Origin of the sequence: Prescottella defluvii (assembly GCF_000738775.1) — a bacterium.
Lineage (GTDB): Bacteria > Actinomycetota > Actinomycetes > Mycobacteriales > Mycobacteriaceae > Prescottella > Prescottella defluvii.
The window spans coordinates 55,802-111,002 of sequence record NZ_JPOC01000007.1; the positions used below are offsets into that span (position 1 = coordinate 55,802).

59 protein-coding genes (2 of these 59 cut by a window edge) are annotated in these 55,201 nt (G+C 68.7%); 29 read left to right on the forward strand and 30 right to left on the reverse strand.

Features of this window, described 5'->3' with window-relative positions; all coding sequences use genetic code 11:
* A protein-coding gene (locus IJ15_RS0102395) for a TetR/AcrR family transcriptional regulator (protein WP_031936745.1) crosses the window boundary here: on the forward strand, window positions 1-177 show its 3' portion. Its footprint begins 423 nt before the window's first position; only the last 177 of its 600 coding nucleotides appear in the window; its start codon lies off the left edge, out of view; the stop codon is at window positions 175-177.
* 33 nt (window positions 178-210) lie between these two features.
* Entirely contained in the window at window positions 211-444 is a 234-nt protein-coding gene (locus IJ15_RS0102400) for a lipopolysaccharide assembly protein LapA domain-containing protein (RefSeq protein WP_081880540.1), read from the forward strand.
* Between the two features lie 9 nt (window positions 445-453).
* Here IJ15_RS0102400 and IJ15_RS0102405 read toward each other — a convergent pair whose 3' ends face one another.
* The gene (locus IJ15_RS0102405) at window positions 454-1,050 is read right to left on the reverse strand and encodes a TetR/AcrR family transcriptional regulator (RefSeq protein WP_031936747.1); all 597 of its coding nucleotides are present in this window, start codon (window positions 1,048-1,050) and stop codon (window positions 454-456) included.
* 98 nt (window positions 1,051-1,148) lie between these two features.
* Here IJ15_RS0102405 and IJ15_RS0102410 point away from each other — a divergent pair, with 98 nt between their 5' ends.
* The 4 genes from IJ15_RS0102410 to IJ15_RS0102425 all read left to right on the forward strand — a co-directional run bounded on the left by IJ15_RS0102410 (window position 1,149) and on the right by IJ15_RS0102425 (window position 4,437).
* Complete coding sequence (locus IJ15_RS0102410) at window positions 1,149-1,967, forward strand: enoyl-CoA hydratase/isomerase family protein (protein WP_031936748.1); 819 nt, start codon at window positions 1,149-1,151, stop codon at window positions 1,965-1,967.
* The gene (locus IJ15_RS0102415) at window positions 1,964-2,734 is read left to right on the forward strand and encodes an SDR family NAD(P)-dependent oxidoreductase (protein ID WP_031936749.1); all 771 of its coding nucleotides are present in this window, start codon (window positions 1,964-1,966) and stop codon (window positions 2,732-2,734) included. The genes IJ15_RS0102410 and IJ15_RS0102415 overlap by 4 nt, the downstream gene beginning before the upstream one ends.
* A 114-nt stretch (window positions 2,735-2,848) precedes the next feature.
* Window positions 2,849-3,637 carry an SDR family NAD(P)-dependent oxidoreductase gene (locus IJ15_RS0102420; RefSeq protein ID WP_031936750.1) on the forward strand — a complete coding sequence of 263 codons (789 nt, stop codon included), beginning with the start codon at window positions 2,849-2,851 and terminating at the stop codon, window positions 3,635-3,637.
* 107 nt (window positions 3,638-3,744) lie between these two features.
* Window positions 3,745-4,437 carry a type 1 glutamine amidotransferase domain-containing protein gene (locus IJ15_RS0102425; RefSeq protein WP_031936751.1) on the forward strand — a complete coding sequence of 231 codons (693 nt, stop codon included), beginning with the start codon at window positions 3,745-3,747 and terminating at the stop codon, window positions 4,435-4,437.
* Window positions 4,438-4,718: 281 nt separating this feature from the next.
* On the opposite strand, the gene IJ15_RS0102430 is transcribed toward IJ15_RS0102425, so the two are convergent.
* On the reverse strand, window positions 4,719-5,873 hold the full coding sequence (locus IJ15_RS0102430) for a Rieske 2Fe-2S domain-containing protein (protein WP_031936752.1): 1,155 nt from the start codon (window positions 5,871-5,873) through the stop codon (window positions 4,719-4,721).
* Between the two features lie 263 nt (window positions 5,874-6,136).
* Here IJ15_RS0102430 and IJ15_RS0102435 point away from each other — a divergent pair, with 263 nt between their 5' ends.
* On the forward strand, window positions 6,137-6,991 hold the full coding sequence (locus IJ15_RS0102435; protein WP_051918462.1) for an alpha/beta hydrolase: 855 nt from the start codon (window positions 6,137-6,139) through the stop codon (window positions 6,989-6,991).
* 51 nt (window positions 6,992-7,042) lie between these two features.
* Window positions 7,043-7,645 carry a phosphatase PAP2 family protein gene (locus tag IJ15_RS0102440; protein ID WP_031936754.1) on the forward strand — a complete coding sequence of 201 codons (603 nt, stop codon included), beginning with the start codon at window positions 7,043-7,045 and terminating at the stop codon, window positions 7,643-7,645.
* A 25-nt stretch (window positions 7,646-7,670) separates the two neighbouring features.
* On the opposite strand, the gene IJ15_RS0102445 is transcribed toward IJ15_RS0102440, so the two are convergent.
* Window positions 7,671-8,000, reverse strand: a complete 330-nt coding sequence (locus tag IJ15_RS0102445) for a winged helix-turn-helix transcriptional regulator (RefSeq protein ID WP_031936755.1) — start codon at window positions 7,998-8,000, stop codon at window positions 7,671-7,673.
* A 78-nt stretch (window positions 8,001-8,078) separates the two neighbouring features.
* Between IJ15_RS0102445 and IJ15_RS0102450 the strand changes: the two genes are divergently transcribed.
* Complete coding sequence (locus tag IJ15_RS0102450) at window positions 8,079-8,702, forward strand: malonic semialdehyde reductase (RefSeq protein ID WP_031936756.1); 624 nt, start codon at window positions 8,079-8,081, stop codon at window positions 8,700-8,702.
* A gap of 152 nt (window positions 8,703-8,854) precedes the next feature.
* Window positions 8,855-9,193: a hypothetical protein gene (locus tag IJ15_RS0102455; protein ID WP_156111993.1), complete on the forward strand. Its 339-nt coding sequence runs from the start codon at window positions 8,855-8,857 to the stop codon at window positions 9,191-9,193.
* An 8-nt stretch (window positions 9,194-9,201) separates the two neighbouring features.
* Here the strand turns inward: IJ15_RS0102455 and IJ15_RS0102460 are convergent, their stop codons facing one another.
* A complete protein-coding gene (locus IJ15_RS0102460; protein WP_031936758.1) occupies window positions 9,202-10,179 on the reverse strand; it encodes a DUF2889 domain-containing protein in 978 nt (325 codons plus the stop codon).
* 106 nt (window positions 10,180-10,285) lie between these two features.
* On the opposite strand from IJ15_RS0102460, the gene IJ15_RS0102465 reads away from it, so the two are divergent.
* The gene (locus tag IJ15_RS0102465; protein ID WP_031936759.1) at window positions 10,286-11,929 is read left to right on the forward strand and encodes an MFS transporter; all 1,644 of its coding nucleotides are present in this window, start codon (window positions 10,286-10,288) and stop codon (window positions 11,927-11,929) included.
* A 6-nt stretch (window positions 11,930-11,935) separates the two neighbouring features.
* Here the strand turns inward: IJ15_RS0102465 and IJ15_RS0102470 are convergent, their stop codons facing one another.
* From IJ15_RS0102470 to IJ15_RS0102495, 6 genes are all read right to left on the reverse strand, one after another.
* Window positions 11,936-12,844: an urease accessory protein UreD gene (locus tag IJ15_RS0102470; RefSeq protein WP_031936760.1), complete on the reverse strand. Its 909-nt coding sequence runs from the start codon at window positions 12,842-12,844 to the stop codon at window positions 11,936-11,938.
* Window positions 12,841-13,518: an urease accessory protein UreG gene (gene ureG, locus IJ15_RS0102475; protein WP_231569393.1), complete on the reverse strand. Its 678-nt coding sequence runs from the start codon at window positions 13,516-13,518 to the stop codon at window positions 12,841-12,843. The genes IJ15_RS0102470 and ureG overlap by 4 nt, the downstream gene beginning before the upstream one ends.
* Before the next feature lie 19 nt (window positions 13,519-13,537).
* Window positions 13,538-14,227, reverse strand: a complete 690-nt coding sequence (locus IJ15_RS0102480) for an urease accessory protein UreF (protein WP_031936762.1) — start codon at window positions 14,225-14,227, stop codon at window positions 13,538-13,540.
* A 7-nt stretch (window positions 14,228-14,234) separates the two neighbouring features.
* Window positions 14,235-16,400, reverse strand: a complete 2,166-nt coding sequence (gene ureC / locus IJ15_RS0102485) for an urease subunit alpha (protein ID WP_081880541.1) — start codon at window positions 16,398-16,400, stop codon at window positions 14,235-14,237.
* 110 nt (window positions 16,401-16,510) lie between these two features.
* The gene (locus IJ15_RS0102490) at window positions 16,511-17,272 is read right to left on the reverse strand and encodes a sirohydrochlorin chelatase (RefSeq protein WP_031936764.1); all 762 of its coding nucleotides are present in this window, start codon (window positions 17,270-17,272) and stop codon (window positions 16,511-16,513) included.
* Window positions 17,273-17,276: 4 nt separating this feature from the next.
* Entirely contained in the window at window positions 17,277-17,582 is a 306-nt protein-coding gene (locus IJ15_RS0102495) for an urease subunit gamma (RefSeq protein ID WP_031936765.1), read from the reverse strand.
* Between the two features lie 344 nt (window positions 17,583-17,926).
* On the opposite strand from IJ15_RS0102495, the gene IJ15_RS0102500 reads away from it, so the two are divergent.
* The 5 genes from IJ15_RS0102500 (at window position 17,927) to IJ15_RS0102520 (ending at window position 22,985) form a co-directional block, all read left to right on the forward strand.
* Window positions 17,927-19,531, forward strand: coding sequence for an ABC transporter substrate-binding protein (locus tag IJ15_RS0102500; protein WP_031936766.1), 1,605 nt, complete (start codon window positions 17,927-17,929; stop codon window positions 19,529-19,531).
* 80 nt (window positions 19,532-19,611) lie between these two features.
* Window positions 19,612-20,565, forward strand: a complete 954-nt coding sequence (locus IJ15_RS0102505; protein ID WP_197059723.1) for an ABC transporter permease — start codon at window positions 19,612-19,614, stop codon at window positions 20,563-20,565.
* Window positions 20,558-21,394 carry an ABC transporter permease gene (locus IJ15_RS0102510; RefSeq protein WP_031936767.1) on the forward strand — a complete coding sequence of 279 codons (837 nt, stop codon included), beginning with the start codon at window positions 20,558-20,560 and terminating at the stop codon, window positions 21,392-21,394. Before IJ15_RS0102505 ends, IJ15_RS0102510 begins: the two co-directional genes overlap by 8 nt.
* Window positions 21,391-22,320 (forward strand): ABC transporter ATP-binding protein, encoded by a 930-nt coding sequence (locus IJ15_RS0102515; protein ID WP_031936768.1) that lies wholly within the window; start codon window positions 21,391-21,393, stop codon window positions 22,318-22,320. Before IJ15_RS0102510 ends, IJ15_RS0102515 begins: the two co-directional genes overlap by 4 nt.
* Window positions 22,317-22,985: an ABC transporter ATP-binding protein gene (locus IJ15_RS0102520; protein WP_031936769.1), complete on the forward strand. Its 669-nt coding sequence runs from the start codon at window positions 22,317-22,319 to the stop codon at window positions 22,983-22,985. Before IJ15_RS0102515 ends, IJ15_RS0102520 begins: the two co-directional genes overlap by 4 nt.
* A 142-nt stretch (window positions 22,986-23,127) precedes the next feature.
* On the opposite strand, the gene IJ15_RS0102525 is transcribed toward IJ15_RS0102520, so the two are convergent.
* The 3 genes from IJ15_RS0102525 to IJ15_RS0102535 all read right to left on the reverse strand — a co-directional run bounded on the left by IJ15_RS0102525 (window position 23,128) and on the right by IJ15_RS0102535 (window position 25,924).
* Window positions 23,128-24,669 (reverse strand): acetyl-CoA hydrolase/transferase family protein, encoded by a 1,542-nt coding sequence (locus IJ15_RS0102525; protein ID WP_051918451.1) that lies wholly within the window; start codon window positions 24,667-24,669, stop codon window positions 23,128-23,130.
* A gap of 174 nt (window positions 24,670-24,843) precedes the next feature.
* A complete protein-coding gene (locus IJ15_RS0102530) occupies window positions 24,844-25,170 on the reverse strand; it encodes a branched-chain amino acid transporter permease (RefSeq protein ID WP_031936771.1) in 327 nt (108 codons plus the stop codon).
* The gene (locus IJ15_RS0102535; RefSeq protein WP_031936772.1) at window positions 25,163-25,924 is read right to left on the reverse strand and encodes an AzlC family ABC transporter permease; all 762 of its coding nucleotides are present in this window, start codon (window positions 25,922-25,924) and stop codon (window positions 25,163-25,165) included. The genes IJ15_RS0102530 and IJ15_RS0102535 overlap by 8 nt, the downstream gene beginning before the upstream one ends.
* A gap of 486 nt (window positions 25,925-26,410) precedes the next feature.
* On the opposite strand from IJ15_RS0102535, the gene IJ15_RS0102540 reads away from it, so the two are divergent.
* Window positions 26,411-27,169, forward strand: a complete 759-nt coding sequence (locus IJ15_RS0102540; protein ID WP_081880549.1) for a M23 family metallopeptidase — start codon at window positions 26,411-26,413, stop codon at window positions 27,167-27,169.
* An 82-nt stretch (window positions 27,170-27,251) separates the two neighbouring features.
* On the opposite strand, the gene IJ15_RS0102545 is transcribed toward IJ15_RS0102540, so the two are convergent.
* From IJ15_RS0102545 to IJ15_RS0102555, 3 genes are all read right to left on the reverse strand, one after another.
* The gene (locus IJ15_RS0102545) at window positions 27,252-28,781 is read right to left on the reverse strand and encodes an acyl-CoA synthetase (protein WP_031936774.1); all 1,530 of its coding nucleotides are present in this window, start codon (window positions 28,779-28,781) and stop codon (window positions 27,252-27,254) included.
* A gap of 89 nt (window positions 28,782-28,870) precedes the next feature.
* Complete coding sequence (locus IJ15_RS0102550; protein ID WP_031936775.1) at window positions 28,871-29,242, reverse strand: limonene-1,2-epoxide hydrolase family protein; 372 nt, start codon at window positions 29,240-29,242, stop codon at window positions 28,871-28,873.
* Between the two features lie 78 nt (window positions 29,243-29,320).
* Window positions 29,321-29,914: a TetR/AcrR family transcriptional regulator gene (locus tag IJ15_RS0102555; RefSeq protein WP_031936776.1), complete on the reverse strand. Its 594-nt coding sequence runs from the start codon at window positions 29,912-29,914 to the stop codon at window positions 29,321-29,323.
* Window positions 29,915-30,124: 210 nt separating this feature from the next.
* Here IJ15_RS0102555 and IJ15_RS0102565 point away from each other — a divergent pair, with 210 nt between their 5' ends.
* The 5 genes from IJ15_RS0102565 to IJ15_RS0102585 all read left to right on the forward strand — a co-directional run bounded on the left by IJ15_RS0102565 (window position 30,125) and on the right by IJ15_RS0102585 (window position 34,863).
* Window positions 30,125-31,309 carry a phosphotransferase family protein gene (locus IJ15_RS0102565; protein WP_031936777.1) on the forward strand — a complete coding sequence of 395 codons (1,185 nt, stop codon included), beginning with the start codon at window positions 30,125-30,127 and terminating at the stop codon, window positions 31,307-31,309.
* Window positions 31,309-32,469 carry a hypothetical protein gene (locus tag IJ15_RS0102570; RefSeq protein WP_031936778.1) on the forward strand — a complete coding sequence of 387 codons (1,161 nt, stop codon included), beginning with the start codon at window positions 31,309-31,311 and terminating at the stop codon, window positions 32,467-32,469. Before IJ15_RS0102565 ends, IJ15_RS0102570 begins: the two co-directional genes overlap by 1 nt.
* Window positions 32,470-32,497: 28 nt before the next feature.
* On the forward strand, window positions 32,498-33,466 hold the full coding sequence (locus IJ15_RS0102575) for a tyrosine-protein phosphatase (protein ID WP_031936779.1): 969 nt from the start codon (window positions 32,498-32,500) through the stop codon (window positions 33,464-33,466).
* 165 nt (window positions 33,467-33,631) lie between these two features.
* Window positions 33,632-34,039, forward strand: coding sequence for a VOC family protein (locus IJ15_RS0102580; RefSeq protein ID WP_031936780.1), 408 nt, complete (start codon window positions 33,632-33,634; stop codon window positions 34,037-34,039).
* Between the two features lie 92 nt (window positions 34,040-34,131).
* Window positions 34,132-34,863, forward strand: a complete 732-nt coding sequence (locus tag IJ15_RS0102585) for a polyprenol monophosphomannose synthase (protein ID WP_031936781.1) — start codon at window positions 34,132-34,134, stop codon at window positions 34,861-34,863.
* A gap of 5 nt (window positions 34,864-34,868) precedes the next feature.
* Here the strand turns inward: IJ15_RS0102585 and IJ15_RS0102590 are convergent, their stop codons facing one another.
* The gene (locus IJ15_RS0102590; protein ID WP_031936782.1) at window positions 34,869-36,053 is read right to left on the reverse strand and encodes an amidohydrolase family protein; all 1,185 of its coding nucleotides are present in this window, start codon (window positions 36,051-36,053) and stop codon (window positions 34,869-34,871) included.
* Between the two features lie 45 nt (window positions 36,054-36,098).
* Between IJ15_RS0102590 and IJ15_RS0102595 the strand changes: the two genes are divergently transcribed.
* On the forward strand, window positions 36,099-37,499 hold the full coding sequence (locus tag IJ15_RS0102595) for a glutamine synthetase family protein (RefSeq protein WP_031936783.1): 1,401 nt from the start codon (window positions 36,099-36,101) through the stop codon (window positions 37,497-37,499).
* A 31-nt stretch (window positions 37,500-37,530) separates the two neighbouring features.
* Here IJ15_RS0102595 and IJ15_RS0102600 read toward each other — a convergent pair whose 3' ends face one another.
* Entirely contained in the window at window positions 37,531-37,881 is a 351-nt protein-coding gene (locus IJ15_RS0102600) for a hypothetical protein (protein ID WP_156111994.1), read from the reverse strand.
* Window positions 37,882-38,062: 181 nt separating this feature from the next.
* Window positions 38,063-38,386: a cupin domain-containing protein gene (locus IJ15_RS0102605; RefSeq protein WP_031936785.1), complete on the reverse strand. Its 324-nt coding sequence runs from the start codon at window positions 38,384-38,386 to the stop codon at window positions 38,063-38,065.
* Between the two features lie 58 nt (window positions 38,387-38,444).
* Here IJ15_RS0102605 and IJ15_RS0102610 point away from each other — a divergent pair, with 58 nt between their 5' ends.
* The gene (locus IJ15_RS0102610; RefSeq protein ID WP_031936786.1) at window positions 38,445-39,254 is read left to right on the forward strand and encodes a MerR family transcriptional regulator; all 810 of its coding nucleotides are present in this window, start codon (window positions 38,445-38,447) and stop codon (window positions 39,252-39,254) included.
* 32 nt (window positions 39,255-39,286) lie between these two features.
* Window positions 39,287-39,802, forward strand: coding sequence for a hypothetical protein (locus tag IJ15_RS0102615; RefSeq protein ID WP_231569394.1), 516 nt, complete (start codon window positions 39,287-39,289; stop codon window positions 39,800-39,802).
* Between the two features lie 26 nt (window positions 39,803-39,828).
* Here the strand turns inward: IJ15_RS0102615 and IJ15_RS0102620 are convergent, their stop codons facing one another.
* The 7 genes from IJ15_RS0102620 to IJ15_RS0102655 all read right to left on the reverse strand — a co-directional run bounded on the left by IJ15_RS0102620 (window position 39,829) and on the right by IJ15_RS0102655 (window position 47,385).
* Window positions 39,829-40,548, reverse strand: coding sequence for a DUF3592 domain-containing protein (locus IJ15_RS0102620; protein ID WP_031936788.1), 720 nt, complete (start codon window positions 40,546-40,548; stop codon window positions 39,829-39,831).
* 71 nt (window positions 40,549-40,619) lie between these two features.
* Entirely contained in the window at window positions 40,620-41,216 is a 597-nt protein-coding gene (locus IJ15_RS0102625) for a CHAP domain-containing protein (RefSeq protein ID WP_031936789.1), read from the reverse strand.
* A 53-nt stretch (window positions 41,217-41,269) separates the two neighbouring features.
* Complete coding sequence (locus IJ15_RS0102630) at window positions 41,270-41,881, reverse strand: AMIN-like domain-containing (lipo)protein (RefSeq protein ID WP_031936790.1); 612 nt, start codon at window positions 41,879-41,881, stop codon at window positions 41,270-41,272.
* A gap of 548 nt (window positions 41,882-42,429) precedes the next feature.
* Window positions 42,430-44,151, reverse strand: coding sequence for an alkaline phosphatase D family protein (locus IJ15_RS0102640; RefSeq protein ID WP_231569395.1), 1,722 nt, complete (start codon window positions 44,149-44,151; stop codon window positions 42,430-42,432).
* Between the two features lie 89 nt (window positions 44,152-44,240).
* Window positions 44,241-45,002, reverse strand: a complete 762-nt coding sequence (locus IJ15_RS0102645; protein WP_031936792.1) for an ABC transporter permease — start codon at window positions 45,000-45,002, stop codon at window positions 44,241-44,243.
* Between the two features lie 28 nt (window positions 45,003-45,030).
* Window positions 45,031-46,242, reverse strand: coding sequence for an MFS transporter (locus tag IJ15_RS0102650; protein ID WP_231569396.1), 1,212 nt, complete (start codon window positions 46,240-46,242; stop codon window positions 45,031-45,033).
* 117 nt (window positions 46,243-46,359) lie between these two features.
* Window positions 46,360-47,385: an iron-siderophore ABC transporter substrate-binding protein gene (locus IJ15_RS0102655; protein ID WP_031936794.1), complete on the reverse strand. Its 1,026-nt coding sequence runs from the start codon at window positions 47,383-47,385 to the stop codon at window positions 46,360-46,362.
* Window positions 47,386-47,615: 230 nt separating this feature from the next.
* Here IJ15_RS0102655 and IJ15_RS0102660 point away from each other — a divergent pair, with 230 nt between their 5' ends.
* Window positions 47,616-48,023 (forward strand): hypothetical protein, encoded by a 408-nt coding sequence (locus IJ15_RS0102660; RefSeq protein WP_031936795.1) that lies wholly within the window; start codon window positions 47,616-47,618, stop codon window positions 48,021-48,023.
* A 79-nt stretch (window positions 48,024-48,102) separates the two neighbouring features.
* Here the strand turns inward: IJ15_RS0102660 and IJ15_RS26895 are convergent, their stop codons facing one another.
* Window positions 48,103-48,234, reverse strand: coding sequence for a hypothetical protein (locus IJ15_RS26895; protein ID WP_269321465.1), 132 nt, complete (start codon window positions 48,232-48,234; stop codon window positions 48,103-48,105).
* Between the two features lie 164 nt (window positions 48,235-48,398).
* Complete coding sequence (gene pepN / locus IJ15_RS0102670; RefSeq protein WP_031936796.1) at window positions 48,399-50,906, reverse strand: aminopeptidase N; 2,508 nt, start codon at window positions 50,904-50,906, stop codon at window positions 48,399-48,401.
* Between the two features lie 131 nt (window positions 50,907-51,037).
* Here pepN and IJ15_RS0102675 point away from each other — a divergent pair, with 131 nt between their 5' ends.
* Both IJ15_RS0102675 and mihF read left to right on the forward strand, forming a co-directional pair.
* Window positions 51,038-51,817, forward strand: a complete 780-nt coding sequence (locus IJ15_RS0102675) for an enoyl-CoA hydratase (RefSeq protein ID WP_031936797.1) — start codon at window positions 51,038-51,040, stop codon at window positions 51,815-51,817.
* Window positions 51,818-51,925: 108 nt separating this feature from the next.
* The gene (gene mihF / locus IJ15_RS0102680) at window positions 51,926-52,237 is read left to right on the forward strand and encodes an integration host factor, actinobacterial type (protein ID WP_031936798.1); all 312 of its coding nucleotides are present in this window, start codon (window positions 51,926-51,928) and stop codon (window positions 52,235-52,237) included.
* A 60-nt stretch (window positions 52,238-52,297) separates the two neighbouring features.
* Here mihF and IJ15_RS0102685 read toward each other — a convergent pair whose 3' ends face one another.
* Window positions 52,298-53,179: an aminoglycoside phosphotransferase family protein gene (locus IJ15_RS0102685; RefSeq protein WP_031936799.1), complete on the reverse strand. Its 882-nt coding sequence runs from the start codon at window positions 53,177-53,179 to the stop codon at window positions 52,298-52,300.
* 47 nt (window positions 53,180-53,226) lie between these two features.
* Window positions 53,227-53,574: a UBP-type zinc finger domain-containing protein gene (locus IJ15_RS0102690; RefSeq protein WP_031936800.1), complete on the reverse strand. Its 348-nt coding sequence runs from the start codon at window positions 53,572-53,574 to the stop codon at window positions 53,227-53,229.
* Window positions 53,575-53,752: 178 nt separating this feature from the next.
* On the opposite strand from IJ15_RS0102690, the gene IJ15_RS0102695 reads away from it, so the two are divergent.
* On the forward strand, window positions 53,753-55,201 hold the 5' portion of the coding sequence (locus IJ15_RS0102695; RefSeq protein WP_051918453.1) for a flavin-containing monooxygenase. The gene runs 99 nt beyond the window's last position; 1,449 of the gene's 1,548 nt are visible here — the first part of the coding sequence; the start codon lies at window positions 53,753-53,755; the stop codon falls past the right edge of the window.

Consider the following 55,201-nt stretch of genomic DNA (forward strand, 5'->3'; position numbering starts at 1 on the left):
CTCATGGAGGCGCTCGCCGGCAAGGCCGACGGCGTCGACACCGCGGCGGCCGTCGACGTGGCGCTGGCCCTGCTCAGCCCGGAGACCTACACCCAACTGGTCCGCGACGGCGACTGGTCGCCGGAACGGTACGAACAGTGGGTGCACGACACCGTCGCGGCGGCCGCGGGGATCTGATCGAAATCGCACCGGGCGAGCTAGTCTCGGGCGATGACCACCCAGAAGTCCGATTCGATCCTGAACCGCGTGTCGCCGACCCAGTGGGGCGCGCTCGCGCTCGCGGTGCTCGCGATCATCTTCGTGGCCCAGAACCGGCAGAGCGTGTCGATCTCGCTGTTCTTCGTCTCGGTGACGTCGCCGCTGTGGTTGACGCTCCTCGTGATCTTCGCGGTCGGGTGGCTCGTGGGGATGCTGACCACGCGGCGTCGCAAGCAGGCCAAGTAGACCCGTTCTCTAGCGGGTGACGCGGACGCCGTCCAGCACCAGCCCGACCAGGTACTCGACGAGATCGTCCTCGCTCCACGACGGCCGCGCGAGGATCAGCATCGTCACCGCCCCGCGCAGCGTGTCGAGCACCGCACCGCCGTCCGCATCGGCCCGTATCTCACCGGAATCGATTGCGCGACGGAACACCTCGACATACCGGGCGCGTACCGGCTCGATGAACCGGCGTTCGGCGGCCTCCTGCAGCGCCGGGTCGGCCACCATGTCCCCGACGAGTCCGGGCAGCCCGCGCCGGTACACGGGTAGAGCGTGCAACGCCACCATGTCCCGCACCATCGCGGTGAACGTCTCCGCGAACGTCGCGTCGTCGGGAACCGCCTGCGCCGAAACGGGTTCGGCGCGGAACAGCACCTCCTGCACCAGTGCGGCCTTGGAGCCCCACCACTGGTAGAGCAGGGGACGTCCGACACCGGCCCGTCGGGCCACCGCCGCGAGGGTGAGCGGCTCGTAGCCGTCCTCGATCAGCAACTCGGTGGCGGCCGCGAGCACCGCGCGATGCCGCTCGCGGTCGCGGGGACGCCCCCGCCCCACGCCTGTCTCGCCCACTCGACACTCCTCCGTCGGATCCACTGACAAATTATCTTACGTCGTGTAATGGTAATGGTCGGACATTTCGCATCCGGTCCGAACGAAGCGGAGCCCGAATGACTTTGATCGCTGTTTCCCGGCCCAGCCCTGCCGTCACCGTCCTCACCCTCAACCGCCCCGACCGTCTCAACGCGCTCAGCTACGCCCTCGTCGAGGAACTGCACGGCGCGCTGGGCGCGCTCGAGTACGACAACATGTGCCGCGTCGTGGTCCTCACCGGGGCGGGACGCGGATTCAGCGCCGGCCTGGACCTCAAGGACACGGCCCACGTGGCACCCACCGCCGCCGGCCTCACCGGACCAGCGGCCGGGATGCGGACCCAGGAGTACATCGCCTCGCTGGTCCCCCGTCTGCAACGGCTCCCCCAGACGGTGATCGCGGCGATCAACGGGCCGGCGTTCGGTGGCGGCCTGGCGCTCGCCGCGGCATGCGACCTGCGGATCGCAGGAACGTCGGCGCGCTTCGGGGTGCAGTTCGTCAAGGTCGGCGTCTCGGGCTGCGACATCGGCATCAGCTACACGCTGCCGCAACTGATCGGCGCGGGCCGCGCCACCGAACTGATCACCACTGCAAGAGAGTTCGACGCCACCGAGGCCGAGCGCATCGGGTTCGTCACCCACATCGCCCCCGACGACGAACTACTCGACGCGGCCCTCGAGCTCGCGCGGACGCTGTGCAACCACAGTCCGTTCGCCCTGTCCATGACCAAGCAGGTCCTCACCGCGAACGCCTCGGCGGGCAGCGTCGACGCCGCGATCGCCCTCGAGAACCGAACCCAGATCCTGGCCGGCACCGGCGGCGAGTTCGCCGAGGCCGCAGCCGCATTCATCGAACGCCGACAGCCCGCCTGGGTGGACACAGGAGACCGACCGTGAATCGCGACAAGCTCGACCGACTCTTCGACCTCACCGGCCGCACCGCCGTCGTCACCGGCGGCACCCGCGGTATCGGGCTCGCCCTCGCCGAGGCCTACGTGGCCGCGGGCGCGAACGTCGTGGTGGCCAGCCGCAAGGCGGAGGCATGCACGAGGACCGAGCAGCACCTGAAGAACATGGGCGGCAACGCACTCGGGGTACCCACCCATCTCGGCGAACTCGACGACCTCACCACGCTGGTCGACCGTTCGGTGGACACCTTCGGGGGCATCGACATCCTCGTCAACGCGGCCGCGAACCCGCTCACGCAGCCGCTGGGCGCGTTCACGCCCGACGCGTGGAGCAAGTCCTACGACGTCAACCTGCGCGGCCCGGTGTTCCTCACCCAGGCCGCGCTGCCGCACCTCGAGGCCAGCCCGCACGCGGCGGTCCTCAACATGATCTCGGTGGGCGCGTTCATGTTCTCGCCGGGGGTCGCGATGTATGCGGGCGCCAAGAGCGCCCTGCTGTCGTTCACCCGGTCCATGGCGGCGGACTTCGCACCCCGCGGCATCCGGGTCAACGCACTCGCCCCCGGATCCGTCGACACCGACATGGTCCGCAACAATTCGCCCGAGGCCATCGAGGCGATGCGCACCGTATCGCTGCAGAAGCGGATCGCCGATCCCGACGAGATGGTCGGCCCCGCACTGCTCCTCACGTCCGACGCGGGCAGCTACATCACCGGTCAGGTCCTCATCGCGGACGGCGGAACCGTCGCGCACTGACCCCGAGTGTGACCCGGCCCACTGAGCGAGAGACGCACTTCCCATCGCCGTCCGGACGCGGGATGGTCTGCCCCGAGCCGGACAGTCCGGTTCGAGGTAGTTCTCGGAGGACGCATGGCACGACTCGACGGCAAGATCGCGATCATCACCGGCGCGGCGCAGGGCATGGGCGCCGCGACGGCCCGCCTCTTCGTCGCGGAGGGCGCCCGCGTCGCGCTCGGCGACGTGCTCGAGGACAAGGGCCGCGCGCTGGCCGAGGAACTGGGCGACGCCGCCTTCTTCGCGCCCCTCGACGTGAGCAGCGAGGCATCGTGGACCGCGTTCGCCGACCGGACGGTCGAGCGGTTCGGCGGGCTGGACATTCTGGTCAACAACGCCGGCGTCATGCACTGGTCACCGATCGAGGATCTCGACGTCGCGCGGACCGAACGCCTGCTCGACATCAACGTGCTCGGAAACCTGCTGGGCGCCAAGACCGTCGTGCCGACGATGAAGCGAGCCGGTCGCGGCGTCATCGTCAACATCTCGTCGGTGGACGGGCTACGCGGGGTCAACGGCCTCGCCGCCTACACCGCCAGCAAGTGGGCGGTCCGCGGCCTGACCAAGGCACTCGCGTACGAACTCGGCCCGGCCGGCATCCGGGTGTGCTCGGTGCACCCGGGCGGGGTGGACACCACGCTCGGCAACCCCGGCGGCCTCAGCGGCGACGACCTGCAGAGCAAGTACACCGGCGTGCCGCTGCAGCGCATCGGCGAGTCCGAGGACATCGCGCGGGCCACACTGTTCGTCGCGAGCGACGAGGCGTCGTACATCTCGGGCGCCGAACTGGCCGTCGACGGCGGTTGGTCGGCCGGCACCTACTACCCGGGCCTTCCGGGCACCCCGGCGGCACTGCTCTCCTGACCCATCGGGCATCTCGGACCGATCGGGCCGTGCGCTGGTGGTCGTCACCGAGGACTCGTAGCGTGGGACCGGAGACGACCACCGCAGGACCGACGGAGGAGTTCATCGTGGCCGACAAGAGGATCCTGATCATCGTCACCAGCGTCGGAGAGTACGAGAAGGTCGGGTACCGCACCGGCCTGTGGCTCGGTGAACTGACACATTTCTGGGACTACGCGCAACGCGCCGGCGCAACGCTGACGATCGCGAGCATCGCCGGTGGTGCGGTCCCTCTCGACCCGGAGAGCCTGTCCCACGACGTGCTGGCCGACGGTGGTACCGGAAGTCGTTACGCCGACCGAAAGTTCATGGATCTGCTGGACGACACGGTCTCGGTCGCCGACGTCTCGGCCGCCGACTTCGACGCCATCTACCTCACCGGCGGCCACGGCGTCATGTTCGACTTCCCGGACAGCCCCGACCTCGGACGGCTGCTGCGCGAGTTCCACGAGGGCGGCAAGATCGTCTCGGCAGTCTGCCACGGTCCCGCGGGGCTGCTCGGCGCGAAGCTGAGCAGCGGCGAATACCTCATCGCCGGACGGAATGTCACCGGATTCTCCTGGCCGGAGGAGGAGCTCGCCCAGCGCGCCGACGCCGTCCCGTTCAGCCTGCAGGAGAAGCTCGAGGACCGCGGGGCGGTCTACTCGTTCACCGCCCAACCGTTCGCACCGCATGTGGTCGAGGACGGCCTGCTGGTGACCGGCCAGAATCCGGGGAGCGCCCGGCCCGTGGCCGAGGCGGTGCTCCGACTGCTCGGCTGAGGTCAGCCGGTCCGGCGGCATCGCGAGCCGCCGCCGGTGGTGCGGGGTCGTCGCCGAACCGCCCCCTGTAGCACTTGTGGCCGATCGGTCCATCCCGATCGCCTTCATCCGGACCACCACGTCCCCGGCACAAGTTGCCGGGATGTCCCGATCGACCACCTCGAGGACCTCAGGTCCTCCGTTGCGTTCGCCACCACGGTCTTCGCACCACCGAAGACCGTGGCCGGGCGACGCGCTATTCCCCTCGCCGCGTAGCTGTTACGCGTTTCAAACTGCGGAAACTAGTTCGATGCGGCGGCCGCGGCGGTGCGCCGCTCGATGTTCTCGGCCACCTCGCGACGCCACGCGGCGACGGGCTTGGTGGTGTCCATCTCGAACTCGAACCGGCTGGTCATGTCCGGGGTGACGTCGGCGACGTCCACGTAGAACTGCTCGTACCAGCGGCGCAGCTGGTAGACCGGGCCGTCCTCCTCGCACAGCAACGGGTTCTCGATGCGGGTCTTGTTCTTCCAGATCGCGACGTCCTGCTCGAATCCGAGCGTGATGTACGACGCCATCGTGGTCGCCAAGGCCTGCGCCTCCTCACCGCGGATCGAGCCGGTCTGCTTGACCTTGATCCCGTACATGAGGACGAACTTGTCCGGCGCGATCGGATAGTGGCAATTGATCAGGATCGAATCGATGTCGAAATCCGGGTAGTGATAGGTCAACTCGTCGATCATGAAGGAAGGCCCGTAGTACGCCGCGACGGAACTGTTGCCCGTCGACGACGGCTCGCCGTTCGCGCGCGGTCGCGCCATGTCCTCGCGGCCGACGCCCTCGTAGTACTGGGTCGCGACGTGGCCCTCGAAGATGTTCTTGAACTTGATGGGGAAACCGAAGTGCACGTAGAAGAAGTGCGCCATGTCGACCACGTTGTCGATGATCTCTCGACAGTTGGTGTCGATGGTGATCTCCTTCCACACCCAGTCGGTCCACTCCTCGCCGGGTGCGGTCATCTCGGGGATCGTCACCCCGGCCGGCGGCGGATTGCCCTCGGGGTCGTGCCAGACGAACACCAACCCGTCCTTGACCATCGTGGTCCACGCCCGGGTCCTCGCGAGCGGCGGCACCCGGCGGGCATACGGGATGTCGGTGCACTTGCCCTTGCCGTTCCACCGCCAGTCGTGGAACGGGCACGCCACCGAGTCGCCCTTGACCTCGCCCTGGCTCAGGTCGCCACCCATGTGGCGGCAATACGCGTCGAGTACCTGCAGTTCGCCCTGGCTGTCGGCGAAGACCACCAACTTGGTGCCGAACGCGTGCACCGGGTGCGGCTTGCCGTCGCTCAGATCCCGTGCAAGTCCGACGCAATGCCAGCCCCGCGCGAACCTCGTCGGCGACTCGCCGGCATCGATCATCCGTACTTCTTCGCTATCCGTCTCCATCGCCGTCATGTCTGCTCCCCGAATCCCTTTCAGTGAAATTGTTCGATCGTTCGACCAAACAGCTGGGCAATCGTGTGTTCTCGTTCACAATCCGACACCTGTCCGGTGACAGTGACACGGATCTCACTCAACGGGACCGAATCGGACCGTTTGTCCCCAATCGGTGACCAAAGTCCATACGAATCCGGCGATTGAACGCCCGCCCCGACCAGCATCGGGGCATCGTGGAGGAAGCACTGGGTACGCGATCCACGACCCGGAAGGATCCGACGATGACCGATACCCCCTCGGCACACTCACCCGATCCGACAGCCCCCCACGATGTACCACCGGTCATGTTCGTCCACGGCCTGTGGCTGGCCGCATCGTCCTGGGATCCGTGGCGAGACAGGTTCGCCGCGGCCGGATTCCCGACCCTCGCCCCCACCTGGCCCGGCGAGGCGCCGACGGTCCCCGACACCCGCGCGCACGCCGAGGACCAGGCCGGCATCGGGATCGACGAGGTCACTGCCCATTTCGCCGAGGCCATCGCCCCACTCGGACGCAAACCGATCATCGTCGGACACTCGTTCGGCGGCCTGATTGCCCAGAAACTCCTCGCCGCGGACGTCGCCGCGGCCGCCGTCGCCATCGATCCCGCGCAGATCCAGGGCGTGAAAACGATTCCGCTCGCACAGCTTCGCTCCTCCTTCCCCGTCCTCGGCAACCCCGCCAACGCGAAACGCAGCGTCACGCTCACCCCCGACGCCTTCGCCCACGGCTTCGGCAACGCGCTCGACCGGAGCGAGTCGGACTCGCTGTACGACCACTGGTCCATCCCGTCGCCGGGACGGCCCCTGTTCCAGGCGGCGTTCGCCAACTTGCTGCCCGGATCGCCCGCCCATGTCGACACCCACGTCGAGCGAGGACCCCTGCTGATCCTCGGCGGCGGCCGGGACCGCACGGTGCCCGAGTCGGTGAGCCGCTCCGCATTCCACCGCTACCACCGGGCACGCACCGACAACGACTACGTCGTCTTCCCGGACCGCGGCCACTCGCTCACCGTCGACCACGGCTGGCCCGAGGTGGCCGACACCGTGATCGAGTGGTTGGCGTCGAAGGGATTCGGCGCACCGATCAGTCACTGATCGCCGCGAGGCCCGGCCGGTGGGCCGCGCGGCGACCACTACCGTGGGCGCATGACAGATCTCGGCCTGCGCAGCCACCGCACCTCGATCGACGTGACCGCCCGCGTGCTGACCGAGGTCGGCGCGCCGTGGGTCGTCAACATCGCCGCGTCGGTGGGCATGGGAGTCGCTGTGGGCGCACCCGGTTGGGGAGTGTTCGTCGCGATCTGTGCCGGCGTCGTGCCGATGGCCGTCATCCTCGCCGGGATGCGGCGGGCGAAGATCGGCGATCACCACGTCACGCGGATCGACGAGCGGCACCTGCTGATGGTCGTGTTGCTGGGTGTCGTACTGGGCGGACTACTCGTCCTGATCGTCGCGCACGCACCGATCGAGATGATCGCGTTCATGTCGGCGGGCCTGGTGGCACTGCTGGCCGCGACCGCGATCACCAGCATCTTCCACTGGAAGGTCAGCATTCACACCGGTGTCTCTGCCGGTGTCACAGTCGTTCTGGCCCTCGCGCTCTCACCGTGGTGGCTGCTGACCCTGGCCGCCACACCGCTGATCGGCTGGTCCCGGGTGCACCTCGGACACCACACGCGGGGGCAGGTCGTCGTCGGCGCGCTCGCCGGGGCCGTCGCCGCCGGTCTCACGTACGCGTCCATCGCCTAGGACGACGCCCCGGCGCCTTCCACGATCAGGCAGGCAGATTCGCGGTGGCCCATGCCGTGATCTCGCGCAAGGCGGGCAGAAGCGCCTGGCCGGCCGGCGTCAGGCTGTAGGTGACGGCAATCGGGGGACCGTCGTCGACCACCCGCCTGACCAGTCCGGCCTTGCCCAGCGCTCCGAGTCGCTCGGAGAGCACCGAGTCGCTGATGCCGGCGACCGCACGACGCAACTCGGAGAATCCGGCCGGGCCGGACAGCAGGGTCGCGAGAATGACCCCGTTCCAACGCTTCCCGAGAAACTCGAAGGCGCGCGCGAGGGCAGCGTCACACGCCCTCGGCTCCTGCTCCTCGATTGCCATGCTCTCGACCATAGCAACGAGTGCTACTTTCGATGTAGCCACTAGCAAAATAGAAGCTGCAAAGAAGAAGGAAGTGCCATGACCGAGCTCGCAGAGGGTCTGACCCACACGCTGAACACCCTCGACGAGGCCGGGCGCGCCGCCCTGTTCACCGAGGCGCGCACCGCGAACACCTTCGCCCCCACCCCCGTCTCCGACGCCGAACTCGCCGAGATCTGGGAACTCGCGAAGTGGGCGCCGACTGCCGCCAACACCCAGCCACTGCGGGTGCTCTTCATCCGCACCGACGAGGGCCGCGCGCGGCTCGTCGAGCACATGTCCGACGGCAACAAGTCCAAGGTCGCGACGGCGCCCGCGGTCGCCGTCCTCGCGGTGGACACCCGTTTCCACCAACACATTCCGACGGTGTTCCCGATCCGCCCCGAGATGGCCGACTTCTACGAGGCCAACGAGGAGGCGCGCACCGGCACCGGGTCGTTCAACTCGGCGCTGCAGGCGGGCTACTTCATCCTCGCGGTCCGCGCGCTCGGCCTCGCTGCCGGCCCGATGGCCGGCTTCGACGCCGCCGGAATCGACGGCGAGTTCTTCGCCGACGGACGGTGGAAGTCGATCCTCGTGATCAACATCGGCCACCCCGGCGAGAACCCGTGGTTCGACCGGCTGCCCCGACTCGACCCGGCAGAGACCCTGCACTGGGCCTGAACCTCGTCGACGCCGCGCACCCCGCCCGCACAGGAGACTCACATCGTCGCCCCAGGGGGCACTCGAGGTCGAGGCATCTACTGGAACGTGCAGCACCGACCGGTGAGGTTCGAGATCACGACATGGCCCAGGCCACGGAAGGATCGAAGAAGATGAGCACAATCCCGAAGAGGTCACGACGCGTCCTGATGCGGGTGGCGGCGGCAGGAGTTCTCGTGTCCGTTCCCGCGATCATCGTGGTGGCGCCGGCGCTGGCCGACCCACTGCCGCAGTCGAGTCCGGTGGAGCACAACTGGCAGCAGGACCAGGGGCAGGGCCAGGACAACCACCACGGCGAGCACCGGCGTCACGATGAGCACGATCGGCAATGGCAGGACCGGCCCGAACAGTACAACCAGTGGCAGCAGGGACAGGGCGGACAGAACCAGGGCCTGTTCGGCGGCGGCAATCCGCTGGGTAGCCTCGGCGGACTGGGAGGTTTCGGCAGCTAGCGGTCCGATCAGTCGGCGATGCTCCGCAACAGATCGTTGAGGTGGGTGCAGGTGTCGACTCCGCGGAACTCCCGCCGGACCCGGGACTCCACCTCGGCGAGTGTCATGCCGACGAGGTGACCGGCGCTCGGGACCGCGCCGGGGCAGTCGAACCACGGCAGCACGTGCGGCGTCGCGACGGCGTCCCGGACGATGCCGGTCCCGGCGTCCGCAACCACCTCGAGCCGGTATTCGTGGATGACGGTCTCGACTCCGTCGGGGCGACCGTAGGTGTCGCGGAACATCGCGTCGATGTGCAGGACGCCGCCGACGCGCCAGCGGTCGATCCGCCGGCGTCGACGCATGGAATGCGGCGCGAGGGGGCCCGGTAGCCACCCGAATGCGTCGTCGAGGCGCGGGGCGACCGGGCCGTCCGCGACGGGGCTGCGTCCACGCATCCGGATCGTGCCGATGAGGACTCCCCGATCGGCGTAGCCGGCACACTGGTCACCGACCGGAACGTATCCGGTTCCCGCAGTGGCGTTCTGCGTATCCAGTTCGTTGGCCGCGGACACCGCGTGCCCGGAGATGAGGGTGCCCAACGGCACGTCGTCGAGCAGCGCCGCCAGTGGTGTTCCCCGGCGGGCGGCACCACTCGCGGCGATCGCACCGAGGCGCCCACGGAAGCCACCGATGGCGGACTCGCCGACCAGGCCCACAAGTTCCGGCGATGCGGGCACGGTCTCGAGGGCCGTCAGGACTCGGTTCCGGTGGTAGTCCACGGTCGCTCGGAGACTCGCGGTTTCACGAACCGACGGCACCCGCTCGCCGTCCACCTCGAAATCTCGAGCCTGCCCGGACAGTTCGAGTGCGCCACCGATTCCGTTCGGCCGGTCCAGGTCCAGACAGGTGACGCGCCGACAGGACATCGGCCGTGCCGCCGGGACATCCGCCCGTGGTCCACGCACCGAACCGTGCAACGCGGGGTCCGGTCCACACTCAGTCATGGCGTCGACGGTGCCGCCGATCCCGGCCACCGTCAAGGCGATCTCTCGCCCCGCGGGAATCGGCTGATCCGCGACGCCGCGGGTCCCCGCCCTGCTTCAATCAGGTATGGGCCCGCGCGCGGGACGGTCGGTCGGCTCCAGGGCGACACTCGTCCTGGCGACGCTGTCGGCCGGCCAGTTCCTGATGACGCTCGACAGCTCGGTCATGAACGTGTCGATGGCGATGGTCGCGTCGGATCTCGGGACGACGATCACCGGCATCCAGACGGCCATCACGCTGTACACGCTCGTGATGGCGACCCTGATGATCACCGGCGGCAAGATCGGGAGCATCGTGGGGCGCCGGCGGGCGTTCGCGATCGGGCTCGTCGTCTACGGGGCGGGATCGCTGACCACCGCGCTCGCCCCCAATCTCACGGTCCTGCTGATCGGCTGGTCGCTCCTCGAGGGTGTGGGAGCGGCGCTCATCATGCCCGCCATCGTGGCACTGGTCGCGTCCAACTTCCCACCCGAGAAACGCTCGAGCGCTTACGGATTGGTCGCCGCTTCCGGTGCGGTCGCGGTCGCCGCGGGTCCGTTGATCGGCGGCGCCGTCACCACCTTCGCGTCGTGGCGGTACGTCTTCGCCGGCGAGGTGGTCCTGGTGCTGCTGATCCTGCCGGTTCTCCGCCGGATCGACGACGCACCACCGGCGCGGGTGCGCCTCGACATCGTCGGGTCGCTGCTGTCGGTGCTCGGCCTGGGACTCGTCGTGTTCGGTGTGCTGCGGTCCGGTGAATGGGGCTGGCTGCGCAGTCGGGCCGGCGGACCCGAGATGTTCGGCCTGTCCCCCGTGTGCTGGCTCGTCCTGTCCGGACTCCTGGTGGTCTACGCCTTCATGCGGTGGGAGGCCCGCCTGACCCGGCTCGGCCGGGAACCGTTGCTCGACACCCGCCTGCTCGGCAACCGGCAACTGTCCGGCGGCCTGACGATGTTCTTCGCGCAGTTCATGGTCCAGGCCGGGGTCTTCTTCGCGGTGCCGCTGTTCCTGTCCGTCGTCCTCGAACTGAGTGCGTTGCAGACCGGGGTCCGTCTGCTTCCGCTGTCGATCGCGCTGCTGCTGGCCGCGGTCGGAATACCGCGGGTGTGGCCGCACGCGTCGCCGCGGCGTGTCGTCCGGATCGGGCTGGGCGCCATGATCGTCGGGATCGTCGTCCTGGCCGCCGGCATGGACCCCGGCGCCAACGCCGGCATCGTCGCCGTTCCGATGCTCCTCATGGGCCTGGGCCTGGGGGCGCTGGCGTCGCAACTGGGTGCGGTCACCGTGTCGGCCGTGCCCGATTCGCGCAGCGCCGAGGTGGGCGGACTGCAGAACACCGCGACCAACCTCGGTGCGTCACTCGGCACCGCGCTCATCGGGTCGGTCCTGATCGCGACCCTCAGCGCGTCGATCGTCGCCGGAATCCAGAACGACCCCCGGGTGCCCGACTCGGTGCAGCAGCAGGCCGAGACCGATCTCGCGAGCGGCGTGCCCTTCCTCAGTGACGCCCAACTCGAGCCCGCTCTGCGCGACGCCGGGGTCGACCCGGAGGTGGCGGACGCGGTGGTCGAGGCCAACGCCGGCGCCCGACTCGCGGCCCTGCAGAGCGCGCTCGCGGTGGCGGCTCTGCTGGCCGTCGCCGCCCTGTTCGGCACCGGCCGTATCCCAACCAGACCGGTCGGGGCCGGCGAGGACGACGGGGCCGACGAGGCCGACGAGGCCGCCGTGTGAGGGCGGTCAGGTCCGGCGGATGTGCGGGGCCGGCACCCCCACCAGGAGTCGGCGCGCGGCGTTCCAGGCCCGCAACACGATAGCGGCGACCGCCTCGGTGTCCGGTCCGAGCACTCGGATCCAGGCACCGCAGTCCTCCGGGAGGATGCTGACGCCGGCGCGAGCTTCCTCCGACGCACCGTCGATCGCCCCGTCCAGGACGTCGGCGAGTGCTGTCGCCGAGGCGAGGGGGCTGATCACGTACAGCGAGCCCATTACGTCGTGGCTGCCGAACACGGCCGGACCGGTCACGCCGCTGCCGGACGGGTGCAGCCGGATCGTGTCGACGGCGAGCAGGCCGCCGTCGGGCCGGGCAATCTCGAGATCCGACGCGAGCACGTCGTAGGCGTGCCGTTCCCCGCGCGCCAGACGGCCTGCCAGCACCGTCTCCCCGATGATCACGGTGGCGGTGGGATCGACGGTGACTTCCGTCCGCTGGTGCAGGCGCGCGCCGCCGAACGGGATCAGCGGTTCGGGCAGGTACTCGACGAACGCCTTCTCCCCGGCCCGCAGCCGGACGGACTGCGTGGCGTAGTCCGTGTCCATGCGCTGCACTTTCGTCGACGCCTGCGTCGTGAGGTGCACCGAAGTGCCGGGACCGCAATCGAAGTCGAACCGCAGCCGGTCGCCCTGAACCAGCCCGCCACCTGTCGACATCAGGTACACGACGGGCAGGTCGGGACGCTCGGGATCGACGTACAGCGGACGCATGATCTGCAACGGCGGCTGCTGCCGGTGATGTGTGAGCTCGGTCCGGCCACCGATGACCGCGAATCCCAGTTCCAGGATCCCGTTCTTGCCCGGACTGCCTACCGGCAGCGTCTCCGGGGTGCCCGCGTAGGCGGCCACCACACCGGGCACGTCGGGCGTGCTCATGCCGGTTTCCTGAACGTGTCGAGGAAGTCCGCGATCTGTTCGAGCCCCTGTCCGGTGAGACAGTTCGTCAACTGCACCGGGCGTCCGTCGCGGACACGGTAGGCATCGGACTCCATCACGGACACATCGGCCCGCACGTACTGCGCGATGTCGATCTTGTTGATCACCAACAGATCCGACTCGGTGATGCCCGGGCCACGCTTGCGTGGCATCTTCTCGCCCTCGGCGGTGTCGAGGACGAACAGGAACAGATCCACCAGCACCGGACTGAAGGTCAGCGTGAGGTTGTCACCACCCGACTCGTACAGCAGCGTGTCGACGTCGGGGAACTGGTCGAGCAGTTCGGCACCGGCGGCCAGGTTCATCGTCGGGTCGTCACGGACCGCGGTGTGCGGACACGCGCCGGTCTCCACACCGACAACCTTTGCGGGGTCCAGGATTCCGTCGAGTGTGCGCCGGACGTGCTGAGCGTCCTCCTGGGTGTAGATGTCGTTGGTGATCACCGCGGGGCTGTACCCGCGCGCGGTCAGGACGGGGACCAGCGCCTCGATCAGCGCGGTCTTGCCGGAACCCACCGGCCCGCCGATTCCGACCCGGAGAACCCGGGACGTCTCGGAGGACTCGGCAAAATCGGAAAGCTCGGAAAGCTCGGAAAGCTCGGAAACCTCGGTCATGTCATCTCCTTCTCCGGTGTCAGCTGACGAACAGGCGGGCCTCGGCCCGCTCGTGTCGAGCCGACATCACATCGGCGACGGGTGTGCACCCGCCGATATCGTCGAGATTGCGGTGCAGCGCAGTCTCGGTGACCTCCTCGATCACCGGTGCGGCATCGGCCAGGATGCGTTGCGCCCGCAGGTGATCGGTGAGCCGCAGGCGCAGCGCCGCCCCGACCAGGCTGGACGAGAACGCGAACAGGTCGCCGGCCACGGCCTGCGCCACCTCGACTCCGCACGCCGCCGCCACGACCCCGGTCACGACGGGCTGCGTCCCCGGCGTGCGCTGGGCCCGCACCTCCACCGCGAAATCGTCGATGTCGCTGCGGCCGAACGTCTGCCGCGACACCGACAGCATCTGGTGTCCGGTGCGGGTGCATGCCCGCCGCAGCTCCCGATTGAGCTTGGTGGCGTACAGCCGCCGGTCCACCCGGCGCAGTTGCTCGGGGTCGCGTTCGCGGACAGCGGCGTGCGCCAACGCCACCGCGGTCGCGTCCGACGGCCCCACCGAGTTCCGGAGCAGATCGACCAGCAGGTCCGGCAGGGTCTCGGGGGTCACGGACTTCGATTGCGCGTAGCCCTCGAGTCCGTGCGAGAGCGTGTAGAAGCCCGCAGGGAACGCGGAGTCGGTGAGCTGCAGGGTCACCAGCAGTGCGGCCACATCGGTCATGTCCGGCTCACACGATGTAGAACAGCTGGGTGAGCGGAAGGCGCTGCGCCGGAGCGATCGTCGCGGTCTTACCGTCGGCGCGGACGTGATAGGTGTCCGGGTCGACGGTGATCTCGGGCGTCGCGGTGTTGCGGACCATGTCCTGCTTGCCGATCGTGCGGCAGCCCCGCACCGCCACCACCGGAGACTGCAATCCGAGCTGCTCCGGGACACCGGCATCCAGTGCCGCCTGCGAGACGAACGTGAGCCGTGTGGAGCGCATCGCCGCCCCCAGCGCCCCGTACATCGGCCGGTAGCGGACCGGCTGCGGCGTCGAGATCGAGCCGTTGGGATCGCCCATCAGCGACCAGCAGATCAGCCCGCCCTTGACGATCAGACTCGGCTTGGCACCGAACGAATGGACGGGCCACAGCACGATGTCCGCGAGCTTCCCGGGCTCGAGCGAACCGACATGATCGGCGACACCCGCCGCGAGCGCGGGGTTGATCGTCGTCTTCGCCACGTAGCGCAGAATGCGTTCGTTGTCGTTGCGGGACGTGCCGTCGGCCGCGGTGTCCTCGGGCAGCGGGCCCCGCTGGTCCTTGCAGTGGTGCGCCGTCTGGATGGCCCGCGTCCAGGTCTCCCCGACCCGGCCCATCGCCTGCGAGTCGGACGAGAAGATGGAGATGACGCCGTCGTCGTGCAGCACCGTCTCGGCCGCGATGGTCTCGGCCCGCACCCGCGAGTCGGCGAACGACACGTCCTCCGGGATGTCGTGCCGCAGGTGGTGACACACCATCACCATGTCGAGCAGTTCGTCCACCGAGTTGATCGTGTACGGCAGCGTCGGATTGGTCGACGCCGGAAGCACGTTCGACTCCCCCGCGACCCGCAGGATGTCCGGTGCGTGCCCGCCGCCGGCGCCCTCGGTGTGGAACGTGTGGATGGTCCGGCCGTCGATCGCGGCGAGGGTGTCCTCGTAGAATCCGGACTCGTTGAGGGTGTCGGCGTGGATCGCGACCTGGACATCCATGTCGTCGGCCACACGCAGTGCCGCATCGATCGTGGCGGGTGTCGCGCCCCAGTCCTCGTGAATCTTGATCCCACACAACCCCGCCGCGATCTGCTCCGCCATCGCCGCGGGCAGCGAAGTCGCCTTGCCCAGCAGCCCGACGTTGACCGGCAGTTCCTCGACGGCCTGCAGCATCCGGCCGATGTGCCACGGCCCCGGCGTGCACGTGGTGCCCTTGCTGCCGTCGGAGGGCCCGGTGCCGCCGCCGATCATCGTGGTGACGCCGTTGCTGAGGGCCTCCTCCACCTGTTGCGGCGCCAGGAAGTGCACATGGGTGTCGACGGCGCCCGCCGTCGCGATCAGGTGCTCGCCCGAGATCACCTCGGTGCCGGGTCCGATCACCAGATCCGGGTCCACCCCGTCCTGCGTGCGCGGATTGCCGGCCTTGCCGACGCCGACGATCCGGCCGCCGCGGACGCCGAGGTCGCCCTTGACGACACCCAGGATCGCGTCGAGCACCACGACGTTGGTGATCACCAGGTCCAGTGCACCGGACGCCGCCGTCGCGGCGGGGTCCTGCGCCATGCCGTCACGGATGGCCTTGCCGCCGCCGTACACGGCCTCGTCCCCGAAGGCACCCGTGTTGCAGTCCCGTTCGACCTCGACGACCAGGTTGGTGTCGGCGAGCGTGAAGCGATCGCCGGTCGACGGCCCGAACAGGTCCACATAGGTCCGGCGGGGCAGCACAGCAGGCCGGGGCTCCGCACGGTCCCGGACGGCGCCCGATTCGTCGGCGCCGGAGAGGAATCCGCGCTCGCGCGCCCGCTGGAAGACCCGCTCCCGGGTCCCCGGACCGTCGAGTGCGACGACGTCGTCACCGCCTCCGTCCACCAGGCCGGCGAAGCCCGCCAGTTCGCGGGTGCCACCGAAGTCGCACAGCGTCACGGTGCGGGTGTCACCGGGCTCGAACCGCACCGCCGTGCCCGACGCGATGTCGAGGTGCATGCCGTAGGTCGCGGCCCGGTCGAATCGCAGGGCCCGGTTCACCTCGAAGAAGTGGTAGTGCGAGCCGACCTGCACCGCGCGGTCACCGACGTTCGACACCGTGACCACGACTCGCCGCCGACCGGCGTTGAGGGGTACCGGCTCGTGGGCGTAGAGGTACTTCGCTCCCTCCGTCATGACGGTGTCTCGTCCTTTCCGGCGGGTTCACCCCGTCGCTGCAGTGCTGAATGAAGAAGTCGGCTCTCGGCACAAGCCGGGAGCCGCGGTGTGCGGTGTCGTCGAGAAGGTCAGTGCCCGTGGCCGTGGCCGTGGCCGTGCCCGTGGCCCTCACCGGGACCGTGGCTGTGGGCGAAGCCCTGCCCGTGGTCGGCCTCGAGCCCGTCGTCGATCCCGTCGTGTCCGTGATCGAGCAGGTGCAGGGCATCGGACACCCGGGCCGCGACCACCCCGCGCAGCGCCGCGTCACCGAGCAGTGGGCCGCCGTCGACGACCCCCTCCCCCGGCGGGGGCGGAGCCGACCCCAGCCACGCCGGGAGGACGGTGATCTCGCGGGCGCCCAGTCGACGACACCGGTCGATTCCCGCATCGAGGTCCGGATCACCGCCGAGCAGCGCCACCTCCACCAGACCGGAAGGTCCGAATTGTCGCACCAGCCGGGCGATTCGGAAGAGTTCGGCATCCTCGAACGGGCTTCCCGTAGGCGCCGTCACCAGTAGTGCGTCGGAGGCCGCGGCCACCGCACGCCCCCGCAACCACCCGACCAGATGGTCGGTTGCACCCAGCGGCCGAGCAAGGGAAACCGGCGTCGAATTCGATTCCCTGCGTGCCCAACTCAACGCACGGGCGGCGTCCGCAACCAGGCCGGGATCGCGACCGAGGGTCATCGGAACAACGCAGAGCGGCGCGGAGGACGTGGCCCGCACGGCCGCGATTGCCTCCGCCAGGGCGCGCCCACCTGCGACGACGGTCCAACCGGGGTCGATCCGACGCAGGTACGCGGCGTCGGGGCACTCGTGCCCGCACACCAGGATCACGTTCGCGGCAATCATCGGCTCATCCGCCGATCGGGTCGTGGCACGACACCAGCTTGGTGCCGTCGACGAACGTGGCCTCCACCTGCACGAGTTGGGCCATGTCCCGCACGCCGGGCATCACGTCGTCGCCGGTCAGCACCTGTCGGCCCACCTGCATGCACTCCGCGACGGTACGGCCGTCGCGCGCACCCTCGACGATCGCCTCGCTGATCAGCGCGACCGCCTCGCCGTAGTTGAGCTTCAGACCTCGATCACGGCGACGGCGCGCCAGATCGGCCACGACGTGGATGTAGAGCTTGTCCATCTCGCGGGGACTGAGGTTCATGCGGGCACTGTCCGTTCTCATCCACTGGGGATGCCTTGTCGATGGGTGCCGCGAACCAGGGGAGCGAGCGAGACGATCGGTCGCGAGCGCATGCAGCGGCTTCGGTTCCTGGAATCTGGCGGCGCCCAACATCTTACAGATTCTCGTCGAGCTATCAAACGCGCCCCTCCATCGGGAACTGCCACTGTGAGGGGGGTGACCGTCACCGCGTCGACGTCGGAATGTGGCCGGACCGAGTCGAATTCGACGATCCGACTTGCGCCCGGCTGCTACCTTCTCATCTGAACAGCCCCACATATGTCGGCTCCGTTCCCCCTCGCCCAGACCCACACCCGGGGATGATCATGAAACTTGTTCCAGCTCTTTCCGTTTTCTCGATTGCGACGATTGCCCTGGTCGGCTGCTCGACGCCAGCGGCGTCCGGCGATCGTGGCGGAACCGCGCTGGTGCTCGCCGACGGCTACGAGCTGGGCAACTACAACCCCGTCGCCGGCTTCGGAGAGGCGGGTGAGGCCAAGGTGTACGACGGCCTGGTCCGGCTGACCGGCGGCCAGGACACCGGCATCCCGGTGCTCGAGCCCGCGCTGGCGGCGGAGATGCCGGTCCCCGACGCCGACGCGACGGTGTGGACCGTCAAGGTCCGCGAGGGCGTCCGGTTCACCGACGGCACCGCGTTCGGCCCCGAGGACGTCGTCGCGACCTATCGCGCGATCCTCGATCCCGCATCGGCATCACCGCTGGCCACGTCGTACGACATGCTCGAGTCGGTGGAGGCCACCGGCCCGGACACCGTCGAGTTCCGGCTCGCCTACCCGTACGCGCCGTGGCCGACCAAACTGCTGCTCGGCATCGCCCCGGCCGAACGCCTCACCGGCGGGCCGGCCGAACAGTCGCCGCTCAACAGCGCACCGGTGGGCACCGGCCCCTACAAGCTGGTGTCGCTGCGCGCCGACCAGGCGGTCTACGAGGCCAACGAGGACTACTGGGACGGCGCGCCGCAGGTGAAGAAACTCACCGTGGTCTACGTGCCGGACGACAACGCCCGCGCCCAGCGGATGGCGTCCGGCGAACTCGACGGCGCGAACATCCCGCCGCTCCTGGCGAACACGTTCGAAGGTCGCGACGGATACGAGGTGGTCGCCAACACCTCCGCGGACTGGCGCGGCGTGACACTGCCCGCCGACAACCCGGTCACCGCGGACCCGGCGATGCGGATGGCGCTCAACCTGGCGGTGGATCGCGGCGCGATGGTGACGAACATCCTCGGCGGCCACGGCCGGGCGGCGTCGACCCCGGTGCCCGAGGTGTACGGCGATTCGTACGAGGCGACGGCCGTCTTCCCGTTCGACCGGGCCCGTGCCGAGCAGATGCTGACCGACGCGGGCTGGGTGCCCGGCCCGGACGGGGTGCGCAGCAAGGACGGCGTCCGCGCCGAGTTCGACGTCATGTACTTCCCGCAGGACACGCTGCGCCGGGACCTGTCGCAGGCCTTCGCCTCCGACGCGTCGAAGATCGGGGTGCGGGTGAACGTCGAGGCCGTGGACCGCGGGGTGTTCCCGGACCAGCTCACGGCCAAGGCCGGGCTGCTCGGCGGCGGCGACCTGCCCTACGACCCGGACACCCAGCTGTACTCGACGCTGCACTCGTCGTACGCGCAGCCCGGCGTCGGCAGCGGCTACGACAACGCCTCCGACTACGTGAACCCGCAGATCGACCGCGCGCTCGACGACGCCCGCCGCAGCATCGACCCGGCCGCGCGCGCCGCCGACTACCGCGCGGTGCAGAACGCGTACGTCGCCGACCCCGGCTACGTGATGCTGGTGTTCCTCGACCACACGTACGTGCTGCGGGGCAGCGACTGGACCGGGTCGACACCGATCCTCGAGCCGCACAGTCACGGCGTCAACTGGGGTCCGTGGTGGAATCTGCGGGACTGGACCCGTCCGTGACGACGACGTCCGCACCCCCGGAGGCCGCGACCGCCGCACCGCGGCGCAGCCTCCACGCCCGACGCCGCGAGGTCGCCCGAATGGCGCTGCGCCGGGCCGCCTTCGCGATCCCGCTGCTGATCGTGGTGTCGGCGGCGCTGTTCGCGCTGGCGTCGCGCTCGCCGTTCGATCCCCTCGCCGGCTACCTCGGCGACCGCTACGTGACCACCAGCGACGCCGACCGGGCCCGGCTTGCCGCCGAACTGGGCCTGCACGACCCGTGGTGGACGACGTACGGGCACTGGGTGAGTGGGCTGCTGTCCGGTGATCTCGGGGTCTCCCGCAGCTTCGGGCAGCCGGTCGCGGCCGTGATCGGTGAACGGCTGCCGTGGACGCTGCTACTCACGTGCCTGGGTCTGGGCCTGGCGATCGTGGTGTCGTTCGTGCTCGGCGTGTGGTCCGGCGCGCGACCGGGCGGTCTGCTGGACCGGGTGGTGGCGCCGCTCGCCTCGGTCGTGCAGGCCACCCCGCCGTTCGTGCTGTCCCTCGGTGCGGTCGCGGTGTTCGCGCTGTCGCTGGGGTGGCTGCCCGTCGCGGGCCTCACCGACGCCGGGAGCGATCCGACGTTCGGTCAGGTGGCCGAGCACCTCGTGCTGCCGGTGACCGTGCTCGCGGTCTCTCAGGTGCCGTGGCTGGCGCTGTCGGTGCGGCAGTCGGTGCGGGACGCGATCGGCTCGGACGCCGTCCGCGGGGCCCGCGCCCGCGGCATCCCGGAACGGACGATCCTGCTGCGGCACGTCGTCCCGGTGGCGCTCGGACCGTTCGTGACCGTGATCGGCCTGCGGCTGCCGGAGATCATCGTCGGCGCGGCGATCGTCGAGGAGGTGTTCTCATGGCCCGGGATCGCCGGGGCCGTGGTCACGTCCGCGCGCGAACTCGACTTCCCGCTGCTCGCCGCGCTCACCGTCGGCACGACGCTGATCGTGCTGATCGGATCGCTGCTCGCCGACGTCGCGCTGACACTGCTCGATCCGCGGGTGAGCACCGATGGGTAGGCTCGCACGTCTCGACCGTCGGCTGCTGGTCTCTGCGGTCGTGCTGACCGCGATCGTCGCGTACGCCGTTCTGGTGCCGTGGTTCGCGGGCATCGATAACCGGCTCACCGACTTCGCCGACGCGCGCCTGGCACCGAGCGCCGAACACTGGTTCGGCACCGACAATGCGGGACGCGACCTGTTCGTCCGGGTGGCGGCCGGGCTGCGGATCTCGCTGTTCATCGCCGCGGTGTGCGCGATCGTCTCCACGGTCCTGGGCACCGGGATCGGCGTGGCCGCAGCAACTTTCGGAGGATGGTTCGACCGGATCGTCATGCGTGTGGTCGACGGCGTCAACGCCCTCCCCCACCTGCTGCTGGGCATCGTCATCGTGGCGCTGTTCCGGGGCAACATCCCGGCGATCATCGCGTCGATCGCCCTGACCCACTGGACGCAGGTCGCGCGCATCGCACGTTCCGAGGTCCTCGGCGTGCGCGGCCGCGAGTACGTCGACGCCGCCCACCTCGCGGGCGCCGGACGATGGCACGTGATGCGACACCACCTGGCCCCGGCCGCCGCCGGACAGGCCCTCATCGCGGTGGTACTGCTGCTGCCGCACGCCATCTGGCACGAGACGACGCTGTCGTTCCTCGGCCTCGGTCTGCCCCCACACCAGCCGTCGTTGGGAACGCTTCTGCAGGAAGCGCGTTCGACGATGCTCCTCGGCGGATGGTGGACACTCGCATTCCCGTCACTGTTGCTGGTGGCGGCGACACTCGCGGTCGCCGGCATCGGGGCGTCCCTGCGTGACCGGATCAGCCCCCCGATCCTGGAAAGGGCACCTCGATGACCGCCGCGCTCACCGTGGACGCGCTCACCGTCCGGATCCCGGTCGGCACCGGAGTCGTGCACGCCGCCACCGACGTGAGCCTGACACTCGAGACCGGCGGCACCCACGCCGTCGTCGGCGAATCCGGTTGCGGCAAATCGATAGTCGCGTCCGCGATCTGCGGGCTGCTGCCACCCCACGCGCGCGTGTCCGGATCCGTCCGGCTGACGTCCGACGGCGGGGACGACGTCGAGATCGTGGGCGCTCGCGAACGGGTCCTGCGCACCGTCCGGGGACGCCGGATCGCCCTCGTCCCGCAATCCGCCGCCACCTACCTGACGCCGGTCCGCACCATCGGTGCACAACTCGACGAGACCCTACGACACCTCGAGAGCCGTTACGGCGGCAGCGAACTCCTCGACCGCGTCGGACTCGACGCGCGCTGCCGCAACCTGTACCCCCACGAGCTGTCCGGCGGGATGGCGCAGCGGGCGGCGATCGCGTTCGCGTTGGCGGGCGACCCGGAGGTGATCGTCGCGGACGAACCGACGTCCAGCCTCGACCCCGACCTCACCGAGCGGATCCTGACCCTCCTGGGGGGCTGCGCGGCGTCCGGTGCCGCGGTCCTGCTCATCACCCACGACATCGCCGCGGTTGCCGGGCACGCCGACACCGTGTCGGTGATGTACGCCGGCCGGATCCTCGAATCCGGTCCGGCCACAGAGGTACTCGACGATCCGTGGCACGACTACACGAAGGACCTGATGGCGGCACTGCCCCACAACGGACTGCGTCCCATGCCGGGGTCCCCACCGGAACTGACCGACCTGCCCGACGACTGCGTCTACCACCTGCGACGCCCGGACACCGCCTTCTCGGGCGGCCGAACCCACCTGGTGCGGACCGGCGACCGCACCGTCCGCACCCGGATCGGAGGAACCGAGTGAGCCTGACCGCCGAAGCAATCCGCGCCGGACACGACCGCGGCGCTCCCGTCCTCGACGGCGCCGGGATCGAGATTCCGCGCGGCCGGACCATCGGACTGACCGGGCCGTCCGGTGCCGGAAAGACGACCCTCGCCAGAGTGTGCGCGCTGCTGCACCAACCGTGGTCCGGACAGGTCCACATCGACGGGGTGGCCGTCGGCCGCCGCGCCGACGCGCCACCCGAGACCCGGCGGGCGATTGCGATGCTGTTCCAGTCCCCGCGCCAGTCGACGTCGCCGCGGTTGACGCTCGAGCGGATCGTCGCGGAACCGCTTGCGCTGTCGCGGGTTCCGCGGGTCGAACGCGCGGGCATCGTGCGCGCCGCGGCCGCGCGAGTGGGGCTCACGCCGGACCTGCTGACCCGTCGCCCACACCAGGTGAGCGACGGACAGCTGCAACGAGCCTGTCTCGCAAGAGCTCTGGTGCAGCGACCGCGCTATCTGATCTGCGACGAGATGACCGCAATGCTCGACCCTGCAACCACCGCTGCCCTTGTCGCGGTGCTGCGCGAGGAGACGCGGACCGGGCTGGGCGTACTCGCCGTCAGCCACGACCACGCACTGCTCGAGGTGTGGGCCGACGACGTCGTCGAACTGCCCCTCACCGGCGCCGCGCGCACTCCGTGACCGTCACCCCGGACCGGAACGTGCGGGTGTCGACTCCGACCGGCTCACCACACCACTCATGCCCGAGATCTCGACGGACGAGATCGTCGACTCACTGCTCGCCGGGCTTCTGCCCTGATCGGCGAACCCACCTGCGGAACAGTCAGTTCCGCAGCATCGACCCCGTCTCGTTGAACCGCTCGTGGAACGACAGTGCCTCGCCCAGCAGGTGCGGGGTGTGGCCGGCCGACGGGTAGGCCTCCGCGCGGTCGACGTAGTCGAGCAGCATCGCCCGGTAATCGGGGTGCGCACACTTCTCGATGACGACGCGGGACCGCTTGCGGGGCGACAACCCCCGCAGGTCGGCCAGGCCCTGCTCGGTGACGAGCACCTGGACGTCGTGCTCGGTGTGGTCGACGTGCGGGACCATCGGCACGATCGACGAGATCGTGCCGCCCTTCGCGGTGGACGGGCTCATGAACATCGACAGGTAGCCGTTGCGGGCGAAATCGCCCGAGCCGCCGATACCGTTCATGATCTTGGTGCCCATGACGTGCGTGGAGTTCACGTTGCCGTAGATGTCGGCCTCGAGCATCCCGTTCATCGCGATGATGCCGAGGCGCCGGACGACCTCCGGGTGGTTGCTGATCTCCTGCGGCCGCAACACGATGTGCTTGCGGTAGAAGTCGATGTTCGACATCAGCTCGTCGATGCCCGCCTCCGACAACGCCAACGACGTCGCCGACGCGTACCGCACCGTGCCGTGCTTGATGAGGTGCAGCATCCCGTCCTGGATCACCTCGGAGAAGCAGGTGAGCCCCTTGTGCGGGCCGGCATCCAGCCCCTGCAGCACCGCGTTGGCGACGTTGCCGATACCGGACTGCAGCGGCAGCAGACCATCCGCGGGCAAGCGTCCCTTCGACACCTCGTACTCGAAGAAGTCGAGCACGTGCGCCGCGATGGCCTGGCTGACGTCGTCGGGCGGGGTCAGCGGGCTCGCGCTGTCGCGGGCGTGCGTCTCGACGACCGCGACCACCTTGTTGGGATCCACGCGCAGCGTCGGCTGGCCGATGCGGTCCTCGACCGAGGTGAGCTGAATCGGCTTGCGGTACGGCGGCAGCGCGGTGCCGTAGTAGACGTCGTGGATGCCCTCCATCGCCTCCGGCACCCACGAGTTCACCTCGAGAATGACCTTGTCGGCGACGTCGAGCCAGGTCTTGTTGTTGCCGATCGACGCGGACGGGATGAGCTCACCGGACTCGGTGATCCCGGCGACCTCGACGACCGCGACGTCGACGTTGCCGTAATAGCCCTCCCACACCTGCTGCGCGACGTGCGAGAGGTGGATGTCGACGTAGTCCATCCGGCCGGAGTTGATGTTGCGGCGCGCGGTCGGCTCGGACTGGTACGGCATCCGCAGTGAGATGCCGTCGACCTCGGCGAGGAGACGCTCGGTGCCCGCGGACACCGAGGCTCCGGTCAGGAGGTTGATGGTGAAGTTCGACCCCGCGCCACGAACCGCGTGGATGCGGTCCGCGAGCGCGGGGATGATCGCCTTGGGCGTTCCGGCGCTGGCGAATCCACTGATCGCCACCGTGTCGTGGGGGTGGATGAACTCGACGGCCTCCGCGGCGGAGGTCACCTTGTTTCGGAACACCGAATTGCGGATCCGGGTCGGGTTCGACAGGAAGCCGGCTTCATCCATGCGCGAGGTCACAGTGACAAGGCTAACTCTCGACATCCCGATGAACGTCCCGCTTCGAACAATCGAAATGCCCCTGACGTGCAGGTTTCGCTTCGCTATGCGCATGTCGATCGGTGACGCGCCCGAAACCTGCGACGAGCGCGCCCATCGCAGCGACGAACAGCGTTCACCGGTTCAGCCGAACACCCAATTCGCGTGAACCATGTATGCCGCGGTGCCGCCGACGATACTGAGCAGCGCATGACGGCGCCACAGATGCAGACCCACCGTCGCGGCCAGCGCGACGGCCGCCGGTAGCGACGACGACGGCACCACCGAGACGTTCCGCAGCGTGTACACCGCGAGGATGAGCATGATGCCCACCGGCATGTGCACGCCGAGGTAGTGGACCAGTGCCGACGAGCGCAACGGTGCCATGATCGCGAACGGCACGGCGCGCAGCGCGAAGGTGACCCCCATGATCACCGCGAGCGCGGTCAGGATGTACGAGACGTCAGGCATCGGCAGGGTCATTCCCGTCCTTCCCGCGCCGCCGCAGCAGCAGGAAACGGACCAGCAGCGCCGCCACGAACAGCGTCATCGCGACCATCAGCATCTGCTCGCGCGCTACGACCAGGGCCACCAGCGCACTCAGCAACGCGAGGATCGGGGTGGGGATGTCCCGGCGGGCACGGAACGCATCGAGCGCCAGCACGACGAACAGTGCGGTGAGTGCGAAGTCCAGGCCGACGAGCTGCACCGGGATCGCCCCGCCGACGACGGCGCCGACGACACCGCCGAGCACCCAGTACAACTGGCAGAACACCTGGATGAAGAGGATGCGGCGGCCGCTCAGTGTGTCGGGGTCCTTACCCGCGGTCACCGCGTACGCCTCATCGGTGAGCGCGTACATGCTGTAGAGCTTCGCGACGCGTCCACGCACCCGGTACAGCGGGAACGACAGCCCGTAGAACGCGTGACGGAAATTGACCAGGAAGGTCGTCATCGCCACCGACGCGAGCGGCGTGACCGCCAGCACCAGTCCGATCGCGAGGAATTCGAGCGAGCCCGCGTAGATCATGAGCGAGAAGATCGGCGCCCACCACCAGTGGAACCCGGACTGGACCAGCAGCAGACCGAACGCCAGACCCAGCGGGAACAACCCGAAGCCGACGGAGACGGTGTCACGGGCCGCGGCGCGAACGTCGAATCGACGCGACTCCGAGGGGGAGGTGTCGAGGCCGGGGACGCACTGCCCGGGAAACGCGCTGGTCACGCGGAAATGATAGGTCGGCCATCGACCCACCCCCGAAACTCGGGGTCCGAGCCACCCGAGCCGAGGAGATCACTGTCACGTTTTGCCGACGCGAGCCGCGGATCGGCCGGCAGATCGATCTTGCTCGTGCGACAGCGCCGCCTCCCCCGACACGCACCTGTGTCACAGTGACGTAATTTACGCGCCTGAGCCGACCGGGACGCCCCCTCACCTCGACATACGCCGATGCGATCGACCAGACTTCCCGGTCCGATGACGACGGAGAGTGCTGCGTCGACCTGTCCGCTTTGGGACTGGTGAGGCTTTGACCAGCAGGTTTCCTCAAAACCGGTTGGTACATAACTCATGCAGGTAAAGGTTTAGTCACGCTAGACGTTTCGATATCGCCTTGTTACCTTTTCGTGATGAAAGATCCGAGGTCGCAGTCCGAACGGGCCGACCAGAGACACAGATGAGGTATCCACTGTGGTCAATCCCCACAGGACGATGAGTTCCCGCACCCTGAAGTCCCTGCGCCGCCACCCCACCATCAAGGCCACAGCGGCCGCGCTCACCGTCGGCGCACTGCTCACGGGGAGCATTCAGATCGGCGCCGCCACCGCGTCGGCAGCTCCCCTGCGCCTGCCGGCCGTCGGCAACGTCCAACTCCAGGTTCCCGCCGGCCCGTTCCTGCCCGGCATCGACCTCCCGACGCCCCCCGGCACGCCGACGATCGCTCCGATGCCGTGGACCCCTCCGTCGGCCGACGCCTGGACGGCCGCACCCCGACTGCTGGCGCCTGCACCGGCACCCGAACCACAGGCTGCGCCGATACCGGCGCCCATGCCCGTGCCGGTGATCGTTCCGGTGCCACCTGCCGTCGTCCAGCCCGTCGCCGGCTTCCTGACCTCGAGCTACGGACCACGCTGGGGCACCCACCACAACGGCATCGACGTCGGCGCCGATCTCGGCGTTCCGATCTTTGCGGCCGCCGGCGGTGTCGTCCTCAACGCCGGCCCGGCCTCCGGCTTCGGCCAGTGGGTACGTGTGCTGCACGACGACGGCCACATCACCGTCTACGGGCACGTCGACAGCTTCACCACCAGCGTCGGCGATCGCGTGGCCACCGGTCAGCAGATCGCCACGGTCGGCAACCGCGGCCAGTCCACCGGACCGCACCTGCACCTCGAGGTGTGGGATCCGGCCGGCATCCAGGTCGATCCGCTGATCTGGCTGCGCGACAGCAACGTTCCGGTGACCTGGTAGCCCCACTCGGACGGATACGCGTGAACGGCCCGGCCCCAACGGTTTCCGTGGAGCCGGGCCGATTGCGTTCCCGCGGCGGATGCTAGGACGGATCCAGGACGGTGCGCAGTTCTCGCTTGAGGAGCTTCCCGCTCTGGTTCCGAGGAAGCTCGTCGACGAACCGAATCTGCTTGGGCAGCTTGAAGGGCGCGATCCTGCTCCGCGCGTGCTCGATGAGTGACTGGGCGTCGACGGGTCCGGCGTCGACGCGCAGCACCACCACCGCCGTGATCGCCTCGATCCACTTGTCGTCCGGGGTCCCGATCACCGCCACCTCCGCGACGGCGGGATGAGCGTAGAGCGCATCCTCCACCTCGCGGGACGCGACGAGGATGCCGCCGGTGTTGATCACATCCTTGATCCGGTCCACGACCGTCACGTACCCCTCGGCGTCCCGTGTCACCAGGTCCCCGGAATGGAACCATCCGTCACGGAAGGCGTCCGCCGTCGCCTCGGGATTGTCCCAATACCCTTGGCACAGTTGTGGAGAACGATAGAGAATCTCGCCCGGCTCGTCGTCCGCGACGTCGTTGCCGTCGGCGTCCACCACGCGGGCCTCGACGAAGAACACCGCCCGCCCGCACGAGGACGCCCGAGTCTCGTGTTCCTCCGGCCGGAGGACCATCGCGAGCGGTCCGATCTCCGACTGGCCGAAGCAGTTGTAGAAGCCGAGCGCCGGGTACCGCTCGCGCAGGCGGTTGAGCACCGTGACCGGCATGATCGACGCCCCGTACTGCGCCTTGGTGAGCGACGACAGATCGCGGGTCTCGAGATCGGGGTGGCTCGCCAACGGCACCCAGACGGTGGGCGCCAGGAACAGGGACCCGATCCGGTCGGTCTCGATGCGGCGCAGGATCTCCGGAATGTCCGGGGACTGCATGAGATTCACGGTCGCCCCCACCGACAGGTACGGCAACATGAACACGTGCATGCCGGCCGAATGGTACAGCGGCATGCAGATCAACGGATTGTCGTCGGCCGCCAACCCCAGCGCGATCACCGACGACACGTACTCGTGGACCAGTGCACCGTGGGTCATCATGGCGCCCTTGGGCTTCGACGTGGTGCCCGACGTGTAGAGCAGTTGCACCAGGTCACCCGTCGCCGCACCGGGCCGGTACGCCGGCACGTCGCCGGTGGAGCTGGAAGCGAGCAGCGAACCGGGCTCGTCGCGCAGCCGGATCACATGCTCGACGGCGAGATCCGGCACCGCGTCCAGTGTCGACGCCAGCTTCGGATCGACGAGGACGGCCCGCGCCCCCGACTGCGCCAGCAGGTAGTGCAGTTCGTCGCCCGTGAGCGCGTAGTTGACGGGGACATGCACCAGGCCTGCGCGGGCGCAGGCCAGGAACCCGATGACGTAGGCGTCGGAGTTGACGCCGTACGCGGCCACCCGGTCGCCCGGCGCGAGGCCGAGCCCCAGCAGGCGCGCGGCTCCCCTCGTGACGGCGTCGTCGAGTTCTCGGTACGTCCAGGTGCGGTCGTCGAAGGTCAGAGCGGTGCGGCCGGGCTGCCGTGCGGCAGCCCGGCGCAGCACGCCGTCGACGGTGTCGGTGCGCGGATCCTCACTCATGTGACGCAGATTATAGGACGTCCAACTATTGCGTAAGGGGTTTCTTTCGGCGTATCCGTTGTGTAGTTTGACGCGCCCGCGGCGCCCGATCAGCCCCCGAACGCCGCGGTGATCGCACCCATGTCGAAGTAGTCGCGCCACGCGGCGATCTTGCCGTCCACCACCTCGAAGACCCCCATCACCGGCAGCGGGGTCTCCTTCCCGAGACCGCGCAGCACATCGGTCCGCTCGTTCATCACGATGCCACCGGACGCGACCTGCTTGTGGATCCGGAAGTCGATGCCCTCGAAGGCCGCGACGAAGCCCGCGATGAACTCCCTGATCTCGTCCCGGCCCTTCACCGGAGCCATCGGAATATTGTGATAGACAGCGTCTTCCGTGAAGTAGCTCGCCAACACGACCGGGTCCGGGTCGGACCACGCCCCACAGAACTCCGTGACCAGATCCTCGGCTGCGCTCATGTGCCCATTCCCCTTCTCCCAACCGGTTCCCGAGCGGGACAGTAGCCGATACCTCTCAGGGAGACATGCCCATTCGCTTCACCGAGGCAGGATGCCGTGCAGCACGATGTCGACCAGCGCCGCCGACAGCCCGTCCTGGTCCTGCACGTCGCGGACCGACTGCGCGAAGATCGCCGTGCCGGCGATGACGTCGAGCAGCGTGTCCTGGTCGATACCCTGCCGCACCTCGCCGTCCGCGACAGCCGCGCCCAACCGTCGCCCCAACTCCTCACGGATCACCTCGAGCTGATCGGTGAGCAGCGCCTTGCGGAGCGATTCGTCGGTGCGAACCTCGCTCATGAGCGCGGGAACCGCCTCCCGCGCGGCCGGTCCGCCGAACAGCGCCACGGCACCGTACGTGAGCCGCGCTACCTCCTCCCCGATCGGAAGGTCCGACATGTTCTCGGACTCCGCAACCGGATACACGGCGTCGTGGACGATGTGGGCCTTGGAGGGCCACCGCCGGTAGATCGCCGGCCTCCCCACACCCGCGCGTGTCGCGATCGCGTCGATCGACGTCCCCGCATAGCCGTTCTCGACCAGCAAGTCGCGGGTGGCCTGCAGGACGGCGTCGTCGATCTCGGGGTTTCGCTGCGGCCCGAGACGGTGCTGCGCTCGCCGCTTCTTGGACATCGAACGAACCCCTTGCGTAGAGATGTGACGGGCGTTACATTGTGTCACGTCGTAGCCGATACGGAATGTATCGGCTAGAGCTTTTCCCGCCCCGCCGACACACCGGGGCCGTCGACCCACCCGCTCTTCCTGCCGTACCGCTGGACCCGCTGGACCGCATCGAATCCACGCATGCGAGGCGTCACACGCCTCCGCCGTCGAAGGGGCGTCATGAGTTCCGAGAAGACACAGGACCAGGACTTCTCCGAGGTCGCCAGACCCGGACAGTCCCGGACCGACCCCGCCGAACTGGCGTCCCGCCTCGAGCGGTGGCTGCGCACCAAACTGCCCGCCGACGCGAATCCTCAGGTCACCGACGTGCAGGTGCCCGCCGCGAACGGGATGTCCAACGAGACGATCCTGTTCGACGCCCTGTGGGACGAGGACGGCCAGCGGCGTCACCACGACCTCGTGGCCCGCATCGCACCAGCCCCGTCGGGGGTGCCGATCTTCCCGTCGTACGACATCGACCAGCAGTTCGAGGTGATCAAGACGGTCGGGGAGCACTCCGTCGTCCCCGTGCCGCGCGTGTACTGGTCCGAGACCTCCCCCGAGGCCCTCGGCGGCGAGTTCTTCGTGATGGAACGCGTCGACGGCCAGGTTCCGCCGGACGTGATGCCGTACAACTTCGGCTCGTGGCTGTCCGAAGGATCCGCCGACGACCGCCGGGAACTGCAGACCGCATCGATACGGATCCTGGCCGAGCTGCACGCGATACCCGAACCGGCGCAACTGTTCCCGAGTCTCGCTACCGAGCTCGGGTCGGTGCCGGCGACCGCCGACGCCGCACTGGCCGTGCACGTGGCCGGGCAGCGTCGCTACTACGAGTGGGCCACTCGGTCCGGCCCCCGCTCACCACTCATCGAACGCGGCCTCGACTGGCTCGACGAGCATCGGCCGGCCGTCGCCGGCCCCGCCGTGCTGTGCTGGGGCGACTCCCGGGTCGGGAACATCATGTACCGGGACTTCCGGCCGGTGGCGGTACTCGACTGGGAGATGGCCACTCTCGGGCCGCGGGAGTTGGATCTGGGCTGGATGATCTTCATCCACCGGTTCTTCGAGGACCTCGCCGGTGTCGCCGGACTGCCCGGGCTGCCCGACTTCCTGCGTCGCGGCGACGTCGCCGCGACGTACCGCGAACTGACCGACCACGACGCCGACGATCTGGATTTCTACACGTTCTACGCCGCGCTCCGGCACGCCATCATCATGTTCCGCGTGCAGAGCCGTGCGGTCGCGTTCGGACAGGCCCAGATACCCGAGGACCCGGACGACATGATCCTGCACCGCAAGACCGTCGAGGAGATGCTCGACGGCACCTACTGGGCTCGCGTCAACGGGCAGGAGGTCGCCTGATGCTCTCCCCCCTGGACGACTTCCCCGTGCACCAGATCGCCGAGCCGATCCGTCACGTCGGCACCTCCGATCGCAACTTCTACGACCGCTACTACTTCAACTGCCACCCCGGACTCGACTACGACGGCGAGCCGCTGTTCCTCATCATCGGTCTCGGCCAGTACCCGAATCTCGGTGTCACGGACGGGTTCGCGGTACTCCGTCGCGGCAACGACCACATCGTCACCCGTGTCTCGAAGGCTCTCGGCTCGGATCGCATGGATGTCGCGGTCGGACCGCTGCGAATCGAGGTGATCGAGGGCCTGCACCGTCTGAGGGTCGTCCTCGAGCCCACGCCCGAAGCACCGGACCTGTCGTTCGACCTCGTCTTCGAGTCCGACGTGCCGGCCGCGCTGGAGGCTCGGCACTTCCACCGTCAGCTCGAGCGGGTCACCTTCGACACGCAGCGATTCGTCCAGACCGGGTCGTGGAGCGGCACCCTCACCGTCGACGACGAGACCGTCCCGGTCACCCCTGACACCTGGCGCGGCAACCGCGACCGGTCGTGGGGTGTCCGCCCGGTCGGCGAGGCCGAGCCGCCGGGGCGGCGCGCGGACCCGTCCATCGCAGGCGAGCAGAACTTCTTCTGGATCTACGCCATCATGCAGTTCGACGACTTCTCGATCGTCGCGATCATGCAGGAGGACCGGCAGGGCCGCCGCATCATCCAGGATGCCACCCGGGTGTGGACCGACCGCTCCCGTGAACCCGAGTGGCTCGGTCGTCCCGAGCACGACCTGACCTTCATCTCGGGGGGACGCGAGGTCGCGGCAGGAACGCTCGAGTTCCACCGCCCAGGCGGATACGGCAAGCCCGACGACATCCTCACCGTGGCTTGCGAACCGGTGCTCCCCCACTACCTCGGGGTAGGCACCGGCTACGGACTCGAGCAGGACTGGCGCCACGGGATGTGGCAGGGCGAACTGGTGGTCCAGGGTCTGCGCGAGAAGGTTGCCGACATCGAGCCGTGGAAGAAGATGTTCTGTCCGGTCGACAACCTCACCCGGTTCACCCTCCGCGAGAACGGCGAGACGCTAGTCGGTGCCGGACTTTTCGAGGTTGCGGTCATCGGACCGTGTGACCGGTACGGCTTCACCGGCGTCGGCGACGTCGCCCCCTGAGTACACCACCACCACGAAGGGACACGAGATGAAGGCTGGTTCCAGCCCGTTACGCACGCGGACCGTCCGGTCCGCGACAGCACTACTTCTGGCCGGAGGAATGTTCCTCTCCGGCAACATGCTCGCCTCGGCACAGGAGGTACCCGCTCTACCCGATCTGGGCGGCCTGATCCCCACGGAAGCCCTAGGGTCCCTCGGCACCGCCTCGTCCGACGTCCATCCCGATACGACGCCGCGCCTGGCATCGATCCCCAACTTCCGGGACGTCGCCGGAAGCGAGGGTGGCGGCTACGAGGGCCTCGCCGGTCGCCACCTCAAGCGCGGCGTGCTCTACCGGTCCGACGCACTCCCGTCCGCCAGCGACGAGGACCTCGCAACCCTGTCGTCGCTGAACGTCACGCACATCTACGACCTCCGCGGCGAATCCGAGATCGCCAATCCGCTGGTCGGCGGTCCCGACCGGATCCCGGAGGGCGTCGGGTACACCAACATCCCCGTCGAGTTCGGGGACCTGATCGCGCTCGCGCAGACCATCGAGTCGCCCGAGCAGGGCCGTCAGTTCATGGAGGACACCAACCGCAGCTTCGTCACCGATCCGGCGCGGCGCGCGAGCTTCAAGCAGTTGCTGACGGAGATCGCCGACAGCGACGGCCCCGTTCTCTTCCACTGCAGTGCAGGTAAGGACCGTGCCGGCTGGATCGCCGCGCTGCTCCTCACCATCTCCGGAGTTTCCGAGCAGACGGTCTTCGACGACTACCTGCTCAGCAACGAGTATCTGGCCGAGTCGAACGCCGCCACGCTCACCCAGATCCGGGGCGCACTCGGCGACCAGGCCGCGCTGAACCTCGAGCCGATCCTGACCGCCGAGCGGAGCTACCTCGCGGCCGGCTTCGAACAGATGCGGACCGACTACGGCGGCCCGGTCTCCTACCTCGCCGACGGTCTCGGTCTCGAGCAGACGACCATCGCGAAGCTTGCGAGCAAGCTCTCTCTCTGACGGCTGCTCGCAATACGCCCGGACGGTCCTGCCCCCGACCAGGACCGTCCGGGTTCCGTCGTGTTACCGCCGCGGCACGGACCGATCGCCGGTAGCGTCGCGGCCACGAAGAGCAGTTCCCGCGTCATCGACCGGCAGGATCCGCGACGACCTCAGGAGCATCCCGTGGCCTCTCGACTCAACCCCTACATCAGCTTCGCCGGCACCGCGCGCGACGCGATGGAGTTCTACAAGGGTGTCTTCGGCGGCACCCTGAACATGAGCACGTTCGGCGAGTTCGGCGCACCGGCCCCCGAAGACCAGATCATGCACGCGACACTCGAGACCGACAGCGGCTTCACGATCATGGGTGCGGACATCCCGCCCGGCATCGAGCGGACGCTCGGTACCGACATGGCGGTGAGCCTGAGCGGCGACGACGACGCCGAACTGCGCGGCTACTGGAGCGCGCTGGCCGGGTCCGGCACCGTGGACGTGCCCCTCGAGAAGCAGATGTGGGGTGACACCTTCGGGGCGTGCACCGACCGCTACGGGGTCTCGTGGATGGTGAATATCACGGAACCGGCGTCCTGACTGCAACAAAACTCCCGGTGAGTTGCCTTCGCCTCCATTCATGACCACACTCGCCTTTGGCCTAGACGACAGAGCGTGATCAGGAAGGTCCCATGGACAGCAGCTCGCCCAAGACGACCGTCGTTGTACCTACATACAACGAACGCGACAATCTGCCCAAGCTCGTCGAGCTGCTGGCGGCGCTGGAGGTACCGAACCTGCACCTGCTGGTCGTCGACGACAACTCCCCCGACGGCACCGGCGACGTCGCCGAGAAACTCGCGATCGACTCCCCGCTCTCCATCGGGGTGCTGCACCGCACCGAGAAGGACGGTCTGGGCCGCGCCTACGTGGCCGGTATGACCCGTGCCCTCGCCGAGGGCGCCGACATCGTCGTGCAGATGGACGCCGACCTGTCGCACCCGGCAGAGGTCATCCCCACGATGATCCGCACGCTGACGTCCACCGATGCCGCCGTCGTCCTCGGCTCCCGGTACGTTCCGGGCGGCGCGGTCGCCAGCGACTGGCCGTGGCATCGCAAGGCGCTGTCGGCGTTCGCCAACCGGTACGTCAATGCGATCCTGCGACTCGGGGTCAAGGATGCGACCGCCGGATTCAAGGCCTGGCACGCCCGCACGCTGGAGGCGATCGATGTCTCGTCGATCCACAGCAACGGCTACTCCTTCCAGGTGGAGATGAACTACCGGACCACCAGCCGCGGGATGAAGATCGCCGAGGTGCCGATCCGGTTCGAGGAGCGCATCGAGGGCGTGTCGAAGATGAGCCTGGGCGTGCAGCTCGAGTCGGCACTGGTGCCGTGGAAGCTGCGGTTCGGCAGCCGCTGACCCGGCTAACCCACCGGGTCACCGAGGCGGTACGCCCTGCGGGCGTTCCCCTCGGCGATCATCCCCACGATCCGTGCGGCGTCGGCTTCGCTCCATTCCCCCTGCGCCACTGAGGTTTCGAGACACCTGGACAGGGCGTGACGGAACACGGCGGCGCCGACGTGGAACAGTTCGGGCAGGCCGTAGCCGTCGGTGGAGAACAGCACCGACCCGAACGGTGCCAGTTCCAGCAGCTCACCGAGGATCCGCGCTGCGCCGACACTTCCGACGTTGTGCAGCGCGAGACCGACGTCGACGAACACGTGGTCGAACACCTGCGCCAGGTACCCGGCGTGCCGGTGGAACGGGTAGTTGTGCAGCAGCATGATCGGTATGCCGCGGTCCGCGGTGGCGCGCAGCAACGGCATCAGCAGCAGCGGGTCGGCGCGGGACAGGTCGGTGTCGGCGTCGCCGTACCCGACGTGGAACTGGATCGGCAGCCCGGCGTCGACTGCGGTCCAGATCAGGAACCGGGTCAGCATCGCATCGGCCAGCCGTGCCGGCGCACCGCCCGCGATATCCGCCGCCCACCGCGCAGTGGCCGTGTAGACCGCCGCATCGGAGGGCGGTTCGGGGGGAAGATCCAGTCCCACCCGATAGGCCGCGATGGTCTTGAACGCGACCGCGTTCCCGGCAGCTGTCCGAACCTGTTCGCGGAACCGATCCGCGAAGTCCGACGGGCCGTGGTCGACGATCACCCGCTCCGCCACCGATTCCAGACGCACCACCTCACGGGCAGTTCCACCGGTGAACGCGGCCAACTCCCCGGGTGTCGTCAGGCGTTCCGGCCGAAAGCCGGTATCGACCAGATGATCGGAGATCCCGGTCGCGCGCAGCAGCCGCCGGGCCACCTCGTCGGCGCCGAGTTCGGCGCGGCGTGCGAGGTAGCCGTCGGCGCCGCTGTGCGGTTCCAACCCCAGCACCGGCGCGCACAGTCGCCGCACCGCGAATCCGACCTGGGTGTCGAAGAGACTGCCGTGCCACGGGCCGGACGCCGCGGCCTCGCACAGCAACGCCTCGAAGGCGGGCCGGTCGAGTGGTTCGCGCACGATGCCGTGGCAGTGATGATCGACGAGGGGAATCGTGTCGACCAACTGCGCGATCGGGCTATCGCCGGACGGCACCGGCGTATCGTCTGGGAACGGCGCCATCTACGCCATTGTGCCGCTGATCGGGTAGCGCGCGAGGGAGATGCGATGGATCGGCACGATCGTGACCGGCGAGCTCTCGAAGCCGCCCGGCTGACCCGGCGGCTCACCGAGCACGGAGTCGTCGGGGTCGCCCTGACCTGGGTCGACAACAGCGGTGTCCACCGGATGAAGGCGGTTCCCGTCGAGCGGTTCGAGCGGGCCGCGACGTGGGGCGTGGGCGCCTCCCCCGTGTTCGATGCGTTCACCCCGGACGACACCATCGTCGTCGGCCGCTTCGCGGGCGGACCGGTGGGCGACCTGCGCCTGCTCCCCGACCTGGACCGGGTGACGGTGCTGTCCGCGCTGCCCGGATGGGCGTGGGCACCCGTCGATCGGTACACCCAGGACGGCGACCGGCATCCGCAGGATTCCCGCGGTCTGCTGCGCCGCGCCGTCGCTCAGCTCGCCGAGGACGATCTGACGGCGAAGGCGGCATTCGAGATCGAGTGGGTGGTCGGGCAGGACTCGGAAGCCTCGAACGCCTCGGACGCCTCGGCCGGCTTCGTGCCCGCCACCCGCGGTCCGGCGTACGGAGTCACCCGTCTGGTGGAGCGGTCCGGCTACCTCGCCGACGTGCTGTCCGCGCTGCGCGACCAGGACATCCGGGTGGAACAGATCCATCCCGAGTACGCGGCCGGCCAGTTCGAGGTGTCCGTGACGGCCGAGGACCCGCTCGGGGCGGCGGACACGTTCGTGCTGGTACGCGAGACGATCCGTGCCGTCTCGCTGCGGCACGGGATGCGGGCGTCGTTCTCCCCCAAGGTCGACGCCGCCGGGGTCGGCAACGGCGGTCACGTGCACCTGTCGCTGTGGCGCGAGGGAATCAACCTGCACAGCGGGGGCGACGGTCCGTGCCGGATCACCGACACCGCCGAGTCGTTCGCGGCGGGGATCCTGGACCGGCTACCGGCACTGCTGGCCGTCGGGGCACCGTCCGCCGCAAGCTATCTGCGGCTGGTGTCGGGCGCATGGGCGGCACCGTTCCAGGTGTGCGGGCACGAGAACCGGGAGGCGGCGCTGCGGTTGATCACCGGCAGCAGCGGCGACGAGGCCGGCGCGGCGAACCTCGAGGTGAAGGTCCTCGACCAGTCGGCCAATCCGTACCTGTGCATGGCCGGTCTGCTGTTCGCCGGGATGTGGGGTGTCCGGGCCGGGCTGCGCCTGCCGCCACTGGTCGACGTCGATCCGGCGACGCTGCCGGAGGAAGAATTCATACGCCGCGGGATCCGGCGCCTCCCCTCGTCACTCTCCGAATCCACCGATGCCTTCGAGGCCGACACACTGCTCACCCACGAGTTCGGCACCGAACTCGCCGCCACGATCGTGGACGTGCACCGCGCCGAGATCGAACGGTTCCGCGGTGCCACCGACGATGAGATCGCCGCGGCGCTGCGGTGGGCGTTCTGACCGGCACCCACCGCAGCGGTTTCCGGCAGGACTACCACCACCAGTCACGGTTGCGGTGCGGGGTGACGACGTCGTCGAACGCCGCATCATCGCCGCGTGCCCAGTCGCGGCGACCACGATGCAGGCGGGCGGCGGCGGCACGGCGCGCGCGGCGCATGTCGAGACGATGGCCGATCTTGTCGCGGCACACGTTGCACGAACAGGTCTTGATACCGGTGTGGACGAATCCCCAGGTGCAGTGAGTCGGGGGCGCGTTCCAATCGGATGCGACACGGGCGGGCAGATCGCAGACCCCGTCACGGTGATCGTGGTCGGCGGTGGACGCGACCTCGCGACGGTTCATCAGAACCCACAGCGGGGCGTGGATATCGGTACGGGACAAGGCAGTACCTCTCGGGGCTCACGCGCCCCGGCCCGCTACCCCCGGATGAGGACGGACCGGGGCGACGTTTGGCACACCGCGCCCCGCGCCTGCCGGTGCAGGCGTCGTCCCGTTCGTGTCATGGCGCCGATCCTGGCACGGGCGTCCGACAACGTCGTGGCACTGTCGAACTCCTTCCCCGTCAGCGCAGCACGAACAGCAGCACGACCGAGTCCTCCGCCGCCTCGAGTCGGTGCACGATCCCGGCATCCAGGTTGACCGCCACCCCCTGTTCGAGGGTGACCGCTCGGCCGCCGGTTTCGAAGGTCACCCGACCGCTGACGCCCTGCACGAGGATCGGCGCGGCGGCCTTGTGGTCGTCGAGAATCTGACCGGCAGTGAAACTGAGCCGCACCACGGTGACCCCCGGCCCTGCGGACAACCGCTCGACTCGCGGTGTCGGCCCCTCCTTGGGCGCGAACGTCGTCAGCCCCTCGATGTGCACCATGTCGGTTCCCTCGGCCATGCCGGCTCCTCCCTCTCGAACTTGACCATGACGCAGCGTCATGGTCGATGCTGACGATATGCGCATCAGCGACATCGCACAGGCAGCAGGAACCACGCCCCGCGCGGTTCGTCACTACCATCGTCTCGGATTGCTCGCCGAGCCCCGCCGACTCGCGAACGGGTATCGCGAGTACGACCTCACGGACCTCGTCCGGCTCATGCGGATCCGGTGGCTCGCGTCTGCGGGGGTGCCGTTGGGTTCGGTCTCGTCGATCGTTTCCGCGACCACCGACAACACTGCGGCAGACGACCTCGAGGCCGATCTGACCGCGTTGATCGACACCGTCGAAGCGGAACGCCGGGTGCTCGAGGCCAAGAGCAGCCGGTTGCAGGAAATGCTCGACGCCCATCGCGCCGGACGCCCGGTCTCGCCCCTCCCGCCCGGTCTCGCACTGGTCTTCGCCGACCTCGTCGACAACGAGGCCGACCCGGCCGTACGGGCCGAGTTCGAGCAGGAACGGAACGCGTTCGAGTTGGTGGCGATCTCCGGCACAGCCCCCGAAGCGTTCTACGACGCCACCACCCGTCTGCTCACCGACGCGCACGATCGGGACCGGATCGTGAACCTGTATCGACGGTTCGCCGCCGTGCGGGGACTCGATCCGACACGATGCGCGGCCGAGATCGAATCCCTCGCCGAGGCAATGGAAATCCCGGTCCGGACGGTGCTGGCGGAGGCCGGACTCCTGGAACGATGGCAATCGGCCGGCCCGTCCGGTGACACCGCCCCGCTACCGGTGGCGGACCTCGTCCCCGATCGGGCGCAGGGTGTCGTCCTCACCCTCCTGCTGCAGCGACTCGGAATCGTGCCCGAGGACGCGCCGTGATCCGGTCACTGTGGTTGTGGTGCCGCGGACGAGTGAACGGCACAGGCGACGGGGTCTCCACGTTCGGGTACACGGCGGGCACCCTGGGCATGCCGGTGATGTTCCTCGGAGCCACCGTCATCGAGACCGTGGCCATTCACCTGCTCGTACCGTGGCTGTGGCTGCAGGTGACGCTCCTCGTCCTCACCGTCGTCTCCGTCGTCGCGGTGGCGGGCCTGCTCGCCGACCGCGCCGTCCATCCGCATCTGGTGACCGCCGGGGAACTCGTCCTCCGGTCCGGCCGGGCGACGATCCTGTCCGTCGATCGCGATCGCATCATCCGAGCGGTCCCCGGCCGGCGGTTTCAGCACACCGCCCCCGGCGTCCACGACGGCCGGCTCTACCTACCGGGCCCGGACGGGACCTCCGTCGACATCGACTTCGACGTGCCGGTTCTCGTGGAAAACTCCACGGCCGCTCGGAAATTCGATTCGACTGCGGTGACCGGTGTGAGCCTGCACGTCGACGCACCGGCCGACCTGTGCGCCCGTCTCAGCCTGCGATGCTGACGAAATCGATTCTCGTCACGTGAAGTTCACGCCGACCACTCGTGCGCGGGTTCGATGACGATCTTCTCGTCGTTGCCGGGATCGGCGGGGTCGTACCAGAGGCGCGCCTGTTGGCCGTCGACGACCGGGGTGGCCGCGTGAACCACCATCCCGCGCTGCACCCATCGCTGGGTGTTCCGGCTGTCGGTGAACGAAAACGTCACCGCCGTGAAGATCCGATCGTTCCCCCGAAAGACGCTGTACCCCTTGTCGTGGACGACTGCGGAGGTGACCGTGCCGGTGCGCGCGGGCTCGTCACCGCGGGCACGGCAGACCTGACCTCCACGGGCGGCGGTCAGCCCGACGATCAGGCAGATCGCACCCGACACCAGACTGCCGTATCCGATGCCGGTCACGATCGGGCTGTCACCGAGTTGTCGCCCGGCGACGATCGCGCCCTCGCCGACCCCGAGCCACCAGGATCCGACACCGTAGAAGAATCCGAGGTGCCGGGCCTCGAGCATGACCGACGTCCAGAGGAGGAACCCGGACACCGACACCGGCAGACCTCCCAGTGCCCCGACGAACGCCAGCGCGGGCGGATCGAACGCCTCCGACGCCATGCCGCCGCAGAACATCCTCGGCCAGCCGAATCCCATCGCCGATCCCCCGACGACCAGCAGGATCAAGGCGAGCGAGATCCGCCTCATGACCGGTGGACCGCTCAGGCGTTCACGCCTCGCGACAACCGGATCGACCGTGCTCATCGAAACTCCCCCCTCACGCCACCTCGGGGCGTGTCCTACGGGAGCATAAGGGGTCGACTCCGCTGGAGCACTCAGGAATCGAGACGACCGAAACCGACAACCGCGGAATCGGATTCCCAGTCGAGATCGTGTACCCGAATCTTGCCGAGTTCGTTGCCGCCGACAGTCGTCACGGTGTCGCCGTCGACTGCGACGACGAAGTTGGTGTGCTGACCGATCCGGAACTCGTTGTCGTACAACACCACGTCACCGGTCTCGGGCCGGTAGCCGTTGCCGATCGGCTCGAATCGGCCCTCTGCCTCGTAGTACTCCTGGAGCGTGTAGACGCCCGGGATCCGCCACGACCCGGAGTGCGGGTTCGACAGCGGCTCCCCTGCCTCGCGCATGATCCAGCTGACGAAGTTCGCGCACCACGGCTCCTTCGCACCGTCGGAGTAGAAGGTGCCGGGCCGCTGCTCGCGGTGCTCGGCCTCGAGCAGGTCGACCACCTTGGCCTGGGTGGGTGTCAGCGTCGAAGCGTCGACGTCGGGGAACGCCGCGGTATCCCACGGTAGATACCGGTCCGGTGCCCACCACAGCACGGCGCCCGCCGCCAGCACCAGCACCGCGATCACGGATGCGATCCACACGGCGAGGCGACGACGACGGGCGGCGGGCTGGGCGGTCATGGTCTCGAATGTAGCCGGAACCGAGACGGGCGCCGGGGGCGCCGACCGAGCCGTCAGCGGAACTCGATGATCAGCTGGGGTGGTTCCTCGACGGTGACGACCTCGAACGGCACAGGCCCGGGACGGAGACCGATGAAGGACTGGGTGATTCCATTCGCGTCCCGCACGTCCGGTAGCACGAAGAGCTGGGTCACGCGGGACCCGTCCGGCGTCACCACGGGTACCGCGGCGTCGGAGGGGTGACGTGCCGGTGGCGCCGTGCCCATGATGTCCACCTGCATGATCGCCCTGCCCGGGACCGGAAGGGTGGGACCACCGCGGTACGGGACGGCCTCGGCGACGTACCCCGCCTTCCAGAACGGGATTCCCGAGCCGGCGAACACGTAGACGACCCTCTCGGCGCCGGTATCGGCGTCGATCTCGACCCGCACGTCGTCCACGGCGGCAGTGGAGACCGCACCGGACTCGGCCGGGGCGTCGGTCAGCGGCGCGGGTTCGACCACGGAGGGGTGCCCCGGCGTAGTCCCGAAATGGATCCGGCCGGTGCGGTCGGCCGGCACGGAGCGCGGGGGTGGATCCGACGGCGGTGCGGCCCGATCGACTCCGCACCCGCCCAACACGATCACGCAGGCCACCACCCCGATGATCGACTTCGATCCCCCCACGATTCCCCCTGTTCGCCTCAACCCGCCCACCGCCGACTGTACGTCCAGTTCCGCGGCATCCGGGGCACTTCGCGTACAGGGGCAGGGCCGGGCCGGGCGGTCCGTTCCGAGGTTCTCGGGCCACAGCGCTCAGCCGAACCGAACAACCGATTGACCTGCGCCGACGCCGTCCCTCTCCGCGGAGAGCGGAACACAGGCTGCGGCACCGCTTCGGGTGCCGAGGCTTGTCCGGTGAAACCCGATGCCTTCCCGCGATATTCGAGTTCGTCGACGCCGCCGAGCAGACTCCGCGATCAGTTGGTAGCGTTCAAACCGAACAAACCGTTCGCGTTCTGTCGAATGACAAGGAGTGTCGAGTGTTTTCCAGCGTCAACGATCTTTTCACCCTCGTGCTCAATCTCGGCTTCTCGATGGGATCTTCGGGATTCCACGTCAGCGGCTCCGGCGCCGGGAACCCGACCTGACGTAGAGGCATCTCCACGACCCCCACTGTGCCCCGGACCGACACGTCCGGGGCACAGGCCCGTTCCGGGTAGTCGCTCGCCGTTCTACGGACGGTGGGCGGCGGGGTCGAGTGGAGTGCCGACCGGATGTGCCTGCTGCGAACCGTCGGCGACGCGATAGCTCGTCCCGTGCCGTGCCGCACCGCGCGGGTCGGTGGGATCGTCGACGTAGAACCAGTCCATCTGCACCCCAGCCTTGCTCACCTCGAAGACGCCGTACCCGTGAGAGTCGAGTTCGACGTATCGGACGTGCCGGTTGAAGGCCTTGAACGCCTCCTCCGCGGCCACCGTCGCGGTGCGCGGGGGCACCTTCAGCATGTCGTCGATGTTCGGCGACGTCACCGACGGCACCACGAACTCGGTGCCGACCGTGCCGGCGGCAGGATAGTTCGCGGCGTCCACCGGCAGGTCGCAGGCCCACGACGTGTGGATGTCGCCGGTGAGGAACACCGCGTTGCGGACACCGTTCGTGGTGATCGCGTCGAACAGCCGACGCCGGTCTGCGGAGTAGCCGTCCCACTGGTCGGTGTTGAACGGGATTCCGGCGTCGGGCAGACCGATCATCTCGGTGACGGCTGCGGTGGTGCGGGTGTCGAGCGGCGGAAAGGCACACGGCGCGATCATCACCGGATTGCCGACCAGCTTCCAGCGGGCAGGCGAGGTGACGATTCCGGCCGTGAGCCAGTCCATCTGGGCGCGGCCGGTGATGGTGCGGTCGGGGGCATCGACGTTGCGCCAACCGGCGCCGGCGGACGTCGGCTCGTCACGGTAGGTACGCAGGTCCAGCATGGAGATCTCCGCCAGGACGCCGTACCGGAACCGTCGGTACAGTGTGGCGGTTGCGTTGGACCGCACCGGCATCCACTCGAAGTACGCCTGCGTGGACGCCGACTTGCGGGCACTCCACTCGCCCTCGGTGGCGGGATCGTGATTCTCGGCGCCGCCGTCGTACGAATTGTCGGCGGACTCGTGGTCGTCCCACGTCACGATGAACGGGACCTTCGCGTGCAGGGCCATCAGATCGGGATCGGTCTTGTACTGCGCGTGCCGGATCCGGTAGTCGGCGAGGGACACGATCTCGTGCGCCGGGTCGTGCAGCCGGACCGAACCGTCACGGGCGCCGTACTCGCCGCGGCCGTACTCGTAGATGTAGTCGCCGAGGTGCAGGACGGCGTCGAGGTCGTCCCGCTCGGCGAGCAGTCGGTACGACGCGAAGTATCCGGCCTCCCAGTTGGAGCACGACACCACACCGAAGCGCAGTCGGTCGAGGTCCGCGTCGGTCGCCGGTGCGGTACGCGTCCGCCCCACTGACGACACCTGCCCGACCGCGGTGAAGCGGTAGAAGTATGTGGTGCCCGGCCGCAACCCGGCGACGTCGACCTTCACGGTGTGGTCGCTCGCAGGGACCGCGGTGACGGTTCCGCGGCGCACCACGGCACCGAATCCGGCGTCGGAGGCAACCTCCCAGTCCACCGGAACAGCCTTCCCCGCACCGGAACCGGGCTGCGCATCCACCGACGGCGTGATGCGGGTCCAGATGACGACACCGTCAGGCAGCGGATCACCGGATGCGACACCGTGGACGAAGCCCACCGCCCCACCCGACCCGGCCACCCCCGGCGCCGGGACACCGGCGACCGCGCGTCCCGCCGCCGCGACGGTCAGCCCGGCACCCGCCAGGACCGCCGAGCTACGCAGCAGCCCACGCCGGCTCACCCCGCTCCGTGTGTCGCTGTTGCAGTTCTCCGGCACCCGATTCTCGAACACGACAGGATCACAACGAAATTCGGACGGATGTTCAACTCCGATCGGCGGAATCTCGGAGTGTTCACCCGCTGTTCGCCGTACCGGCCCCGTCAGAACACCTGGTGGGCTCCGGGCCGGTGAACGACGCCGCGCGCGACCAGTTCGATCGCCACCGCGACCGCACACGTCTGCGCGAGGAGCACCCCGACGAGGACGAGGATCTGCACGGCGCCGGCCTGGACCGCGGATCCACTGGCCAGCAGCACACCGACGAACGCTCCGGGCAGCGTCACCAGGCCCACGGTCCGGGTCTGGTCCAGGCCCGGCAGCAGGGCGTCCGACGCCGCCGGACCGAGCACCTCCATCCGCGCGTCCCGCACACTGAATCCCAGGCTCAGCCCGGCTTCGACCTCACCCCACCGCTGGTCGATCGCGTCCAATCCCCGCTTCGCGGCGAGCGCGGTCGCGGTCATCGCGTTCCCGAGCACGATGCCCCCGATCGGCACCAAGGCCACACCCTCGATCGGGACCACCCCGCTGATCAGCATCAGCGGGACCACCACGCCGACACCCGAGGCGAGCGCCACCGCCAACCATGCCGCCGACCGGCCCGCTCTCGCCCGGCGGGCCGCCGTCACCGCGGCGGCCACGAACATCACGACCAGCACCAGCACCGACGACCACAGGTGCGCCAGCGCCGCAGCCAGGATCAGGGAGACGACGGCGAGTTGCAGCGCACCCCGGACCGCGGCCCGCGGGGCCGTCAGCGGATGGCCCAGCCGCGCGAACCGGTAGACCACGGCCGCGGCCGCGACCATGACCATGCACAGTACGACGAGCGCGAGGCCGGGATTCGCCAGCTCGGTACTCACGGTTGTCACCTTCCCACCAAGGCGGCGCTCAGCGGAATGCCGGACGCGTGATCCGGGTCCGACCACTCCACGACCACAGCCCCGCCGCCGCGACGGCGACGGCGACCGCGAGCACCCACCACGGGGCCGCAAGGGCGATATCGCCGACGTCGACCACGTCGAACAGCTGCCCGACTCCGACGGAACCGACCAGGGTCAGCAACCCACCGAGAGTGTTCAGCATCCCGAAATGAGCGCCGAGGAAACGCTCGCCGGCGAGGCGACCGATGGTGTCCCGCATCGGCGGGACCATCAGCATCTGACCGACATGCAGCAGTGCGACCCACACCACCAGACCTGCCAATTGCGCGTGCTCGGAATCCGGCGCAACCATCGACACGACCGCCGGCGCGAGGAACGACGCCGCCATGATCGTCATCCCGCCGACGATCGACGCACGGTGCCCGATCCGGTTCGCCACCGCGACGACGGGCGATTGTCCGAAGATGACGAGCAGCGCGGCACCGGTGAAGAACCAGCCGAGGGCGGCCTGCGACCCGAGGCTGCGTTCGAGCTGCTCGGGGAGCATCAGATACAGCTGGTTGTACGCAGCCAGCTGCGCCCCGCACAGCCCCGCGAACACCAGGAACCCGCGGTTGGTCAGGACTGTCCGCCACACACTGCGCAGACCGGGCGAGTCCGTCGCCGACTCGACGTCCTGCGACGTGGTGACGTCCGCGGGCAGCCACAGGGCGAACGCGATCAGCAGCCCCGTGAAGAGCACGGCCGCCGACGTCGCGGTCCACAGGAACGGCACGGCCAGCAGCAGCGCACCGAGGGCGGGGCCGACGACGGTGCCGAGGCGGCTGCACATCTGCTCGAGCGCGAACAGTTCGGTCCGGAGGATCACGCCGTCACGCTCGAGCCGGTGTCCGTACGCCGCGTTCGCGGCCTCGACGGCCGGCGCGAACAGCGCCGCCGCGAGGCCGACCAGGAGCACACCGACGATCATCTGGGCCAGGTTCGACGCCAACCCCAGCGCGAGGAAGCCGATCACCCGCAACGCGATCCCGAGAAGCACCAGCGGACGGACACCGAACCTGTCGGCGAGGCTTCCCCCGAGGAAGAACATCCCCTGCTGACTGAACGTGCGCAGCCCCAGCACCAGTCCGATCGCCCAACCCGCCAGCCCCAGGTCGTCGGACATATGGACCGCAAGGAACGGAACCACAAGGTAGAAGCCCACATTGAAGAGGACCATCGACACGAGGATCAGACGGACCGGCGCCGGGACCGCACGCGCGACCCGGATCGATCGAGCGAAGGAACTCAGGGGGCGGGCACGCAACACAGGCATGACCCTAGAGGGCCGGTACCGCTACCGCGCCGCCTGCTGCTCGTTGATCATCGCGACGAACTCGTCGAGCACGAACGGGATCGTGAGCGGGTTCGGCATCGAGACGGCGTCGCTGACGATCGGATCCAGGGCGATCAGGCCACCGGACTTCACCACATTCAGATTCGTGAACACCGGAGTCGCTTCCAAGCCGGTACGGAACTTCTCGTAGTTGTCGAACAGCATCAGGTCGGCGTCGAGCAGGTTGTAGTTCTCGGCCGACACCTCGTAGTTGAGCTTGCCGTCGAACCTGTCCTTCAGTGCCGGCGGAGCGTCGAAGCCCAACTGGGTCAACAACTGTGCCCGGGCCGCATCCGGTGCGAACGCACGCAGCTTGCCGTCGTTGCGGGCGACGACGAGCACCGCGGTCTTGCCCCGGAACTGGGGATTCTCGTCACGCGTGCGAGCGATGAGAGCCTGGACGTCGCGCACTTCCTGCTGCGCCTGCGCCGGGAGGCCCACGGCCGCGCCGATCCGGGTGGTGACCTCTTCCCACGGCAGTACCCAGTCGGTCTGGTCCGCGGCATGCAGAACGGTGGGCGCGATCGCGCTGAGCTGCTTGTACGTGTCCTCGTCGATCGCGTTGTTCACGGCGATGATGAGGTCGGGGGCGGCCGTCACGATGGTTTCGATGTCGAACTCGGTGGTGGCGTCGGCCAGGGCCTTCGGGTCGTCACCGTGGACGCTGGGCTCGGCCCACACCCCGATACCGTCGTCCGTGGAGCCGGTCCACACCGGCACCAGCACGGGAGTCAGTCCCAGTGCGAGCAGCACGTCGGCGTCGCCGATGCCGACCGCAGCGATCCGGCGCGGAGCCTGCGTGATGGTGGTCGACCCGTACTTGTGGTCGATCGTCACCGGAAAGGCGCCCGGCTCGGCGTGGTCCGCACCGCCGCCGGCGGCCTCTCCCTGCGAGGCGTCGTTGCTGCTGCAACCCGCCACCGCCAGACCCGCGATCGTCGCGAACGTCATCGACAGCACGGTGCGTCGGCTCAGCACAGGATTCATGTCAGGGACCTTTCAGACTTTGGTTACCCTAACCATAGGCGACGGGTTTACGCCTGCGACAGACACCGCACCGGATACGGCTGCACCGAAGCCACGCGACCGCGCCGGGCCTCGCTACCTTCCACGTCCCGTAGGCGACCACCCCCGTCGCGCATCCGGCACGACGGATGTGAACGATCTGTTGTCAATACTTCATTGACAACAGATCGGACCGGGTGGACGCTCGAAGCATGACCTCCGACGCCTTCACCCCACCCAACCCGAGTCGCGAGCGAGTCCACCGCGAGTACGCCGCGCTGTTCCGCATCGCCGAACGCCACGGAGCGACGCCCGAGCAGCGGGCCCGGCAGTCGCACCCCGAGATCCTCGAGCCCCTCGGCGCCATCCGCGTCGTCGCGGCACTGGCCGGTGGCGTCCACACGCCCGAACCGGGGGAGCCCGAGATCGACGATGCCGACATCACCGCCGCGCTCGGCCTGTTCCCCAAGGCCCGCGCGGAGATGGACCAGTTGGAGGCTCTCTTTCTGGGCATCGCACGCCAACGCGGAATGACCTGGCAGGAAATCGCTTTCGGCCTCGGTCTCGGAAGCACACAGGCCGCACGCCAACGCTACGACCGGTTGGTGAAACGCATCTGACCCGGACACGCCTCGGGGCCGGAGCCGACGATCGGCTCCGGCCCCGGGGCGGAGTGGTTGTAGGTGACGATCTTGCGTACTAGATCACCAGTGCGGCGAACGCGCCCACCGCCGCGATGAGTGCGGCGAAGGCACCGATCGCCTCCGCACCCGCGACGACCTGATCGAAATCGACCGAACCGATGAGCGTACCGATCTCCTCAGAACCCATTTCGTTCCCCTTTGTCCCTGTGAAGCGGGTGCTTCGCCTTGCCGCCGTTCTCGGCGCCACTGCATGTGTAGCCGACCGGACGAGGCGATTCCAAGCGGCGAAAGCCCTGAATCGCAATCCATTACAGAATGGAAACGCCCACGCGCTCAGGCGTAAAAATCACGTCACGTGGCGTTAACACCGAGCGCCCGCACCCGCAGATCGCGGGCCAGATGATCGCGCTGTTCGATCACCAGACGGCGCAGCGCACCGGGCGCGTCCGCGTTGACGTCCAGCCAGGTGTCGACGGGGCCGAGCGCATCGGACGCCGGAAAGAGACCGAGCACGATGCGGCGGGCGATCTCGATGCTCCGCTCGGCCCACACGGCCCGGATCGCGGCGAAATAGGCGTCGTCGTACCGCGCGACGAGGTCACGGCGCTCACCGGCCCGGAAGCCGCCGATGACGGCGTCGAGGTGGTCGTTGGTCAGGGTCGTGTCCTCGAGCGCCGACGCCCACGCCCGAGCCTTGACGTCGGCGTCGGGGCGGGCCGCCAGCGCGCGCAGGCGGGCGGTCCGCCCGGACGCGGTGTCGTCGCGGTCCAGTTCACCGTCCAGATCACCCTGCCCGGCGTGCCCGGTCGCACTCAGCGCGGTCCACAGGGACCACCGCAGATCCGGGTCCAGGGCCAGGCCGTCGGGCGCCGGGCGGACCCCGTCGAGCAGCCCCCGGATGTCCGCCGCCCGCCGGCCGTCGACGACGGCCGCGGATGCGACCGCGCGCGCCCAGGCCAGCTGGGCGCCGGATCCGGATTCCGCGTTGCGCATTGCAGCCCAGCATGATTCGAGCCACAGTTCACGCCAGCCGGCCCGATCCGCGTCCGGCAGGTAGTGCCCGATCGCGAACGCGGCATTCGCGAGGACCGCGGCGAGCAGGGCCATGTTGGTCTCGGCCGGCGCGAACCCGCGCGCCATCGCCAGGTAGCGCCGGGGATCGAGTTCGCCGTCGCGGGTCGCGTTCCACAGCGCCGACCAGACGAGTCCCCGCGCCAACGGATCCACGAGGCGGTCCAGGGAGCGCTCCACCGTCGCGAGGGAACCGGCGTCGAGGCGCACCTTCGCATACGTGAGGTCGCCGTCGTTGAGCAGTCGCAGCGGCGCGGGCGCCAGGTCGAGCGGTGTCCGCTCGGCGACCACATCCAACTCCACGCGATCGCGTCGCACCAGATCGCCGGCATCGTCGAAGTCGTAGAGTCCGACGGCCAGGCGGTGCGGCCGCGGATCGGTCTGCACGATCTCGTACCCGCCGTCCCCGGACTCCAGTGTCAGCGTCGACATCCCGGTGGTCTGCAACCACGCCTGTGCCCACTCCGCGAGGTCCCGGCCCGAGGACGCCGACAACTCCGTCAGCAGGTCGGCCAGCGTCGTGTTGCCGAACGCGTGCTCACGGAAGTACCGACGGGAGCCCTCGAAGAACGCGTCCCGACCCACGTAGGCCACCAACTGCTTGAGGACGCTGGCGCCCTTGGCGTACGTGATGCCGTCGAAGTTCAGCTTCGCGGCCTCGAGATCGACGATGTCGGCCACGATGGGATGGGTGGTGGGCAGTTGGTCCTGCGAGTACGCCCACGCCTTCCGCCGGTTCGCGAACGCAACCCACGCATCGGTCCACTCGGTGGCCTCGACGCTCGCGAGAGCGCCCATGAAGTCGGCGAACGACTCCTTGAGCCACAGGTCGTCCCACCACACCATCGTCACCAGATCGCCGAACCACATGTGCGCCATCTCGTGCAGGATCGTGTTGGCGCGGCCCTCGTACTGTGCGGCCGTGGCGGCACCCCGGAAGACGTAGGCCTCCGTGAACGTGACGCAGCCCGGATTCTCCATCGCCCCCAGGTTGTATTCGGGCACGAACACCTGGTCGTACTTGCCCCACGGATACGGAAAGTCGAAGTGCTCGGCGAAGAAGTCCAGTCCCTGCTTCGTCACCTCGACGATGGTGTCGGCATCCAGATACTGCGCCAGCGACGCGCGGCACAGCACACCGAGCGGAACAGTGAGATCGTCACGTTCCCAGACGGATTCGACGCGATGGTACGGTCCCGCAACGATCGCGGTGATGTAGGTGGAGATGGGCAGCGTGGGAGAGAACTCGACGACCTGACGGGTGTCGTCGAGGCGTCGGTGCGCCGCCGGACGGTTGGACATCACCTCCCAGCCCCCGGGCGCGGTGACCACGAACGTGAACGGCGCCTTCATGTCCGGCTGCTCGAAGCAGGCGAACACCCGGCGCGCATCCGACGGCTCGTACTGCGTGTAGAGATACGTCGCACCGTCGACGGGATCGTCGAACCGGTGCAGCCCCTCCCCCGAGCGGCTGTACGCACCCACCGCGTGGATCACGACGGTGTTCGATGCGCGGAGCCCTCGCAGCGCGATACGGGCGCCGTCGAACTCGGTGTCGACGGCCTCACCGTTGACGGTCACCGAGAGGACCTCGGGACCGAGAAAGTCGAGCCAGGTCTCGGCCGTCCCGGGCGCCACGCAGTCGAACTCGACGGTCGTCGACGTCGCGAAGCCCGGCACGGAACCGTCCGGCGCCCCGGAGACGTCGAGTTCGACACGATAGGAACGGACGGTCACGGCGGCCGAACGCGCGGCGGCCTCGGCACGGGTCAGGTTCGCGGTACTCACACCCCGATCCTGCCAGCCTCGCCATCGAACGGACGCGCACCGGTGTCCGGCCTTCCCCTCTCGTGACCCGACTTCGCCCTACCGTCCCGGGTAGCATCGGGCACTGCCACCCGACATGACGGAGAAGCGCGATGAACGACGTCGTCAGAACCGAGATCGACCCGGAAACCGGTATCGGCACCATCGCCCTGGATCAGCCCGACCAACGAAATCCGCTGTCCATCAGCATGATGCGTCAGGTCACCACCGCACTGCGAGCGATGGCCGACGACGCAACCGTACGGGCGGTCGTGCTGAGCGCGACCGGCCCAGTGTTCTCGGCCGGCCACGACCTGTCCGAGATGCTCGACCGCAGCCTCGAAGGGGAGCGGGAGGTCTTCGAGGTGTGCACCGCGATGATGGACACCGTGCAGGCGATTCCGCAGCCGGTGATCGCCGCGGTGCAGGGGCCGGCGATCGCAGCCGGTTGTCAGTTGGCCGCGTCGTGCGACCTGGTGGTCGCGTCGTCGAACGCGGTATTCGGAACCCCAGGCGTGCGGATCGGGCTGTTCTGCTCCACCCCCATGGTCGCCCTCAGCCGAGCGGTCGGCCGCAAGCGGGCGATGCAGATGCTGCTCACCGGCGAGACGATCGACGCCGGCACCGCCGCCGACTGGGGCCTGGTCAACATCGTGGTCGCCGCCGACGAACTGCAGGCCCGGGCGCGGGATCTGGCCTCGAAGATCGCCGAATCCAGCCCGTTGACCCTCGCGATCGGCAAGCAGGCGTTCTACCGGCAGATCGACCTGCCCCAGGACGAGGCGTACGAACTGATGGCCGAGACTATGGCCACCAACGCGATCACCTGCGACGCGCAGGAAGGGATGAGCGCCTTCCTCGAGAAGCGAAAGCCGACGTGGAAGGGCAAATGAGACGAATTGCCACGGCTTTTCGACACGCGGGTCCCAGTTGACGCGCGCGACAGCGATTCTCGCTCTAGCCTGAAGCGCATCCGGGTTCCGTGAGAGAGAGGCACATCGATGGCATTGCCCACCTTGACCCCCGAACAGCGCGCTGCAGCACTGGAAAAGGCTGCAGCGTCCCGCAAGGCGCGGTCCGCACTGAGAGAAGATCTCAAGGCGGGCAAGCTCACCCTTGTGGAAGTTCTAGACAAGGCGGATACCGACGAACTGGTCGGTAAGACGAAGGTGCTCTACCTGCTCGAATCCCTACCCAAGGTGGGGAAGATCAAGGCCCGTGACATCGCCGAGTCCGTCGGCATCGCCGAGACGCGGCGCGTCTCCGGGCTGGGCGCACGTCAGCGCGCCGACCTTATCGCCAAGCTCAGCTGACACAGCTCTCCGCGTCGGCCCGAACCCCCACGGTGCGGGTCGACGCGGCTGTGACCGGACTCAGCGCGCCAACAGCATTCGCGCAATGGCGGCCTGTTGGTCCGCCAAGCGACATTCGCCGCCCTCGATGTCCCACAGTCCGTTCTGCAGGATTCTGCCGAGCGTCCATGCCCGCGCCCGCTCCCGATCGAGGTCGAGCACGTCGGTCATGAGGTCGAACCGCCACGCGGTCTCCGCCGGGTCGTAGCGGTTGACGAGCGCGGGCAGCAACTCGAAACCCGGGTCGCCGGCGAGCGGTTTCGGGTCGATCACGATCCACGGTTCACGCTCCGACGCGAGCACGTTGTCGTAGTGCAGATCCCAGTGCAGCAACCGGTCCCCGGGTTCGGCGACGACGTCCCGCAGCGCCCCGGCGCAATCGATCAGCAGCCTGCGGTCGTCGTCGGTCGCCAGCCGGGTCACCGCGCCGGGCACATCCTCGAGCATCGCCGCGGCCACGTCCCCGAGGCGGCGCATCCCCCCAGGGGCCGGCCGAGACGTCAGCCGGGACAACAGTTCCGCGATGATCTGCACCGCGGCCCGTGCATCCGTACTCGACAGGTGCCGAGAGAAGTCCAACCGTTCCAGGAGCATCGCGCCTGTCGCGGGATCGTGCTCCAGCAGGCGCACGGCCCCGTCGCCGTTCCACACACGCAGCGCCGCAGGCTCGCCGACACTCTCGTCGTCCACAACCTGCAACTTGAGCACCGATTCGCCGCCGTCCCGGGACCGAACCGGCAGGACCAGCGCCGTCTGCCCGTGCATCGCGGGACCGTCGGGCCGCAGCTCCCAGCGCTCGAGAAGCTCGTCCACCAACTCCGGCAGGGCCGCGACGAACGCCCGTCCGGCCGCTCCGCCGTGCTTGTTCTGCGTCGCGATCAACGCGGCGGGAATCTCGATCATCCCGACGATTCTACGAAGAGCACGAACCGACCGGTCCCGGCCCGAGCTCAGTGCAGGCGGTTCGCCCAGTCCTCCGGTACCCGCTCACGCGGGCCCGGAACCGTCTGGTCGGTCGGATGACTGTGCGGCGGAGCCAGTTCCGGCCCCTCGGCGAGGACCTGCGTCCGGTAGTCCCAGAACCACTCCTCACCGGGCTCGAAGCTCTGGATGATCGGGTGTCCGGACACCGCCGCGTGCGCGCTCGCATGTTGGGCGGGCGAGGAGTCGCAGCAGCCGACGTGTCCACAGGCGGCACATCGGCGCAGGTGGAACCACCAACCGCCCGACGCGTCGCACTCGGCGCAGCCCGGTCCGCTCGGTGTCGCGCCGGGATCGATCTCCGCGGTCTCGCTCATCTGTGGTGCCTCCTCGGACGGCCGGGTGACGGTGTGTGCTCGACGTGGGCACCATTGTTCGCTGGACCCCCACCTCACGTCGAGTGGATCGGGCCTCGGGTTTGCTCGCACGGGACGGGGCGGTCGGGCTACGGTGCAATACAGAGGTGGTTCACCAGTCCCAGCATCGGGAGGACCCATGAACCTCGAACGCCCCACCGGTTCCGCGCCGATTCCCGGCCCCGAACCCGAGCACGTCGACGTCCTCATCGTCGGTGCCGGGCTGTCCGGAATCGGCGTCGCCTGCCGGCTCCGCAGGACGTGTCCGGGACGGACCTTCGCGATCTTCGAGGCCCGGGCCGTCTCCGGAGGCACGTGGGACCTGTTCCGATACCCGGGTGTCCGGTCCGACTCCGACGTCCAGACCTACGGATACGACTTCAAGCCGTGGAAGGGCCGCCAGGCGCTCGCACCCGCGGCCGACATCCTCGGCTACATCCGCGACACCGCCCTCGAGTACGACGTCGAATCCCGTATCCGGTACCACCACAAGGTGATCCGTGCCGACTGGTCGTCGGCGGACGCCCGCTGGACGGTGACCGCCCGGCACGGCGACACCGACGAGACCGTGACGGTCACGACCGACTGGTTGTTCTGCGCGAGTGGCTACTACAACTACGACAAGGGCTACACACCGCAGTTTCCCGGCGCCGAGCGCTTCGGCGGCCGGATCGTGCATCCCCAGGCGTGGCCCGAGGACCTCGACTACACCGGCAAGCGGGTGGTGGTGATCGGCTCCGGCGCCACCGCGGTGACGCTGATCCCGGCGATGGCCGATGCCACCGAGCACGTCACCATGCTGCAGCGCTCACCGTCCTACGTTCTCCCGCTGCCCGCGACGGACCCGCTCTCGGACCTGTTCCGTCGGGTGCTCGGAGACCAGCGCGGCTACCGACTGGCCCGCAAGAAGAACACCATGCTGAACTTCCTGGTGTACCGGCTGGCTCGACGCTTCCCCAAACAGGCGCGGGCGGTCATCCGCCGGCTCAACATCCGTCTCCTACCGTCCGGTTTCGATGTCGACACCCACTTCAACCCCGCCTACGACCCGTGGATCCAGCGACTGTGCATCGTCCCGGGCGGCGACCTGTTCAAGACGATCTCCAGGGGCAAGGCATCGGTGGTCACCGACAGGATCGAGACATTCGACGAGGACGGCATCCTGCTGACGTCCGGGAAGCACATCGATGCGGACATCATCATCACCGCAACCGGACTCGACCTGCTCTTCATCGGCGGCATCGAACTCCGCATCGACGGCGACCCGATCGACGTCACGAAGCGGCTCACGTTCAAGGGCACGATGCTCTCCGACGTCCCGAACTTCTCGTTCGCCTTCGGCTACCTCAACGGGCCGTGGACGCTCAAGGTCGATCTGATCTCGGACCACCTGTGTCGGGTACTGGACGAGATGGATCGGCGAGACGCCCCCATCGTCTTCGCGCACAAGGCCGGATCGGGCACCGAGACCGCGCCGCAGTTCGACTTCACGTCCGGATACCTCCAACGAGGTTTGGATCGGCTCCCCCAGACCGGCACCGAGGAACCCTGGAACCTACCGATGGACTACTACAAGGACGTCGTCGCA

Coding starts and splice junctions, on each gene's coding strand:
- IJ15_RS0102555 (WP_031936776.1), bottom strand. CDS start 29,914: ATGTCCAAGAAGCGGCGAGCGCAGCACCGTCTCGGGCCGCAGCGAAAC.
- IJ15_RS0102625 (WP_031936789.1), bottom strand. CDS start 41,216: ATGACCGCCCAGCCCGCCGCCCGTCGTCGTCGCCTCGCCGTGTGGATC.
- IJ15_RS0102650 (WP_231569396.1), bottom strand. CDS start 46,242: ATGGTCCTCTTCAATGTGGGCTTCTACCTTGTGGTTCCGTTCCTTGCG.
- IJ15_RS0102530 (WP_031936771.1), bottom strand. CDS start 25,170: ATGCCTGACGTCTCGTACATCCTGACCGCGCTCGCGGTGATCATGGGG.
- IJ15_RS0102525 (WP_051918451.1), bottom strand. CDS start 24,669: ATGGATGAAGCCGGCTTCCTGTCGAACCCGACCCGGATCCGCAATTCG.
- ureC (WP_081880541.1), bottom strand. CDS start 16,400: ATGACGGAGGGAGCGAAGTACCTCTACGCCCACGAGCCGGTACCCCTC.
- IJ15_RS0102460 (WP_031936758.1), bottom strand. CDS start 10,179: ATGACTGAGTGTGGACCGGACCCCGCGTTGCACGGTTCGGTGCGTGGA.
- IJ15_RS0102410 (WP_031936748.1), top strand. CDS start 1,149: ATGACTTTGATCGCTGTTTCCCGGCCCAGCCCTGCCGTCACCGTCCTC.
- mihF (WP_031936798.1), top strand. CDS start 51,926: ATGGCATTGCCCACCTTGACCCCCGAACAGCGCGCTGCAGCACTGGAA.
- IJ15_RS0102605 (WP_031936785.1), bottom strand. CDS start 38,386: ATGGCCGAGGGAACCGACATGGTGCACATCGAGGGGCTGACGACGTTC.
- IJ15_RS0102450 (WP_031936756.1), top strand. CDS start 8,079: ATGACCGAGCTCGCAGAGGGTCTGACCCACACGCTGAACACCCTCGAC.
- IJ15_RS0102590 (WP_031936782.1), bottom strand. CDS start 36,053: ATGGCGCCGTTCCCAGACGATACGCCGGTGCCGTCCGGCGATAGCCCG.
- IJ15_RS0102505 (WP_197059723.1), top strand. CDS start 19,612: ATGGCGCTGCGCCGGGCCGCCTTCGCGATCCCGCTGCTGATCGTGGTG.
- IJ15_RS0102690 (WP_031936800.1), bottom strand. CDS start 53,574: ATGAGCGAGACCGCGGAGATCGATCCCGGCGCGACACCGAGCGGACCG.
- IJ15_RS0102660 (WP_031936795.1), top strand. CDS start 47,616: ATGACCTCCGACGCCTTCACCCCACCCAACCCGAGTCGCGAGCGAGTC.
- IJ15_RS0102500 (WP_031936766.1), top strand. CDS start 17,927: ATGAAACTTGTTCCAGCTCTTTCCGTTTTCTCGATTGCGACGATTGCC.
- IJ15_RS0102430 (WP_031936752.1), bottom strand. CDS start 5,873: ATGACGGCGATGGAGACGGATAGCGAAGAAGTACGGATGATCGATGCC.
- IJ15_RS0102550 (WP_031936775.1), bottom strand. CDS start 29,242: ATGAGCGCAGCCGAGGATCTGGTCACGGAGTTCTGTGGGGCGTGGTCC.
- IJ15_RS0102510 (WP_031936767.1), top strand. CDS start 20,558: ATGGGTAGGCTCGCACGTCTCGACCGTCGGCTGCTGGTCTCTGCGGTC.
- IJ15_RS0102470 (WP_031936760.1), bottom strand. CDS start 12,844: ATGAGCACGCCCGACGTGCCCGGTGTGGTGGCCGCCTACGCGGGCACC.
- ureG (WP_231569393.1), bottom strand. CDS start 13,518: ATGACCGAGGTTTCCGAGCTTTCCGAGCTTTCCGAGCTTTCCGATTTT.
- IJ15_RS0102655 (WP_031936794.1), bottom strand. CDS start 47,385: ATGAATCCTGTGCTGAGCCGACGCACCGTGCTGTCGATGACGTTCGCG.
- IJ15_RS0102420 (WP_031936750.1), top strand. CDS start 2,849: ATGGCACGACTCGACGGCAAGATCGCGATCATCACCGGCGCGGCGCAG.
- IJ15_RS0102610 (WP_031936786.1), top strand. CDS start 38,445: ATGCGCATCAGCGACATCGCACAGGCAGCAGGAACCACGCCCCGCGCG.
- IJ15_RS26895 (WP_269321465.1), bottom strand. CDS start 48,234: ATGGGTTCTGAGGAGATCGGTACGCTCATCGGTTCGGTCGATTTCGAT.
- IJ15_RS0102565 (WP_031936777.1), top strand. CDS start 30,125: ATGAGTTCCGAGAAGACACAGGACCAGGACTTCTCCGAGGTCGCCAGA.
- IJ15_RS0102455 (WP_156111993.1), top strand. CDS start 8,855: ATGAGCACAATCCCGAAGAGGTCACGACGCGTCCTGATGCGGGTGGCG.
- IJ15_RS0102465 (WP_031936759.1), top strand. CDS start 10,286: ATGGGCCCGCGCGCGGGACGGTCGGTCGGCTCCAGGGCGACACTCGTC.
- IJ15_RS0102435 (WP_051918462.1), top strand. CDS start 6,137: ATGACCGATACCCCCTCGGCACACTCACCCGATCCGACAGCCCCCCAC.
- IJ15_RS0102490 (WP_031936764.1), bottom strand. CDS start 17,272: ATGATTGCCGCGAACGTGATCCTGGTGTGCGGGCACGAGTGCCCCGAC.
- IJ15_RS0102445 (WP_031936755.1), bottom strand. CDS start 8,000: ATGGCAATCGAGGAGCAGGAGCCGAGGGCGTGTGACGCTGCCCTCGCG.
- IJ15_RS0102685 (WP_031936799.1), bottom strand. CDS start 53,179: ATGATCGAGATTCCCGCCGCGTTGATCGCGACGCAGAACAAGCACGGC.
- IJ15_RS0102595 (WP_031936783.1), top strand. CDS start 36,099: ATGGATCGGCACGATCGTGACCGGCGAGCTCTCGAAGCCGCCCGGCTG.
- IJ15_RS0102515 (WP_031936768.1), top strand. CDS start 21,391: ATGACCGCCGCGCTCACCGTGGACGCGCTCACCGTCCGGATCCCGGTC.
- IJ15_RS0102575 (WP_031936779.1), top strand. CDS start 32,498: ATGAAGGCTGGTTCCAGCCCGTTACGCACGCGGACCGTCCGGTCCGCG.
- IJ15_RS0102495 (WP_031936765.1), bottom strand. CDS start 17,582: ATGAACCTCAGTCCCCGCGAGATGGACAAGCTCTACATCCACGTCGTG.
- IJ15_RS0102585 (WP_031936781.1), top strand. CDS start 34,132: ATGGACAGCAGCTCGCCCAAGACGACCGTCGTTGTACCTACATACAAC.
- IJ15_RS0102480 (WP_031936762.1), bottom strand. CDS start 14,227: ATGACCGATGTGGCCGCACTGCTGGTGACCCTGCAGCTCACCGACTCC.
- IJ15_RS0102440 (WP_031936754.1), top strand. CDS start 7,043: ATGACAGATCTCGGCCTGCGCAGCCACCGCACCTCGATCGACGTGACC.
- IJ15_RS0102570 (WP_031936778.1), top strand. CDS start 31,309: ATGCTCTCCCCCCTGGACGACTTCCCCGTGCACCAGATCGCCGAGCCG.
- IJ15_RS0102675 (WP_031936797.1), top strand. CDS start 51,038: ATGAACGACGTCGTCAGAACCGAGATCGACCCGGAAACCGGTATCGGC.
- IJ15_RS0102545 (WP_031936774.1), bottom strand. CDS start 28,781: ATGAGTGAGGATCCGCGCACCGACACCGTCGACGGCGTGCTGCGCCGG.
- IJ15_RS0102540 (WP_081880549.1), top strand. CDS start 26,411: ATGAGTTCCCGCACCCTGAAGTCCCTGCGCCGCCACCCCACCATCAAG.
- IJ15_RS0102620 (WP_031936788.1), bottom strand. CDS start 40,548: ATGAGCACGGTCGATCCGGTTGTCGCGAGGCGTGAACGCCTGAGCGGT.
- IJ15_RS0102400 (WP_081880540.1), top strand. CDS start 211: ATGACCACCCAGAAGTCCGATTCGATCCTGAACCGCGTGTCGCCGACC.